The sequence below is a fragment of the Marinococcus luteus genome (assembly GCF_900106595.1).
Taxonomy (GTDB): domain Bacteria; phylum Bacillota; class Bacilli; order Bacillales; family Marinococcaceae; genus Marinococcus; species Marinococcus luteus.
The window spans coordinates 57672-115342 of record NZ_FNNC01000006.1 but is presented as its reverse complement, the minus strand read 5'-3'; the positions used below and the strand labels follow the sequence as shown (position 1 = coordinate 115342).

The following is a 57671-nucleotide window of genomic DNA, read 5'->3' as shown; positions in this document are numbered from 1 at the left end:
TCGTAAAATTGGAAGATTTGGCCCGGAATGAACTCGGAGTTAAGCTGTCCCAGCTTGCCCTCGCCTGGATTCTCCGAAAGCCGGGCGTAAGCTCTACTATCGTCGGAGCAAGCCGGCCCGAGCAGCTTGAAGAAAACTTAAAAGCTGCAGAGCTGGAGCTTCCGGACAACCTGCTCGATGAAATCGACAGCACCCTGCAGGAAATTGATCATATTACCTCCGGGCTTCATTAAATAACTCCCCACCAGCTGCGGCGGGAATATTTTTATAATCAGAACTTCTATATTTCCATTATTTTTAAATGGTGCTATAATGAACTTGTGTAAGCGTTTCCAATTTTTCTCTAAAACGAAGGAGGATTTTGCATGAGATACGATGCACCAAACACCCCTGAAAGCCTGGTACATTTTAAAAACAGATACGATAACTTTATTGGAGGCGAGTACAGGCCGCCGGCCCAGGGCGAATATTTCGACAACGTCAGCCCAGTGACCGGTACCGTTTTCTGCCAGATTGCCCGTTCAACGAAAGAGGATGTTGACGCGGCAGTAGAAGCAGCAAACAAAGCGAAAGAAGCCTGGGGCAAAACATCAACAACAGAACGCTCCAATATTTTAAATAAAATGGCGAACCGGATGGAAGAAAACCTTGAAATGCTTGCCGTGGCCGAAACATGGGAAAACGGCAAAGCTGTGCGGGAAACACTCAATGCTGATATACCACTTGCCATCGACCATCTGCGCTATTTCGCGGGCGTCATCCGTGCCCAGGAAGGAACGATCGGACAGATTGACGATGACACAGTAGCGTACCATTTCCACGAGCCGCTCGGCGTTGTCGGCCAGATTATCCCATGGAACTTCCCGATCCTTATGGGCATCTGGAAGATCGCACCTGCGCTTGCTGCCGGCAACTGCATCGTGCTCAAACCGGCTGAACAGACACCAGCGTCGATTTACAAGGTGCTTGAGCTTGTCGAAGATATTCTGCCGCCAGGCGTTCTGAACGTAGTGAGCGGATTCGGGGTTGAAGCCGGCAAACCGCTTGCCCAGCACGAAGGCATTGATAAAGTGGCATTCACCGGGGAAACCACGACTGGCCGCCTGATTATGCAGTACGCTTCAGAAAATATTATTCCGGTAACGCTCGAGCTTGGTGGCAAATCACCGAATATTTTCTTTGAAGACGTGATGGCCGAAGACGACTCGTATCTTGATAAAGCGATCGAAGGCTTCGTCATGTTTGCCTTGAACCAGGGGGAAGTGTGCACGTGTCCATCCCGTGCTCTCATCCAGGAATCCATTTATGACAAATTTATCGAACGGGCCATCGAACGCGTAAAAGCCATCAACGTCGGTCACCCGCTCGACACCGACACTATGATGGGCGCCCAGGCTTCCAAGGAACAGCTCGATAAAATCCTTTCGTATTTGGATATCGGGAAACAGGAAGGCGCAGAGGTTCTCGTCGGCGGCGAAGCAGCCCAGGTCGACGATGAAGACCGTTCACAGGGGTATTATGTACAGCCAACCGTATTTAAAGGCCACAACAAAATGCGCGTGTTCCAGGAAGAGATCTTCGGACCGGTGCTGAGTGTGACTACCTTTAAAACAAAAGAAGAAGCGATGGAAATCGCCAACGATACGCTGTACGGACTTGGCGCCGGCGTCTGGTCCCGCGATATGAACACCGCGTACCGGTTCGGGCGTGCGATCCAGGCCGGCCGCGTATGGACCAACTGCTTCCATGACTATCCGGCGCATGCAGCGTTCGGAGGCTATAAAAAATCGGGTATTGGCCGGGAGAACCACAAAATGATGCTCGACCATTACCAGCAGACGAAAAACCTTCTGGTCAGCTACAGCGAACAGCCGAAAGGATTCTTTTAAGAACCCAGCGGCCGGAAGCATTTAAAAAGGAGGATTTATCATGGCAGTAGAGCGTGTAACCGCTACTGACGCTGCCCTTGAACTGATTAACCGACTGACAAAACGACATGGCCCCTTAATGTTTCACCAGTCCGGCGGCTGCTGCGACGGCAGCGCCCCTATGTGTTATCCGGAAGGCGACTTTAAAACCGGCAACAGCGACATGTATATGGGTGATATTGGCGGAGCCCCGTTTTATATGTCGAAGGATCAATTTGAATACTGGAAGCATACGCAGTTGATTATTGATGTTGTCGACGGCCGTGGCGGGATGTTTTCCCTCGAAGGACCTGAGGGCAAACGGTTTTTAACCCGCTCACGGGTGTTTTCCGAGGAAGAACGCACAGAGCTCGAACAAAATTCTACTGTTTAAACATCCAGGCATTCTGCATTCGCGCAGAATGCCTTTTTTCTGCCTGGTGTGCCTATTGTCATTTTGGGTATTTCTTATTATTCTATAATTAACAAAGAAATAAGCACCGTTTGAGGGCGCGCTACAGTAAAGGATGAAGGCCTATGCATCATTCATCAACATCACCGTTCAGACCCTTCCCCACCCTGGAGACGTCAAGGCTCCGGCTTCGGGCCCTGCGTTATTCAGATCTTGAAGATATTTACGAATACGCCTCCAACCCGCTTGTCTCCCGCAACGTTTTGTGGGACACCCACAGAAGCCGCGGGGAAACAAAAGATTTTCTGGATATCACGATGAACTCCTATAAATACGGCGACCGGGCACCGTTTGGCATCGAACGCAAGGACTCCGGCAAAGTAATCGGCACCATCGATTTTGTTCATTGGGACCGCGGCCATGCCAATGGGGAAATTGGCTACACGCTCGCCCCGGATCATTGGAATCAGGGATTCGGATCGGAAGCAGCACGGGAAATTATCCGTTTCGGCTTTGAAGATATGGGCCTGCACCGGATTGAAGCCCGGTGTTTTATCGAAAATACAGCCTCAGCTAAGGTGATGGAAAAGGTCGGCATGGTACATGAAGGCACACTGCGCCGTTCGCTGCTGATTCAGGGGATACGGCGGGATGTGATGATTTACGCTATTTTAAAAACAGAATGGAAAAACAATTAAAAAAACAGCCGGCGATGCGGCTGTTTTTTTATGGGCAGAACAATTCAATATGCTGATATAAATTTTCAAACGTCGCCGGCAGATGGCCGCCGTATTCCCCGTCAAGATTCAGCTGCATGTCTTCCTCTGCCTCTATACGGAGATGTTTTGCTTTAAAATATTTGATTTTAGGATTTTCCAGATGCCTCCCGCGTAAGGCCTGGCGCAAAAGCTGGCTGAATTCAAACATCGTCATCTTCTGTACGATCAGCACATCAAAATAGCCGTCATTGTATTCTGCCTGCGGTAGCAACTTTTCAAATCCGCCGACGGAATTGGTGTTGGATACGAGAAACATTGTAATTTCTTCCTCGAGAAATTTTCCATCATATTCAACAGTCGTCATCTGCGGATGCAGGGACCAGAATTTCTCAAACCCTTTAATGAAATAGGCGGCCTGTCCAAGCGCCGTTTTAAGCCCCTTCGGAGTGTCATATGTGAGCTCCGTCAGCTTCCCGCCTGCAGCAATATTAATAAAGTATGAGCCGTTTGCCTTTCCTATATCAATGCCCTGGGTGCGTCCGCGCGCAAATACATCGCAGACTTCTTTAATTTCTTTTCCCTGCAGTCCAAGGGCACGCGCAAAATCATTCGTCGTTCCAGCAGGAATAAGTCCTACTTTGGGGCGCCATTCCTGTTCGGCTATTCCGTTAATGACCTCAAAAATAGTCCCGTCCCCGCCTGCGGCGACCACGGCTTCGAATCTGTCCTCCGAGGCGCGGCGTGCCTCGTCCCGGGCGTCGCCTTCCCCGCGGGTCATAAAGGCCGAGGTTTCGTACCCCGCCTGCTCCATCCGGTCTAATATATAAGGCACCTGCCGCTCCATCTGTTCTCTTCCGGACGTTGGATTGTAGATGACTCTTGCTCGTTTTCGCATATTTTAACCCCTATTACATCGAAGATTTCATTTCATCTGGATAATATATAAAAGAACTATCTTTTTCCGTCATTGTTCCATGCGTTACTAATTAATTGTATACTATTGTTAACTAATTAAACAGTAGCGGTTGTAGAGTCTATATTTTTTGGCTTAAACTTGGAGCGTTGTGCAAAGGTAGCCCTTTGAAATCGCAGGTAATTTTCTTCTATAAAATCATAAAACATCTTTTGCCCTTTATCTTGTAGGATAAACATGGCTTTTTCCATGCACCGTAAAGCATTCGCATATTCGCCCATATAAAATAAAGCTACCCCCTTTTGGTAATAAAGTTCACCTAACAGATACACTGATTCTATTTCATATATATATGTCAATCCTTCATTTGCGATTTCCAGGCTTTTTTCAAACTGCATAGCTTTAGAGTATACAATACACAAATTCATATAAATTTTTGTTTTGGAAGTATCCCATTGTGCCACAGGAAGTTTTGTATAAAGAGCAAGAGCCTTATTAAAATAATAAATGGCATCTTCATATTCGTTCATATCCATATATACTGTACCAATATTTATATATATACCAATATCTTCTTCTGTGATGCTTAAAGAGCCTGTATCCACATCCATGGCTAACTTTAATAATTCCAGAGACTCTTCTTTTTCAAACGTTAATTTAGAGTGGCAGGCAGCTCTTTTCCATAATAAAAATTTAAGATGGACAGGCTTTCGAAATAGTGGATTTTTTAATTCCTGTCTAATGATTTTCATTGCTTCTTCTAATTCATATATACGTACTAATTTATCAATTTTATCCTTAGTTTCCTGTATATAGTTAAATCGGGGAGCTTCATGATCTTCAAAAAAATAGCTGATTTTCACTCCTAGTTTTATCGCCATTTGGTGCAGGATATCTGCGGTCGGCTGCATTTCTCCTCGTTCAATTTTGGAAACAGCTCTTTGAGAGCAAATATTTTCAGCCAGTTCTCTTTGACTAACTTCGTAGTACTGTCTTAAATCTTTTAACTTTTTCCCGACATTTGAATCTTCCATACAACCACCTTTTAAGAACTATAGTTCTAACTAACCTAGATTTTACCACAATTCTAGAGCTTTTACCTAATTATTGGGCAATGAAGGCATTAGACGCCCAAAGATATTTATGCTCGTATATGTCATAATGCATATAGAAAATAATTACAGAGTTTCTTGTAGGAGGGTTGTTTTCAGTGAAAGCTAATTTAATTAAATTGACTGTAGCTATAGGGTTAGTAACAACAGTTGGCGCTGCTGGCGATTTCCAGTTACTAGTTAACTTGCCAGGAATAATGTAATTATTTTTAAATAATCGTAAACCGTCACCCTCGACACACGTTTCACACCATTAACCAAGCTTACCCCTGTTATATTTTTGTATCCCTTGCAGTTTAGCTGGCAGGGGATTTTTTTTATTACTTACTGTCTAAACATTCATCGGCATAGGAGGAGCGGACATGCACCCGGATCAACATATTGCTTACTTTGTGGAACAATTTTTGTACCAGCTGGATCACGCGGATGATCCGGCCGAGCTCTGCCAGCTCCGCGACCACGTGTTTGAACAGAGTGCCCTTATCGGCACGCGCCTCCCTTATATTGAAATGATGGGTACAATCTGGCACAAACACCCTGCCACCCTTCAGGAGGCACTTGAGGCAGAGCCTGTCTGTTATGGCCTTTTGATTGATACGTTTCAGCATATCCCCCCGAATCAGTTTGTGTATATGCGCTGGCGCCTGCACGAATGGGCCAGACTTTCCGCTTAAACATAAAATGGGTTATATCCTGCAGATTATCGGGAAAATACTCTCCACCTATAGTTTACGGAGGGGATAAAAAATGGCTGAGTTTACTGTGGATTCCCAAATATACCTTCGTCCGTTTAAAGATAAAGATGCTGCCGACTACCTGCAGCTGGTGGAGGACAATCGTTCGTATCTGCGGCACTGGCTGCCGTGGGTGGATAAGACACGCGAGCTGCGCGACGTACTCCGCTTTTTTGAGCACCGCGCCAAGCTTGCCCGCCGCGGCACCTCCTACACGTTTGGCATCTGGTTTGAAGGCAGGCTCGCCGGTGCCATCAGCTTCAACCACGTGTACCGCCTGACCCGGCGCACCGTTATTGGCTACTGGCTCGCTGCCCCGTTTCAGGGCAGAGGCATTATGACCCGGGCGGTGCAGAGATTGACTGATTATGCCTTCCGGGACATTCACCTCAGGCGTGTCGATATTTGTGTTGCTCCGAACAACCGGCCCAGTCGTTCTATTCCGGAGCGGCTCGGCTTTGAAAAATACAAATATGTGCGCAATGCCGAATGGCTGTATGACCATTACGTCGATCACGTCGTCTATACCATGCGTTCGCGCTTCTGGCTTCCGGCCATTCTCGGCGCTGGCCCGGAGCATACAAAAACCCCGCAGTTTTAACGCTGCGGGGTTTTTCGTATTAGCGCTGTTCCATGCCTTCAAGAATTAAAGAGTTCACCATCTGCGGGTTGGCTTTCCCTTTCGTTTCCTTCATCACCTGTCCGACTAAGAAGCCGAGCGCTTTGTCTTTTCCGTTTTTGTAGTCTTCGATCGACTGCGGATTGTTATCCAGTATTCCGTCGACCACCTGTTTCAGCTCTCCTTCATCGGAGATCTGCATAAGTCCTTTATCTTTTACGATCTGTTCCGGATCGCCGCCCTGCTCCATAACATCTGCAAATACCTGCTTGGCAATTTTGCTTGAAATGGTGCCTTTTTCAATAAGTTCAATCAGCTTGGCAAGCGACTGCGGGGTGAGCGCGGTCTCTTCGATATCCATATCGTTGTTGTTTAAATAGCCGCTTACCTCGCCCATCAGCCAGTTGGCTGTAAGCTTGCTGTCCGCTCCGGCATCAACAGTTTCCTGGAAAAAGTCCGCGATTGCTTTGGACTGCACCAGTACCGATGCATCGTATTCGGAAAGACCGAAGTCCTCGATGTAACGCTTCTTCCGCGCGTCCGGCAGCTCGGGAATTAACGCCCCGATCCGTGATTTCCAGTTTTCATCGATATAGTACGTCACCAGATCCGGTTCCGGGAAGTAACGGTAATCGTCCGAGCCTTCTTTGATACGCATCAGAATTGTTTCTTTTTTCGCATCATCCCACCTGCGCGTTTCCTGCAGTACTTCCCCGCCGGCAAGCAGTTCTTTTTCCTGGCGCTCTTCTTCAAATGCCAGTCCTTTTTGCACATTCGTAAATGAGTTCAGGTTTTTCAGCTCAGTTTTCGTGCCGAATTCCTCCTGGCCTGCCGGACGAATGGAAATGTTCGCATCACAACGGAGCGATCCCTCTTCCATTTTGCAGTCGGAAACGTCGGTATACTGCAGAATCGCTTTTAGTTTTTCCAGGTAGGCGTAGCCTTCCTCCGGCGTCGTAATATCCGGCTCTGACACAATTTCAATCAGTGGTGTGCCGACACGGTTAAAATCGACGAGAGAGTGGCCTCCATCTTCGTCGTGCGTGAGCTTTCCGGCGTCTTCTTCCATATGAATGCGGGTGATACCGATACGCTTCGGCCCGTTTTCTTCTGTTTCAATGTCAATCCACCCGTTTTCCCCAATCGGCTGGTCAAACTGGGAAATTTGATAAGCTTTCGGGTTGTCGGGATAAAAGTAGTTTTTCCGGTCGAATTTCGTTTCTGCGGCAATGTCGCAGTTCAGTGCAAGCGCTGCTTTCATGGCGTAGTTGACCGCCTGCTCATTCAAAACCGGCAGCACTCCCGGATGGCCCAGGCAGACCGGGCACGTATGCGTATTCGGAGGAGCACCAAATTCGGTTGAGCAGTTGCAGAAAATCTTTGTGTTTGTTTTTAACTCTGCATGGACTTCGAGTCCAATGATTGTTTCAAAGTTCATGGTCCTGGTTCCTCCCCTATAATTCCGGTCTGGCTTTATGGTGTTCAGTTGCCTGTTCAAATGCGTGAGCAACTGTATAGATCGTTTCTTCAGCAAACGGCTTGGCTATAATCTGCAGGCCGACCGGCATACTATCCGAGAAGCCGCACGGCACAGAAATTGCCGGAATACCAGCCAAGTTTACCGGAATGGTTAGAATGTCGTTAGCGTACATGGTGAGCGGATCATCGAGCTGTTCCCCGAGTTTAAACGCGGTCGTCGGCGCTGTCGGCCCGACGATGACATCATAGTCGGCAAACACTTTTTCGAAATCCCGGCGGATCAGCGTCCGCACCTGCTGGGCCTTCTTGTAGTAGGCATCATAATAACCGGCGCTCAAAGCAAATGTTCCAAGCATGATCCGGCGCTTTACTTCTTCACCGAAGCCTTTGCTGCGGGTTTCTTTATACATTTCCACCAGGTCCTTCGCGTTCTCATCGCGGACACCGTAGCGGACACCGTCAAAGCGGGCCAGGTTGGCCGAAGCCTCCGAAGAAGCGATTAAATAGTACGCAGCCACTGCGTATTTTGAATGCGGAAGGGAGACTTCTTCCCATACAGCACCCTGCTCTTCCAGAACTTTCAGCGCTTCAAGCACCCGCTGTTTGACGCCTTCATCCACGCCTTCCCCGATGTATTCGGACGGCACGCCAATTTTCAGGCCTTTAACTTCCTTGCCGAGTGCCTCCAGGTAATTTGGTACTTCCACGTCTGCAGAGGTTGAGTCGTTCTCGGAATGACCGGCAATCTGCTGCAATACGTAAGCATTATCTTCAACCGAACGGGTAAGCGGCCCGATCTGATCCAGGGAAGAAGCAAAAGCAACAAGACCGTACCGTGATACGCGTCCGTAGGTAGGCTTCAAGCCGACAACCCCGCAGTAGGACGCCGGCTGACGGATGGATCCGCCCGTGTCCGACCCTAACGAAAACAGCACTTCGCCGGCTGCCACAGAGGCTGCTGAACCGCCGCTCGAACCGCCTGGTACGTACTCAGTGTTCCACGGGTTTCTCGTTTCCTGCACACCGGAGTTTTCCGTCGAGGAGCCCATGGCAAATTCGTCCATGTTCAGCTTCCCGACCGTCACTGTTTCCGACTCTCCCAGTTTATCCATCACAGTTGCGTTATGGACCGGATCAAAGTTTGCAAGCAGCTGGCTCGCGCAGGTGGTCCGCAGATCCTGGGTGATAATATTGTCTTTAATGCCTGCTGGCATGCCGAACAAAAACGGAACCTCGCCGCCGTTTTGAATCTGTTTGTCGAGCTTTTCAGCCTGCTCAAGTGCCCGGTCTTCATTTAACGTTAAAAACGCTTTTACGTCTGCGTCTACTTCACGAATACGGGCAAATGAAGCCTCCACCAGTTCGGCGACAGTTACTTCCTGGTTTTTTATCTTTGTATGTAACGACGCTACACTTTCTTCCAAAATGGACATACGTTATCTCCCTTCTTTTACTCCAGCACGGATGGTACTTTGACCTGGCCGTCTTTTTGGTCCGGAGCATTTTTTAATGCTTCTTCCCGGTCAAGCGATGGTTGAATGGTATCTTCACGCAGTACGTTGTGAATATCCAGTACGTGGGATGTCGGCTCCACGTCAGTCGTATCGAGTTCATCGAGCTGTTCAGCAAATCCAATGATCGCATCAAGCTCTTCGGTCAGCTTTTCCAAATCCTCATCAGAAACGGAAAGTCGTGCCAGATGGGCCACGTGCTCCACGTCTTCTTTTGAAATATGAGCCATCAGTTTTTCCTCCTTTAAATGCTGCTATCGTTCTTCTGTTGCGACAATACTCTGATCATATCAAAGAAAAAGGAAAGCGGGCAACTGTGCCCACTTCCCGAGTTCACAAATTACTCATTGTATACGTGAACGTACATATCTTCTCCCGGTTCTTTCGTAATTAACGCTTCCTGGCCGGAGGAAGAATTAATATTCACTTCAACTTCAAGACCGTTTGGAAAAATATCTTCTGTTTTATCCGCCACGTGCTGAGTAAAGGCAATAATTTCTGTTTTACTGTAAAATTGAATTGGAATATCAATCGTCAGGCTGTCGAGTTCACCGTTGACGTAATGACCTTCTCCAACCACACCAACTGTATTTTCAAAAAAGCTGTTCACTTCGTTACTAAACTCATCAAACATTTCGGAATCAGAACGGTTATTTTCCTCTGCTTCCGAAGACGGGAACAGATAGTTCGATTCATTTAACTCATTCCAGTTTCCGGGCTCCTGCCCCGGCTCAGCCATACCAGTGGCAATAAACGTTCCCGGCACACTCGAATCTCTCGGCGCCTCCTGGAAGATGGTAAACATGACCGGCACCTCTTCAATCCGGTCCGAGTTTTCACGCTCATTGTTTCGCAGGCGCTTGGTAATTTCTTCTGCAATACGCTGCGCGTCCTCGAGAGCATTTTCTTCACTGATGGACTCCTCGAGCCACGGACCGTATGTACCGTCTTCATATTCTTCGCGGAAGTAATATGTTTCATTCATCGACAGCCCGATGACAATACCGCCAAGTTCAAGGCCTCCGCTTCCCTCTTCCATATAGTTATGTTCAAGCAGATTGGACATTGTTCTCGGTTCACCGCGTTCGCGCTCCTCAAACCCGTCTCCTTTACTGCCGGCAAGCGGTGGATTCAGCCCTCTCGGCCTCGTTGTCGATTCACCGTCGCCTTCTTCGCCTTCCCGGAGCAACCAGTTGTTTAATTCACTGCGTTCGATAACCTGGCCTTCCCGGAAGTAATAATTGTCCTGGCTGAACTCTTCCGAAGCAAGCTCCTGCATGCCAATTTCCATCCGCTCAAGATCAAAGCGGTTATAAACAATGGAATTGCTGAGTCCCCGGGATTCACCCGTGACGTACTGGCCGTCGTCCGTGAGCACCGCCCGGTAGTACTCATCCAGACTTGGAATGCCGGCGCTCAGTGACAAATCTTCTTCTGATTCCGGCTGAGAATCCTCTGATTCTGATTCATCCCCGCCAAACAATCCGCATCCTGATAATGCAAACACGGAAGCAGCTATAACAAGGCCGGCTCTTTTCCGCATGATATCATTTCCTCCATTCCCGGCGTTTCCTTCCAGATATTCTTTCTTTTTTGTGCGTCCAGAGGTTTACATTTTTTTCTTTCCCATCTCTATCTTAGAAGGTATGTCCGAGTGAAACAAGCTACTTTTATCTTTTTTTATTCATTTGTCTGCTCAATCAACTGCTGTTCGTCCCAAACGGTAACGTCCAGCTCTCTCGCTTTTTCCAATTTAGAGCCGGCTTCTTCTCCTGCCACCACGATATCCGTGTTACTGCTGACGCTGCCGGTAACCTTTCCGCCCAACGCCTCAATACGTTCTTTGGCGTCCTTACGGGTTAATTCCTGCAGCTTGCCGGTAAGAACGACCGTTTTACCGCTGAATACTGTATCTGTTGCCTGTGCTGCTTTCCGCGGGCCTTTATATTCCATATTCAACCCGAGCCGGCGCAGTTCCCCGAGCAGTGCCGAAACGTTTTCCTGTTCAAAATAACTGACGATGGAATCCGCCACCTTCTCACCAATGTCATAAATGGCAAGAAGCTGCTCTTTATCTGCCTGTTCAAGCGCCTCCATCGTACCGAATTCTTCCGCGAGGGTCCGGGCCGCTTTAGAGCCGACAAACCGGATTCCAAGACCGAACAATAAGCGCTCCAATGAATTTTCTTTGGACGATTCAATCGCTCTCAACAGATTATCAACGGATTTTTCTCCCATACGCTCAAGCTCAAGCAGTTCATCCCGGTCGAGCTTATAAATGTCTTCAATGCCTGACACTAATTGATGCGAAAACAGCTGCTGAATCACCTTTTCTCCGAGACCGTCAATATTCATCGCTCCCCGGGAGACAAAATGAATCAACGCTTCCTGCAGCTGGGCCGGGCAGTTCGGGTTCATGCAGCGAAGAGCCACTTCCTCCTCGAGACGTACAAGCTCTGTTCCGCAGGAGGGGCACTCGGTCGGCATTTCAAATTCCCGTTCATTTCCTTCGCGGAGCTCTGTGAGCACACGCACGACCTCCGGAATAATATCCCCGGCCTTTTTAACGACAATCTGGTCCCCGAGTCTGATCCCTTTTTCCCGGATCAGGTCTTCATTGTGAAGCGAGGCCCGCTGCACCGTCGTCCCCGCCACCTGGACCGGCGTCAGCTTCGCTGTCGGGGTCACTACGCCGGTCCGTCCAACACTTAAAATAATATCCTCGAGCGTCGTCACTTTTTCTTCTGCCGGGAACTTATAGGCCGTCGCCCAGCGCGGACTTTTTGCTGTAAATCCAAGGTCCTCCCGCTGGCCTAAATCGTCCACCTTGATAACGATGCCATCGATTTCATAGGAGAGTCCGTTGCGGTTTTCCGTCCAGTAGTCCACAAATTCCAGCACTTCTTCGATGGTCCGGCATTTTTTTGTTTCCGGGTTCACTTTGAATCCGAGCTGCTCCATAAACTCAAGCGACTCAGCGTGCGTATTCACGTCGAGCTCATCGTCGTTGCCGGCGCCGTACAGGAAAATATCCAGGTTCCGCTTGGCCGCAATTTTCGGATCAAGCTGTCTGAGAGAACCCGCAGCTGCATTACGCGGGTTGGCAAACGGTTCCTCTCCATTTTTCTCCTTGTCTTCATTCAGGCTGAGAAACGAACGTTCCGGCATAAACACTTCCCCACGCACTTCAATATCCACCGCTTCGTCAAGACGCAGAGGGATCGCCCGGACCGTTTTCAGGTTATGGGTAATGTCCTCTCCGGTGGTGCCGTCGCCCCGGGTGGCCCCGAGGACGAAGAGTCCGTCCTCATAGGAAAGCGATACGGCCAGGCCATCGATTTTCAGCTCGCACACGTATTCCACATTGTCGCCGGTCACCTGGCGCACCCGCCGGTCAAAATCCCGCACATCCTGTTCGTTGAACGCGTTACCGAGGCTCAGCATCGGAATCCGGTGCTGCACCTTGCGAAAGCCCTCCAGTGGCGCTCCTCCGACCCGGACCGTTGGAGAATCGGGAGCCTGCAGATCCGGAAAATCATTTTCAAGCTGGATCAGCTCCTGCAGCCGTTCATCGTATTCCGCATCCGGCACGATTGGATTGTCTTTGACATAGTAATAATAGCCGTATTTATCCAACAGCTCACGGAGTTGTTGCACACGTTCTTCTGCTTGTTTTCTCTCCATCGGCTTCGTCCTTTCTACGCTTTTTCAATCGGGGCAAACGTGGCCATCAGCCGCTTGACGCCTTCGCTCGGAAAGGCAATGTCGAGCTCCATGTCATTGCCTTCACCGCGTACACTGACCACGGTACCGGTTCCCCATTTTTTGTGCTTGGCCTTGTCGCCGATATTCCAGGCAAGATCGCTGCCTCCGCTTGGCGTCGGTGCTTTGCTTTCCCGGGGCGCAGCTGTCGCGGCCTGGCGTTTGCGTTCAAACGGGGACGCCGTCTTCCCGCCGGCAGGAGCCTGCTGCTTTTCTTCACGCCCGGAAATCAGCTCCTGCGGGAGCTCCTGAATGAACCGCGACATCGGATTTGCCTGCGTTCGTCCGTACTGCATCCGCATGGAAGCGTGGGTCAGGTGAAGCTCCTGCTCGGCCCGGGTCATTCCAACGTAGGCGAGTCTGCGCTCTTCTTCCATCTCTTCGGGCTCAAACAGTGAACGGTTATGCGGGAAGATGCCTTCTTCCATCCCGATAAGAAACACGGTCGGAAACTCCAGTCCCTTGGCGGAGTGCAGGGTCATCATCGCTACCTTGTCCCGCACGTCTGTGTCGTCATTTTCGTTCAAATCAGCCACGAGCGCCAGATCCGTTAAAAAGGAAATTAATGATTTATCCTCACTCCGTTTTTCAAACTCCTGGGCTACCGTCATAAATTCTTCGAGGTTTTCGAGGCGGCTCTGGGACTCCAGCGAGCGTTCATTTTTCAGCGCTTCCCGGTAGCCGGTCTTCTCCAGCAGCTCTTCAACCAGTTCGGTGACTGAAAGGTAGTCCTGCATCTCCATCCAGTGCTTCATCTGCTCGGCAAAGGACTGCAGCTTTTTGACCGGTCCGGCGCCGAGACCAATCTGATCGGCCTCCTGCAGCGCATGGATGAGGGAAATATCCTGACTCGCAGCATATTTTGTCACCTTTTCCATCGTGGAGGCTCCGATGCCCCGTTTCGGCACGTTTACAATCCGGCCCAGACTGATGTCGTCGTCCGGATTCGCGACTGTCCGCAAATAGCCGAGCAGGTCCTTGATTTCTTTCCGGTCGTAGAACTTGGTGCCGCCGATCATATTGTATTCAACGCCTGATTTGACGAACATTTCCTCAATCACACGGGACTGCGCGTTCGTCCGGTACAAAACGGCAATATCGCCGTGGCGTATATCCTTCTTTCTCGTAATTTCTTTAATTTTATCCACTACGTAATACGCTTCGTCGCGTTCATTGGAGGCCTGAAAATAATAGATGTTTTCCCCATCCGGATTCGACGTCCAGAGCGTTTTTTCTTTACGTCCGGCATTGTTTTTAATCACTTCATTTGCCGCACGCAGAATCGTTTTCGTCGACCGGTAGTTCTGTTCGAGGAAAATAGTGACCGCTTCCGAGTAGTCGCGCTCAAAGGAAAGGATATTTTGTATATCCGCCCCGCGCCACTTGTAGATGGACTGGTCCGAATCCCCTACAACACAGAGATTGTGCCGCTTTGCTGCGAGCATGTTCACGAGCATGTACTGCGCCCGGTTGGTATCCTGGTATTCGTCCACATGAATGTACTGGAATTTCCGCTGGTAAAACTGCAGCACCTCCGGCACGTCTTCAAACAGCTGGATCGTTTTCATGATTAGATCGTCAAAGTCAAGGGCATGGTTGTTCCGGAGCCGGCGCTGGTACTCTTTATAAACATCCGCTGCAATTTCTTCGAACGGCCCTTCTGCTCTTTCTGCAAACTGATTCGGTGTTTCAAGCACGTTTTTATTGGACGAAATCATGCCAAGGATCGCCCGTGGTTCAAATTTTTTCGAGTCGATATTCTGGTCTTTTAAGATCTGCTTGATGACAGACAGCTGGTCGCTTGAATCCAGTATCGAAAAGTTCCGGTTATAGCCGATCCGGTCGATGTCCCGGCGGAGAATACGGACGCACATCGAGTGAAAGGTCGACATCCAAATGTCCTCCGCAACCGGGCCGACGAGTTTACCGACACGCTCTTTCATTTCTTTGGCTGCTTTATTTGTAAAAGTAATCGCAAGAATCGCGTAAGGCGGAATCATTTTTTCTCTGATTAAGTAAGCAATCCGGTGGGTTAACACCCGGGTTTTTCCGCTTCCCGCCCCGGCCATAACCAGAAGTGGGCCTTCTGTATGCTGCACCGCCCGTTTCTGCGGCTCGTTCATTCCGGATAACATGCGCTCAATGATTTGTCGCTGCATGATGCCACCGCCTTTCATAAGTATCAAGGAACATACGTTCCTGCTCAGTATACCGAATATTTGTGATTCACGCTATGGTCTGACCGCCTTGACGGTCTGAATTGCTTTTTTGATGTCTTCATACACAATGTCTCCGACTACGATGGTATCTGCGTAAGCAGCCATTTCCGCTGCCTGTTCCTTCGAACGGATGCCGCCGCCGTAAAAGAGCCTTGCTTCCTGCAATGCTTTGCGTGCTTCCTGAACCATGCGCACATCTCCGTAGGTGCCGCTGTATTCTATATAAAAAATCGGAAGATGAAACAACCGGTCCGCCATCGCGGCATATGCTTCAATATCCTCGTCCGTCTGTTCCGTCTTCGCCTCTGTTAACGCTGCTGCCTTGGCATCCGGATTTAAAATGCAGTATCCTTCCGCCAGCACTTTCTCCTGCTCGAGGGCCGGGCCCATTTCCTTCAGTGCCTCCTGATGCAGCCCAGTAATCCAGCGCGCATCCCCGGCGTTTAACACCGTCGGCACGAGGTAGCAGTCAAAGCCGGGCGTCACGGCCTCTATATTTGAGATTTCAAGCGCGCATGCGACTGGAAACCGTCGCACCCGGGCCAGAAGATTCAATGTATTATCAAGGGTAACCCCGTCGCTTCCTCCTACAACGACCGCATCTGTTCCCGACTCACATATGTGTTCTAAATCTTCGTCGCTGATCGCTTTCGCCGGGTCCAGCTTGAAGACATGTTTCCATTCTGAATATGATAGCATTCTGACGTACTCCCTTTATGCAAATAGATAAGCTCAGACACGTTCTCCTTTGAAGCTTCTGATACCTGAAACGGCCAAACATCCCGGGCCTTTCCGCTTTTCTTTCTTCAGTCTTTCATTATACCAAATCCACCGCCGTTACTAAATAAACTTATACCGTTTACCCCGCAAAAAAACTCCCATCCGGCAGTCCGGCGGGAGTTTTATACGCGTCTGTCTGTTACGCTCTATTGTGAGTCCTGTTCCTGTTTTTCATTATGCACACGGTCGAGAGTCATTTGGTAACTGTCGTTTCCATAATTCAGGCACCGTTTCACACGTGATATGGTTGCGGTGCTTGCACCGGTTTCCAATTCAATTTTGTGATACGTATATCCGTGCTGAAGCATTCTCGCTACTTCAAGCCGTTGGGCAAGTGATTGAATTTCATTAATCGTGCATAGATCGTCAAAAAATTCATAGCACTCATCAATATTTTTTAACGAAAGGATCGCCTGAAAGAGCTGATCGAGCTCTTTCCCCCTTAATTTGTCAATCTGCAACACACTACACTCCTTTTTGGCTACGTGACAGACGAAGGTATTTATTCATAAAGCGACGCGTAAAACAGTTTCATCCAAGCTGAAACTAGCTGATATCAGTACCTACTTTTACAGTTTAACGCATAATGGCAGGAAAGAGTACCATTTTTTTATGAACGTCATATATACCTTTTTGCGTAACCCTGATGTACGGGAGATGAGTCGCTGCAAAAAATAAGAGAGAATAAATCGGATCCTCATGCGGATAGCCCCGGTTCTTAAGCGCGGCTACCATTTTTTCATGCTCTTCAATAACTTCTTCCATCGGCTTCGAGGACATCAGGCCGAAAATATCCAGGGAAATACGCTCCACCACTTCCCCGTCCTCAACCAGAAAAATTCCGCCTTTATTTTTAATCAGTTCTTCGGCTGCTTTTTCCATATCTTCTTTATGCTTGCCGATCATCATAATATCGCCGTTGTTATTAAAGGATGAGGCGAATCCGTCCACCTTGGTCGCAAATCCTTTTAAGATCGTATTAACCCGCCAGTTGCCGTAGCGGTCAACGACCATGAAAAAGGACTCGTCGTGGGTTTTCCACAGCTCATCATTATTTGCTTCAATGCCGATATGGTAAGGCTTTAAAATAACGGAATTCATCAGTTCAATTCCCATCGGCATCGAAAAGTGAAAGTCACTGTCTTTTAATTTCCAATCAATGTCAAGCGGAGTGACGCCGTATTTTTCCCATTCGAACGGCTTCTTCGGATACAGGTTCGTTTCATCCTTATACACCCACTGCCCTTTGGCAAGCACGGCTTCAGGCTTAGGCTCGCGCTTATCCGATAAAATATTCAGGTGCGCAAGCCGTCCTGGCGCAATCATGCCGATTAAATTGTCGAGGCCGAGGTGAACCGCCGCGTTATACGAGCCCATTTCATACGCATCGATTTCGGGAACGCCCTTATCCAGACAGATTTGAATGGTCCGGTCAATAACACCTTCTTTATAAAAGGCCGGCGTGGATCCGTCAGTGTTCAGTGTAAAACGGCGAAAGTCCGTGATTCCGGCCTCCAGCAGCCCTTCGACCATATCCGGCAGGTCCGGCCGGATCGAGGAGTAGCGAAGCGAGGTCACAAGGCCTGCGTCCAGTCGGCGCAGTGCTTCTTCAGCGGTCATCGCTTCATGCTCCCCGTCCACGCCGAGCAGTGCCATCTGCGTAATTGTCGATACCGAGGAGCCCGGCAGGTGCCCTTCAATCGGCTTGTTCAACTCTTTTGTGTACTGCATCCAGTGCAGGATCGTATCATTGCCGGTCATTACTTTAGGCCACGAAGTCAGTTCTCCCCCCTGGACGACGAGCGGATGCTCCAGCCAGTCCTTCATATTCGACGGCGAAAACCACCGGTCTTCTTCCTCGAGCTCTGTCTGCGAGTCATACCGGGCCCACCAGAACATGGACGTAGGCAGCTCCCCAAGGTCTTCAATAGCGGAAAGCGCCTGGTATTTCTCCATATTTAAAAACAGAAACAAATTGTCGTTCACAAGTGTGGTCGTCCCGCGCACAGACGCATATTCCGCCAGTGTCTGCGGGCTGTACAACTGGAACGGGTGGGCGTGCGGTTCAATATAGCCTGGCACCACCCACTTTTCGCTGCAGTCGACGATTTCTGAACCGTCTGTTTTTTCCGGCCATTCAGGTCCGGCGTACATAATACGGTCGTCATATATCCATATATGCCCGCGGCTCCAGCTTTTGCGGGCACTATTTAAGTACGTTGCATCTTTTAAAATAATGGAGGGAGCTGTTTCGCCCCTCATCACGGAAAGATGGTCTCTTAATGTTGATTTGCTCCAATGATACAGCTTATTTGCCATCCAAACATCTCTCCTCCTGCACACAGTTCGTTGCTCGATTTCATTTCCCCTATCATATCACAAATGTAAACGCTTTTTTATATTTTCAGGTGACAATTTTGAAACGTTTTCCTTTTTTATAACTGTTTTTATAGTTTCACAAAAATAGTGAAACAGTTTCAGTCAATTGTCAGAATTCACTTAAAATATTAGGAAATTTCATTAAAAAACCGATAAAACTGTACTAATATTTTTATCCTGCTTATTGTAACAGAATCCCGTGCCCAGGAGAAAGAAAATGGCAAGAAATATAACATAAAATTCATATTCGCTTTGCAAAGTTCATAAAAAAACTGTTTCTGCCGTCAGCAGAAACAGTCTTCCTTTTCACTGTTGCAGCGCCCGAAAACCAATATCGGTGCGGTAAAACAAATTACCCGTATCGAGTTCCTTCATTTTCTCGTACACCTGTGCCTTCGCTTCCCCCAGGGTCGCCGCCTTTTCCGACAGCAGCAGCACCCGGCCGCCGCTGTTTACATATCCGCCGTTTTTCTTTTCCACTCCCGCGAAAAAAAGAAGGGGACTTTCCGGCACATGGTGGATGGGACGGTTCTTTTCATAGCTGCCGGGATAGCCTTTAGAGGCGGCTACTACCCCGACTACAGCATCTTCCGACCAGACCGGCTCCGGGGTTCCTCCATCGAGGAGGGTTACCAGAAGCTCTGCCAGGTCCGATTCGAGTCGCGGAAGCACGACCTGCGCTTCCGGATCGCCGAACCTCGCATTAAACTCAATCACCTTCGGTCCCCCAGACGTCATCATCAACCCGGCATAAAGCACACCAGTGAACGGCGCACCTTCCTGCACCAGGCCGGAGGCGGCCGGTTGGATCACTTTTTCCACCGCTTCATCGATGTCTTTTTGAGTAAACTGAGGCACGGGGCTGTAGGCGCCCATTCCTCCGGTATTGGGCCCTTCATCGTTGTCGTATGCACGTTTATGATCCTGCGCAGCCACCATCGGCACGACCGTTTCGCCGTGTACAAAAGCCATTAAAGACAGCTCTTCTCCCTCTAAAAACTCTTCAATAACTACTTCGGCACCCGCTTCGCCGAACTTGTGATCCTTCAGCACTTCTTCAAGCGCCTGCACCGCCTCTGCTTCGGTCATCGCCACGGTGACCCCTTTACCGGCTGCCAGGCCGTCTGCTTTTATGACAATCGGTGCTCCCTGGCTGCGTACATAAGCTACTGCTTCTTCGTATTTTGAAAAGGAAGCATAGGCCCCGGTCGGGATATTATAGCGTTCCATAACTTCTTTCGCGTACGACTTACTTCCTTCAATCATAGCTGCTTTCTCACTCGGACCGAACACACGCAGGCCTTCCCGTTCGAAACGGTCGGAAAGCCCGTCTAACAACGGGGCTTCCGGTCCAATCACGGTCAGCTCCACCTTCTTTTCTTTTGCAAAGGCAACCAGGCTTTCCTGATCGGTTTCCGCTATGTTCACGCATTCCGCGTAATTCTCCATCCCGTCATTACCCGGCGCTGCATACACGCGGGTCACACTCGCACTTTTTGCAAAGGCATAAGCAAGTGCATGCTCCCGGCCGCCTGCTCCTACTACTAAGACATTCATCGCCATCCTCCTGTTCAAAAACCGTTATATCCATGCCTGTTTCAAAGAAAAGCCCGGGATACGGGACCCCGGGCTTTTCGGCTCTTAATGCCTGAAATGGCGCATGCCGGTAAACACCATAGTAATACCCAATTCATTGGCCCGGTCGATGGACTCCTGGTCCCGGATCGATCCACCCGGCTGAATGATCGCTGAAATTCCCGCTTCTCCAGCTGTTTCCACTGTGTCCTGCATTGGGAAAAAAGCATCGGAGCCAAGTGCGCTGTGCAGCGCTTCCTCCCCGGCCTGATCAATAGCAATCCCGGCCGATCCGACCCGGTTCATCTGACCAGCGCCAATACCTATCGTCTGGACATTTTTCGTCAATACGATCGCATTGGATTTAACATGCTTTACTACCTTCCAGGCGAGCTTCAGGTCTTCCCACTCGGCCTCTGTCGGTTCCCGCTCTGTTACCACCCGCACGTCTGCGTCCAGAAATCCTTTGGTATCTTCATCCTGCACAAGCAGACCACCGTGGATGGAAGTCAGCTGAGAACGGGTCTCCACCACTCCTTCGAGTGTTACTGTCAGCAGACGGATATTTTTCTTCTGCGTCAACAGATCAAGGGCTTCCTGTGAAAAGCTCGGAGCGATTACAATTTCAAGGAAGATTTCCTTCAGCTTCTCTGCGACCGCCTCAGTCACTTCGCCGTTAAACGCAACGATGCCGCCGAATATCGAGACCGGGTCTGCGGCATATGTTTTGTCGTAAGCTTCTTCGAGCGTTTCCCCAATTGCGACCCCGCACGGATTCATGTGCTTAACGGCCACCGAGGCCGGATGCGTAAACTCACGGATCATGCTGAGCGCTGCTTCGGCATCGTTAATATTATTATAGGACAGCTCCTTGCCGTGCAGCTGGAAGGCATTTGCAATCGAGCTGAGCGGCCCGATTGGCTCCCGGTAAAAGGCTGCCTCCTGATGCGGGTTTTCGCCGTAGCGCAGATCCTGCTTTTTCTCATACGTAACGGTGTACATTTCGGGATGCTTTTCCCCGGCTTCCCGGGTTAAATAATCCGCAATTAACGCGTCATAAGAAGCAGTGTGCCGGAACACCTTGGCCGCAAGCTTTTTGTTCGTCTCTGCTGATACCGCGCCGCCGTCATTTAATTCTGTAAGCACAAGCTCATAATCATCCGGATCTACGACGACTGTAACGTCTTCGAAGTTTTTCGCCGCCGCCCTGAGCATTGTCGGGCCGCCGATATCAATATTTTCAATGGCGTCCTCAAACGACTTGTCCGGGTTTTCGATCGTTTTTTTGAACGGGTACAGATTTACCACTACCAGGTCAATCGGTTCGATGCTGTGCTCCTTCAGCTGGGCTGTATGAGCATCGTCGCTGCGGCGGGCAAGCAGTCCGCTATGTATGTTTGGATGCAGCGTTTTCACCCGGCCATCAAGTATTTCTGGAAAGCCGGTGACGTCTGAAATTCCCGTGATCTGCACACCGCTTTCCTCGAGCACGCGGCTCGTTCCACCCGTGGAGATAATTTCAATTCCCTGCTTTTCAAGGCTTTTGGCCAGGGGGACAATACCCTCTTTATCTGACACACTAATTAATGCTCGTTTCATGAATGGTTGGCTCCCTCCGTATTGGTTTGTACTGTTTTAAGGGGACGGGCAATCCACTGCTGGACAATTTCCGGATAGAGCCGGTGTTCGACAGCCTGAATACCGGCTGTGAGTGTTTCGAACGAATCCGTCTCTTTTACATACAGCGGCTCCTGCGCAATAATGCTTCCAGTATCCATGCCTTCATCGACGTAATGAACCGTGACCCCCGTCACTTTTACTCCGGCGTCCCAAGCCTGCCTGATGGCATCTTTTCCGGGGAAAGCCGGAAGCAGCGACGGATGAACATTAATCATACGCCCGCCGTATTCTGTAAGCAGCGTATCGCCGATTAACCGCATGTAGCCTGCAAGCACGATCCGCTCCACCCCTTTAGCATATAATTCCTTCACGATCTCAGTTTCAAACGCTGCCTTGTTTTCATATTCCTTCGGCGAAAAAGCGAACACCGGAATGCCCTCTTCTTCGGCAAAAGCAAGGACCGGGGCGCGGGGCCTATCACATACAATCAGCACAAATTCCGCTTCGAGCCTCTGCTCTCGGGCAGCACGGACCAATGAACGGGCATTCGAACCAGTACCAGAGGCAAATAAGGCGAGCTTCATCAGCAAGTCGCCCCCTTCACCTGCACACCGCCGCCATCAGTCACTTCCCCGATGGCCCATGCCTCTTCCCCGGCCTGCTTCAGGGCCTGAAGCATGTTTTCTTTTTCCGCGGCTGGTACAGCCGTCATTAAGCCAATGCCCATATTAAAGGTGCCAAACATGTCTTCCGGGGATAAATGTCCCTCGTTTTGAATAAAAGGAAAAATCTCCGGCTGCTGCCAGCTGTGAATATCAAACATCGCCCCGCAGCCATCTGGAAGCATTCTCGGAACATTTTCAATAAAACCGCCGCCGGTAATATGAGCCATCCCTCTGGCTGTGCCCGCCTGCTTAATTGCTTTCGCTGCATTCACGTAAATCTTTGTCGGCTCGAGAAGCTCTTCCCCGAGCGGACGCTGAAAAGGCGGAACCGTGTCATTCATCGTAAACAACCCCTCTTCGAACAAAACCTTGCGCACAAGGGAAAACCCGTTGCTGTGCACGCCTGAGGAAGCTACCCCGATAATTACATCCCCGGGTCCGGCTTTTGGTTCAGCCAAAATATCCGCCTTTTCCGCCGCGCCAACGGCAAACCCGGCCAGATCGTATTCTTCTTCGCTGTACATTCCCGGCATTTCGGCGGTTTCTCCGCCAATGACAGCACAGCCTGCCTGTTCACAGCCGTCTGCTACGCCTTTTACGATTTGCTCAATTTTTTCCGGGTCTGCTTTTCCCAGCGCGAGATAATCCAGAAAATAGAGGGGATCGGCCCCCTGGACGGCGATATCATTTACACACATCGCCACCACATCCTGGCCGATCGTATCGTGCTTATTCATTTGAAAAGCGAGCATTAATTTCGTGCCGACACCGTCAGTGCCCGATATGAGCACAGGCTCTTTATAAGGAAGTCCGGAAATATCAAACATACCGCCAAAACCACCGAGAGCTCCCATCACTTCCGGGCGCCCGGTGCGGGCAATGTGTTTTTTCATCCGCTCTACCGCCTGGTATCCTGCTTCAACGTCTACACCGGCCCGCTTGTAAGCTTCAGACATCCGTAGACCCTCCTTTATTAACCATTCATAATTTTATCGTGCGGATGAAGCGTATCATCATAAATTTCTGTAGGGTATTTGCCGGTAAAGCACGCGAGGCACTGACCGCAGTTCGGCTCGCTCTTATCCCGGCCGATGCCGTTCTGCAGGCCCTCAATACTGATAAACGACAGTGAATCCGCCCCCATCAGATCGCGCATTTCATCGACGGTATAATTCGAAGCTATTAATTCTGCCTTCGTGGATGTATCTATCCCGTAAAAGCACGGGTGCGTAATCGGTGGTGACGTAATGCGTACGTGCACTTCGGTTGCTCCCGCTTCCTTCAGCATGCGGACAATCCGTTTGCTTGTCGTGCCGCGGACGATTGAATCATCCACCATGACCACCCGTTTACCTTCCACGACTCCGCGGACAGCAGACAGCTTCATCTTCACACCCTGCTCGCGCAGCGCCTGCGACGGCTGAATGAACGTCCGTCCGACATACCGGTTTTTTATCAGCCCGAGTTCATACGGCGTGCCGGTAGCTTCGGCAAAACCGATAGCAGCGGAAATCGAAGAGTCCGGCACCCCGGTCACTACGTCTGCTTCCACCGGCGCTTCTTTAGCCATTTCCTTGCCCAGGTTTTTTCTCGCCGTATGCACATTAATATTGTCCACATTGGAATCCGGCCGGGCAAAATAGACGTATTCCAGACTGCAGATCGCCCGGGACGTAGAGGTTGAAAACAACTCCGACCGCATGCCCGAGTCATCAATGCTGACAATTTCTCCCGGCTGCATATCCCGGACGTACTCAGCTCCGATCACGTCGAACGCACACGTCTCCGAAGCGACCACGTACGTGTCTCCAATTTTCCCGATCGTAAGCGGACGAAGGCCGTTCGGGTCCATGGCACAAAGCAGTTTGTCCTCAGTCATCACCGCAAAAGCATATGCACCTTCAATATAGGACAGGGCATCCTTCAGCTGATCCTCAAAGCGGGTTTCATCGCTTCTCTTGATTAAATGAGCAAGCACTTCAGTGTCCGAGGTGGATTGAAAAATGCTTCCTTTTCTCTCGAGCTCCTCTTTCACGTGGTTCGCATTCACAAGGTTTCCGTTATGCGCAATCGCAAGTCCTGTCGTCTGTGACTGAAAAAGCAGCGGCTGGCAGTTTACAAGACCGCCGCCGCCTGCCGTAGCGTAGCGTACGTGCCCGACGGCTGAGCTTCCCTGCAGCTGTTCGAGGTCCCCTTCTTTAAAGGCTTCCGTAATAAGACCGAGTCCCTTATGGCTAGACAATTTACCGCCGTCGCTGACGACGATGCCTGCCCCTTCCTGCCCGCGGTGCTGCAGACTGTGCAGCCCGTAATAGGTCAGCTGTGCCGCCTCCTCATGGTTCCAGACAGCAAACACACCACATTCTTCGTTTAAGCCTTTGATTTCACCAAGCATGGAATAGCTCCTTTCCAGGCGTTCTCCAACTCCTTGGCAGAAGCTTGAAGAATCGTCTCTCCCGATTCTTTGAGTAAGTGCAATGTTGCTTCTTCTGTCACTCTGCCGGCATACCTTGCGTCTGGTACCGTCTGTTCAAAAGCTTTCCGGTTTTCCGGTGTTACGGAAATCACATAGCGTGACTGCGTTTCAGCAAACAATTCATCGATAACATCCCCGGCGATCACTGCTTCCGCTCCGAGTCCGGTGCCAAACGTGCTTTCCGCAATTGCGACGGCAAGACCGCCTTCGGATACGTCATGCGCTGACTGAACCATTCCTTCCTGAATAGCCTTTAACACGTCGCGCTGTCTCCGGTACTCGGTGTCAAGATCAAGGTTCGGGGCCCGTCCGTCAATCGAGCCGGTCTGCATTTCCTGAATCTCGCTGCCGCCAAAGTCTTCTCCTGCTTCGCCGATAATGTATACGGCGTCTCCCGGCTGCTTAAACTCCTGGGTCGTAATATGGGCAAGCTCTTTAATCAGTCCGACCATGCCGACGACCGGCGTCGGGTAGATCGCGCCGTTCTGCGTTTCATTGTAGAGGGATACATTGCCGCCGATAACCGGTGTTTCAAGGGTTTTGCACGCTTCTGTCATCCCGTCAATTGATTTCTCAAACTGCCAGTAAATTTCCGGTTTTTCCGGATTACCGTAGTTCAGGCAGTCGGTCAGCCCGAGCGGCAGACCGCCCGAGCAGATAATGTTCCGGGATGCTTCTGCGATAACGATTTTCCCGCCCTGCTCCGGGTCAAGGCCGAGATAACGCGCATTGCAGTCGGTCGTCATTGCGAGTGCCTTGTCTTTGCCGCGCACCCGGAGCACCGCTGCATCAGAGCCCGGTAGTACGGCTGTGTTGGTGCGGACCATGTAATCGTACTGGTCGTACACCCATTCTTTGCTGGCGATCGTCGGCTGCTTTAAAAGATCCGTGAGCGTTTCTTTCGCGTCACTTACGTCCGGCCTCCATGCCTTCTGCTGCTGGCGTTTGCGGAACGCCTCCGGCTCCCGCGATTCTGGATAGTACACCGGTGCATCTTCAGCCAGGGCGTCCACGGGCACATCCGCAACCTTCCCACCATCGTGCCAGAGCACAAGGCGCTGTTCATCGATGACACGGCCGATTTCTGCCGAATGAAGCCCCCAGTGGCTGCAGATATCGTGAATCTCTTTTTCTTCGCCCTGTTTTACAACTAGAAGCATCCGCTCCTGGGATTCGGAGAGCATCATTTCATACGGGCTCATATTGAGCTCCCGCTGCGGTACCGTGTCAAGGTTCATTTCGATGCCTGAACCCGCCTTGCTGGCCATTTCTGCTGAAGAAGAAGTCAGCCCTGCAGCTCCCATGTCCTGAATCCCGACGAGCGATTCGCACTTCACGAGTTCGAGGCATGCTTCGAGCAGCAGCTTTTCCATAAATGGATCACCCACCTGCACGGAAGGACGCTTACTTTCCGATTCGTCGCTGATTTCTTCCGAAGCAAAAGTAGCTCCGTGGATACCGTCTTTACCAGTGCTTGCTCCGACGTAAATTACCGTGTTTCCGGCGCCGCTTGCAATTCCCTTCTGAATATCCTTATGGTCAATAAGCCCGACACACATCGCGTTGACGAGCGGATTGCCCTCATAGCTCGGGTCAAACTGCACTTCGCCTCCAACCGTCGGCACGCCGATGCAGTTTCCGTATCCGGCAATCCCGGCGACAACCTCTTCAAATAAATATTTCACCCGCGGTTTGACGAGCTCCCCGAAACGGAGCGAATTCATAATGGCGACCGGGCGGGCCCCCATTGAGAACACATCCCGGAGAATGCCGCCGACTCCGGTAGCCGCTCCCTGATAGGGTTCGATCGCTGACGGATGGTTGTGGCTTTCCATTTTAAATACAACCGCCTGTTCGTCACCGATGTCGATGATGCCGGCACCTTCCCCAGGTCCCTGCAGCACGCGCTCTCCCTCTGTTGGAAACTTTTTCAGCTGTGCTTTGGAATGCTTATAGCTGCAGTGCTCGGACCACATGACTGAAAACAGGCCGATTTCTGTATAATTTGGCAGGCGTCCGAGAATTTTTTTAATCATTTCGAATTCTTCGTCTTTAACGCCCATTTCCTGGTAGATTTTTTCCTGTTCAATCTGCTCTGCGGAAGGCTCAAGTAGTAAGGACATGGGATTTCCTCCATTGCTTCAATATTGACTGAAAGATTTTCAAGCCGTCGTCGCTGCCAAGAATCTGGTCGGTTGCGCGTTCCGGGTGCGGCATCATGCCCATCACATTGCCCTGCTTGTTTACAATGCCGGCAATCGCTTCTTTGGAGCCGTTAAAATTGTCTTCGTATGTGAACACAATCTGGTTGTTGGCCTGCAGATCCCTTAAGGTCTCGTCATCGCAGTAGTAGTTTCCTTCGCCATGGGCTACCGGGATCGTAATTCGTTCGCCCCCGGCGTATTCCGAGGTAAAACCAGTCTCATGATTCGCCACCACCAGGCGTGCCGGCCGGCAGATAAACTTCAGCGACCGGTTCCGCTGCATAGCTCCCGGAAGCAGTCCGGCTTCAAGCAGCACCTGAAATCCGTTGCATACGCCGAGAACCGGCTTGCCTTTTTCCGCCTGCTCCACGACGCTCGCCATGACCGGGGCAAAACGGGCAATTGCACCAGAACGAAGGTAGTCTCCGTAGGAAAATCCGCCGGGCAGAAGGATACCGTCATAATCCGCGACGCTTTCTTCGGTGTACCAGACTTTATCCACCGGCTCTCCGAGACCTTCCTGGATTGCGTAATACATGTCGTCATCACAGTTGGACCCTGGAAACACGATAACCGCGAACTTCATCAGGACACGCCCTTTCCGATCGTGTACGTATAATCTTCAATTACCGGATTGGACAGGAGCTTTTCACACATTTCTTCAATCCGGCCTTCAAGGTTGTTTCCTTCCTCTACTTCGAGCTCAATATATTTGCCGGTCTGGACAGATGCCACTTCATGGTACCCCATCGTCTGCAGGGCATTTCCAATCGTGCTTCCCTGCGGGTCAAGCACTCCCTCTTTTAATGTCACATACACTTGAACGTTAACCATGTGCAGCTCCCCCTAATCGCTGTAATATTTCAGTATAGCCTTCCTGAAGAGAACCAGTCCCGTAACGGAACAGATCTTTATCAAACTTCTGGCGGGTTTCTTTATCCCACAGCCGGCACGTATCCGGAGAAATTTCGTCGGACAGCAGCAGCTTCCCGTCCTCTGTCATGCCAAATTCAATTTTAAAGTCCACAAGCAGCAGGCCGTGATCGGAAAAATGCTTCTTTAGCGTTTCATTCACGTGTTCGGCTATCTGCTTCATATCCTTCACCTGTGACGGGGAAGCAGCCTGCAGCAGCCGGATATGATCATCGTTAATCAAAGGATCCCCAAGTTCGTCATCCTTGTAGTAGAATTCCACCACCGGCTGGGCGGTTTCAGTACCTTCTCCGATACCGGTGCGGCGGTGGAGGCTGCCGGCGACAATATTGCGTACTACAACCTCAAGGGGGATAATCGTCGTCTTCCTGACCGCCTGTTCGGTTTCAGAGAGCCGGTCCACGAAGTGGTTGTTTATGCCTTCTTCATGCAGCTTTTGAAACAGCAGGGAAGAAATTTCGTTATTCAGCCTGCCTTTCCCGGCGAGCACTTCTTTTTTCTCCCCGTTAAACGCAGTGGCATCGTCTTTGTACTCTACCCAGAGCGTATTTTCCACGTCTGTTTCATACAGTTTTTTGGCTTTTCCTTCATACAATAGAGCGCGTTTTTCCATCGCAGGCTCCTCCTTTGGACTATCCCTTATTATTCGATGCCGGCACGGGCGAAGATCGTATCGACTTCCTTCATGTGATGACGGTGGTCAAAGCAATCCTCGATTTCTTCACTGCTTAAAACATTTGTAATCGCCGGTTCATTTTCCACAAGCTCCCGGAACGGAATGCCTTTTTCCCAGGCCTCCATCGCTTTTGGCTGAACCGTGTCATACGCTTCCTCGCGCACCATGCCTTTGTTGATCAGCGTAAGCAGCACGCGCTGTGAAAAGACAAGGCCGAGCGTTTTGTCCATATTTGCTTTCATGTTGTCTTCAAATACTGTCAGGTTTTTCACGATATTGCCGAAGCGGTTCAGCATGTAATTGAGCGCCGTCGTCGCGTCTGGAATAATAATTCGTTCGGCTGATGAATGGGAAATATCTCGTTCATGCCAAAGCGGCACATTCTCATAGGCGGTCAGCATATGGCCGCGGATCACTCTCGCGAGGCCGGTCATGTTTTCCGAGCCGATCGGATTGCGTTTATGCGGCATCGCTGATGAACCCTTCTGCCCTTTAGCGAAAAACTCTTCGACTTCCCGCGTTTCGCTTTTTTGCAGGCTGCGGATTTCGACGGCCATTTTTTCAATCGAAGTGGCAATTAACGCGAGGGTGCTCATGTAATCTGCATGACGGTCCCGCTGCAGGGTCTGCGTCGATACCGGCGCTGCCTGAAGGCCAAGCTTCCGGCAGACCGATTCCTCGATAGCCGGCGGGATGTTGGCGAACGTTCCCACTGCTCCCGACAGCTTTCCAACGCGGATGCCTTCAGCCGCTGCGTCAAAGCGTTCGATATTGCGCTTCATTTCCTGATACCAGAGTGCAAGCTTAATGCCGAAGGTGGTGGGCTCTGCATGTACGCCGTGGGTGCGCCCCATCATGATCGTATGCTTATGCTCTTTTGCTTTGTTTTTTAAAATTTCGAGAAAGCGCTCCAGATCTGCCCGCAAAATATCATTGGCCTGCTTAATCAGGTAGGAAAGCGCCGTATCCACAACGTCAGTGGAGGTCAGGCCGTAATGAACCCATTTGCGCTCATCGCCGAGCGTCTCCGACACCGCCCGTGTAAATGCCACAACGTCATGGCGTGTTTCCTCTTCAATCTCCTGGATCCGTTCGATGTTAAAGGAAGCATTGTCTCTTATTTTTTTCACATCTTCCTTCGGAATGTCCCCAAGCTCCGACCAGGCTTCGCAGGCGCAGATTTCGACCTCCAGCCAGGCGTTGAAGCGGTTCTCTTCGGTCCAGATGGCACCCATTTCCGGGCGTGTATAACGATCGATCATAATCAGGTTCCTCCACTCTTCTCTTTAATAATTATTTCTCTATGTACTGCTTCCATACGTCCGAGGACCGGTCAATCGCGTCCTGAAGATCTTCCCGGAGTACCGTCCAGTGCCCCATTTTCCGGCCGGGCTTGGCTTCATCCTTGCCGTACAGATGCACATGGTCTTTGCTCCACTCTTCCATATGCGCGGTTACCGCTTCGACGTGTTCGCCGAGAATGTTGGTCATAACCACCGGCTGCTTCAGCCCGGCAGGTCCGAGCGGCAGACCGCAGACAGCGCGGATGTGCTGTTCAAACTGGGAGGTTTCACATGCCTCAATCGTATAGTGACCTGAATTGTGCGGCCGCGGTGCCACTTCGTTCACATACACCGTATCATCTTCTGTGACAAACATTTCCACTGCAAGAGTGCCGACAAGATCAACATGCTCGGCAAGCCGGTGGGCGATACGGATCGCTTCTTCATTCACAAAACGCGAAATTCTTGCCGGTACAATTGTCTGGTGCAGAACGTTATTAACATGGATATTTTCTCCGACCGGAAATACGCCGGTCTCACCGTGCACGCTCCGGGTGACAATGCAGGAAACTTCTTTTTGGAACGGAATCCACGCTTCGAGTACGAGCTCTTTGCCGTCGCTTCCCCCAAGGGTTTCAAACGCTGCTTCTGCGTCCTCTGCTGCCTTTAACACTACCTGCCCCTTGCCGTCGTAACCGCCGCGGCATGTTTTCAGCACGCTCGGTACGCCGATCTGCTTTACCGCTGCCGAAAGCTCTTCGCGGGAGGTCACCTGGTGGTACGGAGCTACTTTAATATTCGCTGCTTCAATTGCCTGTTTTTCACGAAGGCGGTGCTGTGCCGTATGAAGCAGCTGGCTGCCCTGCGGAAGATAGAGGGTATTTTCCAGATGCCTGGCTGTCTCTGCGTCAATATTTTCAAATTCATAGGTTAATACGTCACACGCTTCTGCCATTTTGTCAGCACCGGCACGGTCGTCATAAGCTGCTTCAATTTCAACATCTGCCACCTGCCCGGCAGGCGAGTCAGTTTTTGGTTCAAGCACGGCCACCCGGTAGCCCATTGGCTTGGCCGCAAACGCCATCATCCGTCCGAGCTGTCCGCCTCCAAGTATTCCAATTGTCTGTCCCGGCTTCATTACTCGCCCCATAGTTCATCTCCTGACTGCATGACCTGCTCACGCATTTGTTCTCTACGCTTATGCAGCTTATCTGCCAGCTTTTCATCAAAGGCTGAAATCATCTGAGCGGCCAGAAGGCCGGCATTTGTCGCTCCGGACGTTCCGATTGCGACAGTTGCTACCGGCACGCCGCCGGGCATCTGGGCGATGGATAAAAGCGAGTCCCATCCGCTTAAAGCCTTGGACTGCACCGGCACCCCAATGACCGGCAGGGTCGTTTTCGCCGCCACCATACCCGGCAGATGGGCCGCTCCCCCGGCACCGGCAATAATCACTTTTATTCCGCGCCCTCTTGCCTCAGCCGCATACTCAAACATATAATCCGGCGTCCGATGGGCGGATACGATATTCTTTTCAAACGGTACCCCGAGCTCATCGAGCACTTCGCATGCCTTCTGCATCGTTTCCCAGTCGGACGTGCTGCCCATTACTACTCCTACCTGCGGTTCCACTTGCGCCACTCCTTTGCTTTTCCTCACGTGCTTTTTGACATAAAGAAGCCCCGGTGCCAGATCCATCCCTAAAAAAGGATAGTCTTCCGCACTCCGGGGAAGGTCTCGTGAACGTATACGCTCTACTATAGAAGAAAAATTCAAGCCGAAGCTTCCACTATTTCAGACAAAGGCTTCGTTTGATCATTCTCCTCATAGTCCAGCAATTTACGGTTGCCGGGTAGAGACGCTCGAGCCTTATTCCCGAAAGTATATGAGGATTGTCATCGTTCTGTTTTTCTTGCTTACGTGTTTCAGCTTAACAAGTTGTTATATTATCTGTCAATCAAAATTCGAACAATTAGAATGACCAAAGCTCAAACGTTCGTTTATTTCTTTTTTGCTTCAAAACTGATTTCCTGACTCACCGGCACGTACTGTGTTTCCCCGTTAATGGTCTGCTCTTCAAATACAGGCTTTTCCATTCTGCGTACCGGCATAAAACCTTCTGCAGCAATGCGGGCGAGGCACTCTTCTACTGTTTCTTCTTCCTGTACGTAAAACATCTGTTTATTTTTCTTTTTTGCCATTCGTGTCGCTGCTCCTTATTTCTTTACTTCTATGCTTCTATTATAACAGGTTCTTTCTAAAAAAAACGAACGAAGCAGAATTTCATTTTCCGCTTCATTCGCTTATTTATCGTTCTTTTTCTGTGCCTATCGTTCGTATGGTCTCTTTTAAGACAGCAACGCCATTTACACAGTCCTTTAATTCAGTAAATTCCTCCGGCGTGTGGCTTTTGCCTTCGAAGCTCGGAACAAACAGGAGCCCGAACGGCACGTAGGCCCCGAACATCATGGCGTCATGGCTCGCCCCCGATACGAGGGATTCTGCAGCTAAGCCAATGCTCTGGGAGGCGTCCTCAATCGAACGCCGGATCCATTCAGGGACCGGCACCGGTTTTACTCTGAAGGCCACTTCATGAGAAACAGTAAGCCCACGGCGGCCGGCTATTTTTTCTGCTTCGCTTCGTGCCAGGCTGATCATCCGGTCCCGGACTTCCTCATCAAGGTCCCGGATATCCGCTGTCAGCCGGGCCTCTCCGGCAATTACGTTTGAACCGTTCGGCTCGATAGAAAGCCTTCCTACGGTAGCTACTGCACTATCACTGTGCATAGCTGGAAGCTGCTCCAAATACAGAATGAATTCTGCTGCTGCAGCGGCTGCGTCTTTCCTTATGTTCATCGGTGTATTGCCGGCGTGGTCCGTTTCCCCAAAAAAATCAACGTCAAGCCAGGAAGGGCCGGCGATTCCTTCTACCACTCCGATACTCGCCTCCTGCTGTTCGAGCTGTTTTCCCTGCTCCACATGCAGCTCTAAATATGCCCGCAGCCGTTCACGCGGGTAAATATTTTTCTCGGGCTTGTTCGGCGAATAGTCCATCAGCTTCATTGCCTCCGCCGCCGTCACTCCTTCGTCATCACGCATTTGAAAAAAATCATCCTTCGATATATCGCCGACGGCCGCACGGCTTCCGAGCATGCCGCTCCCAAAGCGCGCCCCCTCTTCATCGACGAAAACGGCAATTTCTATAGAACATTCCAGTTCGGCACCTTCTGCCTTCAATGCTTCTACGGCCATCAGGCTCGATACGCAGCCGAGAGCCCCGTCAAAAGCACCACCGTTTTTCACAGTGTCCAGATGAGAGCCGGTAAGGATAATCGGGGCTCCGGCTTGGCCAGACTCCCACAGGCCGTAAATGTTTCCTACACCATCTTCCCTCACACTCAGGCCCGCTTCCTCCATCCAGGAGCGAAAAAGATTTTTTGCCTGCTGCTCGTCTTCTGTATAGACATAACGTGTAATGCCACCCTCTTCCGTGCGGCCGACAGCCGCCAGTTCTTCGAGGCGTCTAGCCAAAACCTCGGGATCAATCGACGGAAAGCCCCTGCTTTCCTCAATCGTCTGGAGCAGGCGCTCCCTGCTGAACCCCTCGTTACCCAAAGCATCATCACTCCTTCTCTTCTTTCACATTAACACACCGGCAAAAACGTTACACTTCATTAAACGAAGGAACATACACTTCCCCCTGATTATCTGCCTGCTCAATAATACGTCGTACCTGCTGGGATAAACTGTTGGGAGGATATGGCTTGGTCAGATAATGCCGGATATCCATACGGGCCATTCGCTCTTTATCCTCGTGCAGAGCCGAGGAAATAATAATCGGCACATCTTCGGTATGGCGGAAGGATTTCAGCTGTTCAATAAAATCCCATCCGTCCATTTCTTCGCCAAGCATCAGATCCACTACAAAAACGTCCGGCCGCAGCCCCCGCTTTAAGGCATTCAGCGCTTTGTAAGGATTAAAGTAGTGCACTACTTCGTATTTGGCGTGACGAAGTTCTTCTGAAAGAAGCATCCCGAGACTCCGGTCGTCTTCGAGTATCAGCACCGAGTGAAGATCACTTTCTTCCGGCAGTTCTTCAATATCGAAATCGACTCCTGAGATCGGGAAGAATAAGCAGAAGCAGCTGCCTTCCCCTTCTATCGAATCAACCTCTATTCTGCCTTTATGGTCTTCAACAATTTGCTTTGTTACCGCAAGTCCCAGGCCGGTGCCGCGGATTTTCCTCCGGTCTTCATCATTAATACGGTGAAATTTTCCGAAAAGAAGGGGAAGCTCTTTTTCCGGAATTCCAAGACCTTCGTCTTTTATTTTTACTCTCACCATATTCTGCTCATTGGCAAGCTCAATTTTTACCTCGCCGCCCTCTGGAGAGAATTTTACCGCATTGCCAATAATATTGGTGACACCCTGCACGATTTTACCTTTATCGGCATAGATTCGTCCATACTGCAGCCGGTCCTTTACAACAAACGTGTGCTCAGGCTGATTAGGTTCAAAGGTATCCACTACTTCTAGCATCAGGCTGCTGATATCGACTTCTTCCATGCCGTATTCCTGACGGCCGGATTCCATCCGCTGCAGGTCAAGAAAATCGTTAATCAGCGACGTCAGCCTTTCGCCTTCCCGGTGAATCGTTTCTATATACTTTTTCTGGCGGGCCGGCTTTAAATCTTTGACGAGCAGCAGCTCCGCAAAGCCTAAAATACTCGAAAGCGGTGTCCTGAGTTCGTGACTTACGGTGCTGACAAGGTCTGATTTCATCTGATCAAGCTCAAATTCCTTTGTCCGGTTGCGGTGAACAAAGATAGTACCCTTTTCTTCAGATTCCATCTGCACAGTACGTCCATACAGCTCATAAACGGTTACAGCGCTCTCTGTCGTAATTTTATATTCGATGCTGTAATCCGGCACTTCTCTGCCGCCGACAAACGCCTTGAAATAGTTTTCCACTTTTTCCCGGCAGTCTTCATCGATTTGTTTGATCCACTCCGACGTCCATTCCGCCAACGGAAGTGTCTGCTTCTCATTACGCACTCCTGCACCGATCATACTCCATGTCCAATGATTCGCATGCTCAAGGGTGCCGTTTTCATTTATATACTGAATGCCTTCATCGACGCTGTCGATAATGCGCTGGTACAAAAAGCGTTCCTCTTCCGTTTCCTCAAACAGAAGAATACGGCTGAAGGAGATGGAGGCCTGACGAAGAATTCCCCGCATTGTTTCGCGCTCCTGCTCCGAAAAGTTCTGACCGGTCCGTGCAAATACCGCGGCTCCGATCATTTCCTTTTTGCTGCTGAACACCGGCAGATATATTTCATACACCGCTGCTTCTTTTATCCCCAGCCCTTTTTCCCCGTCGCGTGCTTCCCGCTCGATCACATGAGACTTTTTCGTGTCGGCGATTAAAGAGAGCGGGCTCCCAGGGGAATGATCTTCGAAATACTGTTTTTCTTTTTCACTCACTCCGTACCAGGCAGCCTGCCAGCTGGGCTCTAAAGCTGCAACCATTCCTTTTTCAAAATGAAAGAGGGCGTACATCTTTGAAAGCAGCTGTTCCATTAATGCCTGTTTCCCCATCGAACCGCTGAACGTTTCGTTCAGCTCATTTAATGTCCGCAGATATTCCTGCTGCTCCTGAAGCTCGTTTTGCTGGGTGACAAGCTCTTCGTTCCGGTCCATAATCGCATTTTGATTGTGCTGGATACTTGCTGCCATTACGTTAAAGGAGCGACTCAGTTCTCCTATTTCATCGCTTCGGTGGTTGTCACAAATCGATATTTCTTCGCCGTTTCCTACCTTGGCTGCCGCATCTCTCATTTCCCGCAGCGGGCCGGTAACCTTCCGCAGCAGCAGCCAAACGATGGCACCGAGCGCCATCAGTATCGCAATCAAATAAAGCAGGTAGGCAAAATGCGAGCTTTCGTTTACTTCAAAATACTGCTCATTCACGCTCATTCGTTCGGCCTCGGCCTGATCATACCCGTTCGACAAGCTGTTGACGAGGGCTCCAACCTGAGAACTGACCTGCTCGCGGTTTTCAATAGTAGAGCTGCCGGATTCTACCGCTTCGTTCAGCTGGGGCAGCCAGTCGTTTTCATAGTCATTAAGAAACTGTTCTGTCTGGGCGGCCAGATCGGTGTCCGCTTTATTCAGGCTCCGGTACTCCTCGAGCTGTGTTCTCGCGGCGCTTAGGTTTCTTTCAATGTCCTCCCGTTCACTTTCGTCTCCAAAGGCAAGATACCCGCGGCCGGCAATGATAATCTGCTGGGTATAAAATTCCAGATCCGCAAGCACGTTCTGCGTCTCCCGCCACTGTCTTGACTCGTTTTCAAGATCCTGCTGGTTCGAGCTCATATAGACGTGCTGGCCGATACCCCCGGCCGCGGCAAGTACTAATACGAGCAGAAAGATTATGCCGAACCTCCGATGGAGGCGGCTTTTTATGTATTTAAGCATCCAGCAGCTCCTCCACAATCGTAATAAGCAGCGCCGGGCTGAACGGCTTGGATAAAAATTCCGTCACACCGGCTTTTCTCGCTTCCTCTTCGTCTTTATCCCGGGATTTCGCTGTGATCATCAGCGTTTTCATATTTTCGAGTCTGCCATCTTTTCGAAGCATGGAAACAACCTCCACCCCGTTATACTCAGGCATCATGTTGTCGATAATTAAAAGGTCATAGGAAGCAGCGCCCGCTTTTTCGTATGCTTCCTTCCCGTCTGCCGCTTCGTCAATGATATATTCCTCTTCGTCCTCCAATGTGTCCACCACAAGCATTCGCAGGACTTCCGCATCGTCGGCTACCAGTATTTTGTACATTTTCTACCACCCTTCCCTGCTTAAAGCACCCGCTGAATCAATCGTTTCGCACGTGCGACCAGCTCTTCTTTTCGAAATGGCTTCATCAAATAATCATCGGCTCCGAGTTCAAGCGCATGCACAATATCCTCTTCGTTCCGGTTCCCTGTAAGCATTAATACGATCATGTTGCTCGACGGATATTTCCCCCGGAGCTTTTCAAGCACTGCAAATCCATCCATTCCGGGCATGGTAACGTCCAGCACGACAAAATAGCGCTGCCCGCGTTCGTAGTTTTCTTCTTCAAAAAATGCTTCGCCAGATGAAAAATATGTTGTCCGTATCCGGTACCTTGCAATATTTAACTGGTGAAACTGATCAGCAACAAAGGAAGCCATCGCTTCATCATCATCGATGATAAATACATTTATGTAGGGGAGATCGATAGTCGTTTCGCCCGAATAGGAAACGACCGTGTTCCGGCCGGCATCCTTTGCTTTAAGCATGGCTGCATCTGCTTCATTGATCAGCACCTGCAGGGAAGCGTGATTGGCAGTTGCTGTTGACGTCCCTGCCGTAAACCCGAGCCGGTAAGGTAGACGCCGCTCTGATACAAAATCGGCAAAGGAGTGCTGCAGACGCTTCATAATCTTTTCCGTTTCTTCAGAAAAGGTCTGCTGAAAAATAAATAAAAATTCGTCCCCGCCCAGGCGGATCAAATGATCACTCGGACGCTTCCGGGAAAACATGTGGCTGACAAACCATTTAAGCACCTGATCTCCTTCCTCGTGGCCATAGCTGTCATTAATCTGCTTGAAGTGATCAAGGTCCGTCAGCGCTATAGAAAAAGGCTTACCGCTCCGTTTAAATTCCGCCCATAGACGGGATTCCTCCATTTCGAGCATTTTTCGGTTATAGGCTCCCGTAAGCTCGTCCACCGTCAGCGCTTCTTTCATTGGGGCCTGCCACTCCAGGTGCCGGTGAATGACCTGCACCATTTCCACCGTGGAATACGGCGGTTTGATCACAAAGGATGCCCCGTCTTCATAAAGTTTATCCGCCCTCTCCCTGTCTATTCCGCCGCTGCAAAATACAGCGACAGGCAGCAGAGCATCTCTCGCTGCGTCTTTGACACGCTTAATGATTGTCCTGCTTCCCCGCACGGCCAAATCTTCTGATATAAGCACCATCTCCGGATGGAATTCCTCTATTTTTTCCATGAGCTTTCTCCGGTCAGAAGCAAGCAGCACGTGATGGCCAAGCGTTTCAAGCTGCTCCTTCACCTCATACAAAACGTGCAGCGACACATGCCCGAGAAGCACAAATGAAGATTCTTCTTCAGAGGCATCATAGGTAATGGAAAGCTTCTCCGCCTCGTTTTCCTTCCCAAGCATGTTCATGATTTTCTCTGCGTACACTCTTTGTTCTTTTCCAGGTTTCTCTGTCCCCACCAGGGACTGCATCGCTTCCTCCGCCATTTCAGCCGCCTGCTCAAGGCCGATCGTGGCACCGGTGCCTTTGATCGTGTGAAGCCACCTGTACATTTCATCAAAATCTGCAAACTGTCTTTGTTCTAAGTATGTATACTGCTTTTTAATATTTGCAATAAAGGTTTGCTGATACTGTTTTACCATAAAAATATCCCTTCTAACCGTTATTATCTATTTCCATTATATACTATTTAACCGTGTCAAAAGTAGCTAAATACAAGAAAAATACCACTGTTTTAAAGAAGAAAATTTTTAAGCTTTCTACAGAGGCATGGAAAAAGTATAAATTGGCATTTTAACGAAAAAAACCGCCCTGGTGATTGCCCGGGCGGCTTCTGCATACTGATCTATGAAACGTAATTTGTCGTAATGATGGAGCGCTCCATTTGATAAAGCTGCTCCTGGGAGTACAGAGGCTCATTCTGGGAAAACTGCTCGTGAAAGAACGCGCGCAGTGCTGCTTCTGTCGTAAAACGATGAGTATAAGCATCCACCGACACGTCCTGGACAAACCGGTCATCCTGAGTGTTCGAATGGCCGAAGAAAATAATTGGCGTAACTTCACCCGGATTGTGCTTTTCCCTGCGAAGAAAATCTTCTGTGATCGAAGCCGTTGCTTTGGCATGCTCAATCGGACTGTCGTGTACTTCAAACGTTCCTGAACGAACGTGTCCCCGGCTTGTGTTCTGAAAAACCATCGTCGTTTCCACGTCTTCCTCGACATCCGGGTACAGCGTATCAAGCACAAAATCAAGCGTCCCGGCATTGTGTTTACTGACTCCGTGAATAATATGGCCTTTCCATTTCTGCGTTTCAAGCACATACAGCCCCCGGCTCGTCAAAACGACGTGATCCACCTGGCGGGTCGAGAGCTCTGTCCGTTCATCCAGCGGCACGTATACGTGTCCGGAAATCAACATTTCATCCACAGCAATCTGATTTGCTTCTACAAGATCATTTTTAATGCTTCGAAGCAGTTCATGGGTTTTCATTTCTTCCGGTTCCCGCGAGATTTTCTCCAGATGATAAATGTAATCCGTCAGTTTCCCTTTTTCTTCCTCATATTTGCCGCGTATTGCCTGGATATCCTCACGGTACTGCGAGCTTTTTCCTTCAATCTCTTCTTCCATTTTTCTATCGTACTGCCGGACTTTTTTTAAATACTGATCCCGCTGAATTAAAATGACTGCTCCAATGATGATTAAAGCTATAATGACTGTGACCGCTATACCCATATAAGCACCTCTTCCATCTCCTGCCTTAATATTTTTACTTTAACCTGGGATTTGGTACACTAAAAAACGCTTCTCATTCGCTATGTAAAACTATATACATTATATTTCTATCATAATCAATATATTCCTTTTCGTATACACCAAAAGAAAGGATTCTTTCCTATGACCCTTTATTCTGTTGTTCCAAAGGACTTTTATGAAAAACCGACACTCGAACTATCGCGGGCACTGATCGGCTGTGTACTCGTTCATGAAACACCGGAGGGCCCTGCAGCCGGCAGGATCGTTGAAACGGAAGCCTATATAGGGCCCGTGGACCGTGCTGCCCACAGCTACAATTACCGCAGAACAAAGCGGACCGATGTAATGTTCTTTCCCCCGGGACACGTATATATGTACACGATGCACACCCATGCGCTTCTAAATATCGTCAGCGGGGTGGAGGAATCTCCGGAAGCTGTCCTCATCCGCGCTGTCGAGCCTGTAGCAGGCCTTGAACTCATTCAAAAACGCCGGCACCGTGTCCGCGGCATTCAGCAGACAAACGGCCCCGGCAAGTTGACGAAAGCGCTTGGCATTGATATGAGCTACTACGGGCATGAACTTGATCACCCGCCGCTGTATCTGTCACCGAAAGATTGTGAACCTTCGGTTGAAAACGGCCCACGCGTCGGTATTTCCGGAAGCGGCGAAGCACGCCATTACCCGTGGCGATTCTTTGAAACCGGAAATCCTTACGTTTCCAAATGGAGGGCCTGAGCTCTATTATTTCAAAGCGACGATTCGGCGGCCCTGAATACGGCTTTCCAAAATAGCGTCAAGATCCTCTGCCAAATCGTCCAGGGTGGTCTCGCTCGCAATCGTATCAAGCAGTGATTGAATTTTCAGATCGTCTGCGAGCCGGTTCCACACATACTGTCTTTTTTCTGCCGGACAATAAACAGAATCAATTCCAGCCAGATTGACACCGCGTAAAATAAACGGATGGACCGTCGTAGGCACGTCTGTCCCTCCGGTAAGTCCGCTGACGGCTGCGGTGCCGTGATATTTCATTGTACTCAGCAGGTAGGCAAGCGTCTCTCCCCCAACTGGATCCACGGCACCAGCCCACATCGCCTTGCCGAGCGGCTTTCGTTTATCCGGATTCACGTCTTCGCGGGACAGGATACGGCCCGCTCCGATATTCCGAAGGTAATCATGGGCTTCAGTGTTCCCGGTAACGGCTGCAACGTCATATCCGAGGGAGTGAAGCATCGCTATAGCCATGCTTCCAACGCCGCCAGTAGCGCCGGTTACAACGACCTCGCCCTGGTCCGGTCTGACCCCTTCCTCTTCCAGGCGCACGACCGATAATCCTGCTGTAAAACCGGCTGTGCCAAAAATCATGGCTTCTCTCGGGGTCATCCCCTCCGGCAGTTTTACTATCCAGTCGGCAGGCACTCTTGCTTTTTCCGCATAGCCGCCGTGATGGGCAACGCCCAGCTCATAGCCTGTGACGAGCACCTCGTCGCCCTCCTGATACCTCGAATCACTGGATGAGGCGACAACCCCGGCGAGATCGATGCCTGGAACCAGTGGATAACCCTGTGCAATCTGGCTTCCAGGCGCCGCTGCCATGCCGTCTTTATAATTGATGCTCGAGTAGTGTACATCGATGGTGACGTCGCCTTCAGGCAGATCCTTTTCCTCAAGTGTGCGTACTTCTTTTGTAACTTCTCCCTGATCGTTTTTATCCACGACCAGCGCCTTAAATGTGCTCATATTTTCCACCTCCATAAAATGATCCTCTACCCTATTCCCACAAAAGCTTTATTCCATGCAGATAAAACAAAAAGCACGTGCCTCCCTCAGGAAGCACATGCCGGTTTGCTACGGTGTTAAAAACAGAAAAAAGATGATAAATACAAAAAACAAAGCGTACATAATCGGGTTCAGCTGCTTCCCTCTTCCAGTCAGCACCATCGTGATCGGATAGAAGATAAAGCCCATGGCAATCCCGGTCGCGATACTGTAGGTGAGCGGCATCGAAACGACGGTTAAAAAAGCCGGCACAGCAATTTCGAGACGCTGCCACTCAATTAAGCGAAGCGACGATACCATCAATGCCCCTACAATAATAAGAGCCGGAGCCGTTACGGCACTTGTTACCACGCCGAGAAGCGGCGAGAAAAACAAAGCGGCAAGAAACAACAGCGCCGTAATTATCGAAGCGAAGCCGGTACGCCCTCCGACAGCTACGCCGGCTGAGGACTCAATGTATGCTGTCGTTGTAGATGTTCCCAGAATCGAGCCGATTACGGTAGCAGATGAATCCGCCACCAGTGCCCGCCCGGCACGCGGCAGTTTGTTGTCTTTTACGAAGCCGGCCTGGTTGGCTACTGCGAACAAAGTTCCGGCTGTATCAAAAAAGTCTACAAATAAAAACGTAAGAACAACAACGATAAATCCAATAATAAAGCTTGAATCCCACGAAAAATCGGTAAGAGAGGTGAAAGCAGCCCCGAATGTCGGCGCGATACTAGGCACCCCGGAGACAATCTGGCCCGGAGGCTGAATCTGCCCGACCAAAATGCCCGCCAGAGCTGTAATCACCATCCCGTAAAAAATACCTCCGCGAACGCCCAGGGTCATCAGTATAACGGTAACAAGCAGCCCGAACGCCGCAAGAGCAGCCGGTCCGGAGGTAAGTGTGCCAAGCGTGACGAGAGTAGACTCGTCAGCCACCACTATTTGCGCTCCCTGCAGTCCGACAAAAGCAATAAACAGTCCAATACCGGCAGAAACAGCGTATTTCAGCTCTTCCGGAATCGCGTTAATAATTTTCTCTCTAATGCCAAATGTCGTTAAACCGATAAAGATTATCCCGGAGCAGAATACCCCAAACAAAGCAAGCTCCCAGGGAATCCCCATTGTCAGCACAACGGAATATGTAAAAAAGGCATTGAGCCCCATCCCCGGTGCCAGAGCTATCGGATACCTGGCAAGCAGTCCCATAATCAGTGTCCCAATGGCCGCTGCCAGTGCTGTCGCTACAAACACAGCGGACTCATTCATTCCGGCTTCGGCTAAAATACTGGGGTTGACGAATAAAATATACGCCATCGCAAGGAAAGTCGTTAAACCGGCTAACGATTCTTTCTTGTAGTTCGTCTCATTCTTTGTAAATTCAAAAAAACGATCCATCCTCTTATCTCTTCCTCTCTTTCCTCTCCCCAGGCAAAACTCTCTCTGATTCTATTATATACTAACTAAGCGCTCACGGCGCAAGCCCCTACTCCCATTCAATGGTCGAAGGCGGCTTGGACGTAACATCGTATACTACACGGTTGACGTGCTGCACCTCATTGACAATTCTGGTGGAAATTTTTTCGAGAACGTCATATGGAATACGGGCCCAGTCCGAAGTCATACCGTCAATAGAAGTTACCGCACGGATGCCGACAGTGTAATCATATGTCCGGCTGTCTCCCATTACGCCCACGCTTCTCATATCCGGAAGCGCCGTAAAGTACTGCCAGATCTCACGGTCAAGACCGGCATTCTTGATTTCTTCCCGTAAAATATAATCCGATTCCCGGACAATTTCGAGCTTCTGCTCTGTAATTTCCCCGAGTACACGAATACCGAGTCCCGGCCCCGGGAACGGCTGACGCCACACGATTTCATCCGGCACTCCCAGCTCCGTTCCGAGCTTGCGGACTTCATCTTTAAACAGCGTATTTAAAGGCTCGATCAGATCAAATTTCATATCTTCCGGCAGTCCGCCGACATTATGGTGGGACTTGATCGTCTGTGCTGTATCCGTACCACTTTCAATGACGTCTGTATACAGCGTGCCCTGGACAAGAAAATCCACGTTTTCAAGCTTTCCTGCCTCTTCTTCAAACACGTATATAAATTCATTTCCGATAATCTTCCGTTTTTGCTCTGGATCACTCACTCCCTCGAGTTGATCGAGGAAACGTTTGGCTGCGTCAATTTTCACAATGTTCATTTGGAATCCACGTCCGAGAGACTCCATGACACCTGTCGCTTCCTCTTTACGAAGCAGGCCGTGATCAATAAACATGCATGTGAGCTGATCTCCGATCGCTCTGTGGACAAGAGCAGCAGCTACCGAACTGTCCACACCGCCACTCAACGCACACAGCACATTACGGCTGCCCACCTGTTCCCGGATAATTGCCACCTGCTCATCGATAAAGTTGGCCATCGTCCATTCATTCGAGCATCCGCAGACCCGGTAGGCAAAGTTTTTCAGCATGTCATCACCAAACTGGGTGTGGCGTACTTCGGGATGGAACTGAACGCCGTACATTTTCTTCTCCGGAGCACTCATCGAAGCTACCGGGCATGATGGGTTGGTCGCGTCCACCGTAAAACCTTCCGGCGGCTCGACAATTAAGTCACCATGACTCATCCACACGCTCTGGGTTTTCGGCAGCCCTTCAAATAATACTGGATTCGCCTGCACATGGATATCAGCCTTACCATACTCCCGGTGCTGGGCTTTTTCCACTTTTCCGCCGTAATGCAGTGTCATCAGCTGCATCCCGTAGCAGATACCCAGAATAGGAATATCCAGGTCAAAAATAGCTGGATCGCAGGTGAGCGCACCTTCGACATACGCGCTGTTCGGCCCGCCGGAAAAAATAATCCCCGCCGGATTCAATTCTTTAATTTTTTCTGCACTGATCGTGTTCGGATGGAGTTCACTAAAAACACCGAGATCTCTGATCCTGCGTGTAATCAATTGATTATACTGGCCGCCAAAGTCCAGAACAATAATCGTTTCACTGATATTTCCTACACTCATCGCTTCTACCCCTAACTGTTTTCAAATATGTACGTGCAAGGTTCACTTTAAAGGAATGCCCGCTTCCGGGCAACTATCTGTTTTCGATTACCGGGCGTACGTCAAATACTTCAATGAAAGTATTTTTTACAGACCAAAAAAGCTGCTCTCGCATTATACGAAAGCAGCTTTATGACTGGAGACAAATGGCGGGGCTTCTGTCGCCGTCTGTCCTTCACTGCCCTCGTAGTCCAGCCATTTTCCGGCGGCCGGGTAGAGACATTTGGGCCTGATCCCAAACTATACGAGGTATTCACCTGTAAACATGAAATAAATTTTAACAGCCCGTCACGGACCGGTCAAGAACGGATTTTCTTTACCAGTCGTTTCCATGCAGCGACTGTTTCAGGCTCGGCTCCGTCCCCGTTCTTACGCCCGTAATACAGACGTTCATATTTTTCTGTCAGACGTTCCATATCACTGCTGCCGTAGACGTCATTCACCCGCAGGGCAAATTCCCGCAAAGTCTCCCCGTTGGCTCGTTTCACACGAGCTGTATGCAGCAGCCGGATCAGTGCCTGGTAGGCACTTTGAAACTCTGGATCGGAATGCATGTGCCGGTATTTGAAAAGAAGATAGCTGGCCCGCAGCTTCTTCCGGAAAAGCCATCCGGCTCCAAGGAGAATGACAATCACTGCAAAAAAGGGCCACAGCGGAAGCCTCCAGTCAATTCCGCCCCCACCGGACGTGTCCGCCTGCTCTTCTTCGCCTTCTTCCCCTGTTTCAGGAGCCGCTTCCTCTTCTTCGGGGGCAGCTTCCTCTTCCTCCGCTTCCTCTTCTTCAATTTCAGGTGCTTCTTCCGACGCTTCATTGTTTTCATATGTGTAATTAAACTCTGAAGAAAAACCTTTCGTCGGTTCAAACGGCACCCATCCGACCTCCGGAAAATACACTTCCACCCAGGAATGCGCATTTTCATTTGTAACTTCCACCTGGTTTTCATTTCCCGGAGCCTGGTCGCCTTCTGTGAACCCTTTAACCCAGCGTGTCGGTATATCCAGCGTCCGGAGCAGCACCGCCATCGAAGTCGAGTAATTATCGCAGTACCCGGTCCGCGATTCAAACAAAAACTGGCTGACATAATCCCCGTCTTCCGATGGAGCCGGAATGTTTGTCGTTTGATAGGAGAAATCAGGCCCGCGCAAATACCTTTCTACCGCCCTTGCCTTCGCATAGCGGTTGTCCTCTTCTTCAGTAAGGTCTTCGGCAAGCTCCTGAATTTCTCCCGGAAGATCGTCCGGAAGCTGTGTAAAATATTCCGTGACTTCCTCCGGGTCTTCTGAATTATCAGTGACAGCGCTCATCTGCTCTACGGGGAAATCTGCCGTTGCATATGCAACCGTATAATTGGTTAACGAGGCCGGGTCCCCGCCAGTCTCAAACTCCGCCTGGGTTGTCCAGGTGTCCACCGATGTTTCTATATCTTCTTCGATAGAAAGAAACGAACCCGGATAAAAGGCAAAGTCAAACTCCTGGGTTTCTGCCATTTCAATGTTTACTTCCTTTTCTTCTGTCTCGATACTTTCATGGTACAAGCCTGCCTCAGAAGAGGTTTCATCAGGGGACTCTATTTCCCATCCAAGGCCGGTGTACACATTTTTCGCTTCGCCCCGCCAGTAGCCGTTAATATCTCCAGAGGCAGTAAATACAGGCATATCATTCATTTGAAACCCGCCGCCGAGACGCTCATCGGTACTGTCATAGCCAATCTTCTGCACGCCCTGACTGCTCCCGGTGCTGCTCTCTCCCCACGTTAAAAACGGAACGGGGTCAGGCCACCGTGGTTCACTTTTGGGAGCAAGCACTCCAACGCCTCCGGCGATAATTAAAAAAACAGCCATAATCAGCGTCCATCGGATAAAGACCTTCCTCTGTGCCTGCCTGTCTGCCGCCCGTGAGACAATACGTTCCCACTGAAGCAGTCCTAAAAGCAAAAACCCTATAACAAACGTACGGATTATCGCAAACATTCCATCGTACTCGAAAAAAGTATCCATGACGCCAATATAAATAATCGTAAACGTCAGAAAAAACAAAATCCGGCGGGACTGTACCACCCAGAAATAAATCAAATAACTCATAATAGCGAGCAGGAGCATAAACAGAACACTGCGGAACATATCTGTCAGAGCGTACCACTGGCCGCTGATAATATAGCCGGCATTAGTCTGCATTTCTGCAGCCAGGGAAAGCAGCCAGCTCAGCTGCAGCAGCGATTCCTCATAAAAAACGGTGTTTATTCCCGTTAATATAACCAGCAGTACGCTGCCGATAATCGCCCACCAGGGCGGACGCAGGTAAATTACGATAAAAAAGGCGGCAGAAACAACCATAAATATGGTCACTGACCCTGTCCCGGCGGCTTCCGGCAGAGGCAGCAACCATTCTGCCAACAGAAAATAACCAAGAATATAAACAATCAACTTTTTCCAGGTATGCTCCGGTTTAACCAAATAATTATGCCTCCTCTATAACACTTCAAAGCCAGCCTCGCCCGGCTGCACATAATAAATATGAATATTGGTGTGCCGCAGCGCTTCTGCACCTTCCCGGCGGGAGAACCCACTCTCATCAGGGAGCAGAGCTACAATAACAGATCGTTTTTGCCCGGCCCACTGTTTTAATTCTTTAATTCTAACCTTAGAAAGTACCGGGGTAACATAAATCAGCGCTCCGAGCCCCGGGGCCTGGCGTAAAAACGGCGAGGCCTCTGGTTCTGTGTGCAATTCCACATACGCCAGACTCTGATAAATACGCTGGAAATGCTCTTTCGAGGTCCCGGGAGGCTGCAGAAGCTGCCCGGAAGCAGTGACCCCGTAGCCAATCGGCATTTTCATCTGATAGGCATACTCCGTCAGAGAAGCAGCAAATTCCACCGCAGTTTCAAATGGTTCGGATGTTATGTCAGTTGCGTTTTCAAGCAGCAGAAAATAGCCCTGTCCCTTTTCAGCTTCAAATTCTTTCGTGACAAGCTTTCCGGCCCGGGCTGTTACTTTCCAGTCAATATTTGCCATCCGGTCCCCGGGTGTATAATCCCTGACCCCTGCGACGTTAACAGATTCATTTTGCAGCCGCTGCGACAGCGAGACTGCTTCCGAGGAATTATCTGCCGTTGTATTCCAGTTCGCTAATTTTCTCATTCTTGGAAGCACTGTCACTGTGGAAGAAACCAAAATATCGTAATCTTTTTCTACAAAGCCAAACAGATCGCCGGAACGGACGCGGAGATAGTCGATGGTATGCTTTCCCCTCCTTCTGCCCATGAGGCTGTAGGAATAGGACGCCTCCCTCTGAAAAAAAGGAAAAATCAGGGCTTCAGCCGATGTTTCCCAATCCCGGAGCCCATAAGGCTGATGATCCCGGATTTTCACATATATCAGCGGAAGCGGAATTCTTTTTTTCAATGTGACTACAGCTTCAGTATGACCGTCAAAGGAAAGCATATCAGCATCAAGCCTGCGTTCAGCCTTTAAAGAACGAAGCGGATAAATTAATAATAATAATTGTATGACTGCGAGGGTCGTTACACTGTAAAACAAAAACCAGCTGACAAACCCCCCTTGAAACATGGCGTAAATAAATAATACAGCTAATGCAGCCAGAACAGCTGCCAGCTGCATTACTTTTCTTCCAATTTTTAAAAACCGATTCATGGGCGTACCGCCGAATCACTGTCCGATGCCGGAACGCGGACACTCGATAAGATGTCCCGCACCACGGTCTCTCCGTCTTTATCCGCCATCTGCTGGTCTGTCTGCAGGGTGAGACGGTGCCCCATAACAAATGGCGCAAGATACTTCACATCATCCGGAGTCACGTAGTCTCTTCCTCTCACAAAAGCATATGCCTGCGATACCTTCATCAGCGCAATCGATCCCCTTGGACTTACGCCAAGATAAATATCACGGTGATTTCTGCTCTCCCGTACAATGGAAACAATATACTGTTTCACTGAATGGTCCACATGCACGTTTTTCACCAGCTCCTGAGCCTTCAGGACGTCTTCAAGACTCATGACAGATGAAAGCTCGTCAATCGGATGCGTGAATTCCACGCGTTCGAGCACTTCTATCTCCTGCTCTTCTGTCGGATAGCCGAGCCGGAGCTTAAACAGAAAACGATCGAGCTGTGCTTCCGGCAGAGGGTATGTCCCTCCGTACTCTACCGGATTTTGTGTGGCCATTACAAAAAATAAACGTTCGAGGCTTCTCGTTTCACCGTCCACCGTCACACTTTTTTCCTCCAGCGCTTCGAGAAGGGCTGACTGCGTTTTCGGGGAAGTACGGTTGATCTCGTCTGCCAGCAGAACGTTTCCCATCAATGGGCCGGGCCGGAACTCAAACTCCATCGTCCGCTGATTATATATAGACACACCTGTAACATCTGATGGGAGAAGATCCGGGGTGAATTGTATTCGTTTAAAACTCGCGCCAATGGATTTGGCAATTGCCCGCACCATCATCGTCTTCCCTACGCCGGGCACATCTTCAAGCAGGATATGTCCGCGGGCCAGGAGCGCTGTCAGGCTTAATTCAATTTCAGCTTTTTTTCCGACCACGACCTGCTGCACGTTTTCGATGACACGCTGCAACGCTTCACGTTCGTTCACCAATATCTTTCTCCCCCCTGCTGTATATGCTCTCGCTCTCTAAATCACATTAATCTTATCACAATTACCCACCCCTAGAAAGAAAACCGACTATCCCTGCTCCCGGTTTTCCGGGAGTATTTTTCTTCGCTCCACCGGTGACTTCAGCACAATCGACGTATTAATGTTTCCGTACGAGATCAGGGTATCAACCAACTCTCTCAGGCTGTCCATTCCTTGCACCGCTGCTTTAATAAAATAGCTTACTTCCCCGGTGACCCGGTGACACTCAAGCACCCGCGTATCCTCTGCAATCATTTTTTCAAAACGGGAGATCGTATCCTTTAGTTCGCTCACCTGGATCATCAGAAGCGTATCCCGGCCAACGGCTTCCGGAGAAATCACTGCACTGAAGTGATCAATAATCCCTCTCTCCTGCAGCCTCGTCATTCGTTCAGAAACGCTTGGACGGCTTAAATTTAATTTTTTGGATAAATCGCTTACCGATATTCTCCCGTCCTCCTGAAGTATCTCGAGCATTTCGATATCAATATGATCCATTTAAACGCACTTCACCTTTCTTTTTGAATATAAAAAATCAATTATGTATTCATTTTTATTGTTTTTAAACCAATTATCCTTCATATAATTATTCATCCATGGATTATTTTTCCTTATAATAGAAGTAACCTATTGTTGAAGGGGAGACGACCGTTGATAAACATAACCAATATACTACAAGTCCTGGCTGGATGTTTGTTAGCTGCCTTCGGCATTACACTGCTCCAGCACGCTGATTTAGTCACCGGAGGCACGGCAGGCCTCGCGCTCGGCTTAACATATGTCCTGCCTCTGTCTTTTTCGGCTGTGTTTTTTATAATTAACCTGCCTTTTTACGTGTTTTCCGTTGTGCATATGGGATGGAACTTCACCCTGAATACGATCGCCGCAGTATCTTTGCTTTCCGCTCTGACAAGTCTGGATTACTTTCTTCCTGCTTTCAGCATCCATCCGGCTGCCGGAGCCATTTTCGGTGGTGTCAGTATAGGAGCCGGCATATCGATTTTATTTATGAACAACACCTCGCTCGGCGGGGCTAACATTCTGGCGTTATTTCTTCAGCGGCGGTTCCAGTGGAACCCCGGCAAAGTAAATTTATCCTTTGATATACTGGCGGTGGCTGTCGGGCTCGCTTCTGTAGGTTTAATCGCAGGCGCTTATTCCACACTCTCCATTATCGCTACCGCTTTTGTGCTCAGCATAGCTAAAGGAAAAATCGCCGCTTCAAGGCCCGTTCCTAAAGCGAAGCCGCGTGCCACGCGCCAGGGCGCCCTGATCGAAAAACAATAAACCAAAAGCAGCTTCCCTCAGGAGGCTGCTTTTTCAGCTTTCAGTCAATCCCTCCGCCAGTGCTGCGGCTGCTTTCTTTTCATCATCAGCCACAGAGGCTTCAAACAGCCTTGCCTGCTGGTGAGGGGTATACTTCATGTCGAAGCCGTGGTGCCAGGCAATTTGACGAACGAACTCCCGCTGCGTTCTACCGTTTCCTTCCCGGAACGGATGAATATGATTAAGGTCATTATAGACCGGGGCAAAGGCTTCGGCGAAAGCTTCCCTGTCTCTGTACGTCAATTTATTTTTTGCCTGGACAGAGTCTCTTAGATGACGCAGCCCTCTGTCGATAAACGCTGCAGGCAGAAAGGATGTGTGTCCTTTAGCAAGGTCCACCGTCCGAAATTCTCCCGCCCAGGCGTATACATCAGAAAACAGCCGCCGGTGAATACGTCGTATATGCTCTTCATCAAAGGATCCAAGCACCTTTTTTGCTGTCATCATCTGCTGCAGTCGGTACGTGGTAATAATCTGTTCGATTTTCTCTGCTTTGGCTGCTTCCCGAAAATTCATTTTGTTTATAAGCACTCCGCTGTCTCCGTAAGTGTAATAGGATTCACTCATATTATAAACGTCCTTCCGCTACAGAAGCTGTCACTTCTTTAATCGTCATTTGCCCGTCGCGGAGCTTCCGCACAGCTTCGATATCTTTTTCTGAAAAAACAAATCCTTCTATTTCTGCAGAAACAATCGCGTTCTTAAGCTCCTGTTCTTCGGGCGTATCCGGGAAATCATATTTGTCTATTGCGGACGATCCGTGTTTTTCATGCATTGTTTGCCCTCCCCTGCCTGTAATGAAACTGTTTTTGCTTTCTTCTCGTTTCCTTCTGCTCTCTCCTGCCCAGGGTAAAAGAAAACCCTTTTTTGTACGCTTTTTTCTGGCGCCTCCTCTGGCAGTATCATTTGGGATACTATACCACTTCAAAGTGGGTACTTCCATGCCTGAGTCTTTTCCTAGTATGATGAACTCTACATACACCTGCATACTATAATAAATAACAAAGGAGCGTTCACCCATGACTAATGTGATTGATCCCGCTGTTTCTGTCGGACCTGTACAGCTTAGGGTGCAGGATATCCGCCGGGCCGCTGCTTATTACGAAAACGTAATCGGTCTCCGGATACTCGGACATTCCTCTTCTACCGCTGTTCTCGGCGTGCCCTCAGACGAACTCCCTCTCGTCATGCTTCGGGAAGTGGAAGGTTCGGTCACTCCCCCGCGCACGTATGCCGGTCTTTACCACTTTGCTGTTCTTCTTCCGGACCGCGCGTCCCTCGGAGCTTTAATGCGTCATCTTCACAGCATCGGCGAGCGGTTCGGAGCCTCTGACCACAGCGTCAGTGAAGCGCTCTATCTGACTGATCCGGACGGAAACGGTATCGAGGTTTACCGTGACCGCCCCCGAACTGAATGGAAATACGACAGTAACGGATTCGTCCACATGACTGTCGACCCCCTCCATGAACAACAGCTGCTTCAGGAGGGGGAAAATACCCAATGGCACGGCTTGCCGGCTCGAACTGTGATGGGCCACGTGCATCTTCATGTGCAAGATATGGAGAAAGCTTACCGTTTTTATGTAGAAGTGCTGGGATTTGAACTGACCGCCGATCCGCAGAAATTTCCTGCTTTTTTTGCTGCTGCCGGCGGCTACCATCACCACATCGGGCTTAATTCATGGGCCGGAGCCCAGGCCCCTAAAGCATCCATACGAAACACCGGAATCGACATGTACACGCTTTTGCTTCCTTCTGACCAGTCGCTCGAGCCTGTCGCTGAAAGGCTGGAGGCTGCCGGCTATCCGTTTCACCGTAAAGAACATGCTTTATACGTCACAGATCCTTCGGGCATTGTCGTATGCCTCACCGTAAATCCTCCGGATACCGTCCTGTCCTCTGCCCAGATGGTCCAGCTGACCGAATAACCTTTCACAGTGCGCCACGATAAAAAGCAGCCGTAGTTTTTAGGTACGGCTGCTTTTATTATTCATTTTTTAATAACAGCTGCATGTCGGGCGCTGCAGTCGATATACTTTTTGAAAGCTTCCATTTCCGGATTTCAACCAGTTCTATTGTCCTGTCGCTGAAAAAGCGGACCCCGGTAGAAGCTTCTGCGGGGTAGACGCGGGCACTCATCACCTTTTCCCCGCCCTGCATAAATACCTCTACCGTGGAATGGTCAATAAAAATATGCAGATGCAAAAGGCCGTTTTCCAGAACAACGTCCGTGGTTCTTGTACCCCCTGGCCCCGTGCCCGATTTTTCACGATCAAGCGTTATTTTTTGCTCGCGTGCATTATATACAAGCTTCGTTTTTTCCCCTGTACTTTCATTTGCGAGAAGATCCACACCGCATTGTTCTGCCTGTTGCGGATCTATAACAACCTGGAGCTCCAGACAGTTTCCTTCGACACCTTCTATCTGCCTTTCATCTTCAATGATGACGCCGCTTCGTTTCACTTCCTCTCTGCGCAGGTCTGCCATTTCCGGCAGAGGCCGGCTTTTCCACCGGCCCGCTTCACAGGACAAAACGCGCGGCAGGCTCATCGCACCGGCCCACAATTCTTCTTTTTCAGGCATGTCACTTTCCCACATGGCAAACCATCCGATAACGATTCTGCGCCCAAAGCGGTCCAGCGTTGTCTGCGGGGCATAAAAATCAAAACCATGATCGAGCGGATGAAACACATCAAATTCAAACGTTCCTTTTTCGAGGTCCAGATCGCCTACGGCGTACACAGCCTGGTGCAGATTATGATACCTCTCCCCCTCCGGAAGCACGCCCTGCGGGGACATCACAAGCACGTCAAAACCATCGAGACGGAAAAGGTCCGGACATTCCCACATGTAGCCCATATTCCCGCGGCCAGCTGCCAGTATGTTCATGAATTCCCACTCCAGGAGGTTTTCTGACCGGTAGAGAAGCGCCTGCCCGACATTGTCTACTGTCCGGGAGCCAAGTACTGCATAATAATAATCATTTTCTCTCCACACTTTTGGATCCCGGAAATGATTCGGATGTGTTCTTCCTGCAGGAGCTTCTGAGACTACAGGATTTTGGACATGCTTTTCAAACCGGAGGCCATCTGTACTTGTAGCCAGACACTGAACCTGCTTCAAGTCTTCATCCGGATCCGGGCCCGTCCATACATTACCTGTATACATTAAGACTAACTCCCCGTCCGCTTCCACAGCACTTCCGGAAAAGCAGCCATCCGTATCATAAGGCTCGCTTGGCGCCAGCGCCGGCGGCAGATGCTCCCAGTGGACAAGGTCCGGGCTTTTAACATGTCCCCAGTGCATGTTATCCCATTCCGGTGAGTAAGGATGATACTGATAAAATAAATGATATTCGTCCTTAAACATGCTGAAGCCGTTGGGATCGTTCATCCATGATACAGGTGCTGTAATGTGAAAGGCGGGACGCCAGTATTCCTTTTTATTTTTCTTTTGTATGGAAGCAATACCTTTCACCGCTTTGTTTATTTGCTGCTGATGATTCATACACCGCCACCTCCTAAAGCATAAACGACAGCTTCAAACGGTCGAAGGGTAATTTCCTTTGCCCCCTCCGACTGGGCGTTCCCGTAATTATTTAATATCAGGTCCGGGGCCTCGGCTGCAAATTCTTCGGGCAGCTCACAGCTTGTTTCAGCATTGTACAGATTCACCATGATAAGCATTTTGGTACCCTTAAGGGTTCTTATATACGCCATAACCTGCGGGTGGTCCACAAGCGCAAGGTCAAATGAACCGTATACAAGCGTTTTCCATTCCTGACGCAGCTGTATTAATGTTTGATAGTAAGCAAATACAGACGGGGATCTCTTTTTTTCCTGTTCGACATTAATCGAAGAATAATTTGGATTAATCTTCAGCCAGGGCGTACCTGTCGTAAAGCCAGCACCCGGACCGCTGTCCCACTGCATCGGCGTGCGGGAGTTGTCCCGGCCTGTCTTCCAGATTGTTTTCATAATATCTTCGTGCGGCGTTCCTGCCTGGCGTTCCTTATAGTACAGGTTCCGAATGGCGATATCATTGTAATCTTCAATGGAAGGAAATTCGACGTTGGTCATACCGATCTCCTGGCCCTGATAAATGAACGGCGTTCCCTGCATGAAAAAGTACATCGTCGCCAGTCCCGTAGCCGTTTCGTACCAGTAGTTATCCGCATCTCCCCATGTGGATACTGAACGCGGAAGGTCATGATTTTCTAAAAACAAAGCGTTCCAGCCGACACCGTCCAGCCCTTTCTGCCACTTAGCAAAAATTTCTTTCAGGGCAAAAATGTCCGGCCGGCTGTCACCGCCTTTTCCCCACAAATCAACATGGTCAAATTGAAAGATCATGTTAAATTTGCCGTTTTGCTCTCCAACCCATGCGTCCGCTTCTTCAATGGTTACTCCGTTGGCTTCTCCGACGGTCATAATATCATAATGGTCGAATGTTTCTTTCTTCAGCTCCTCAAGGTATGTCTGAATGCCGGGCTGGTTTAAATGGCCGTCGAATGAAGGCGGATAATCTTCATTGTTCGGATTCGGCACGTCGGGAAGGCCGGGCTTCTTTTTAATATGGGAAATAGCATCTATGCGAAATCCATCAATTCCTTTATCGAGCCACCAGTTGACCATGTCGTACAGATCACGGCGGACATCCGGGTTTTCCCAGTTCAAGTCCGGCTGCTTACGGGAGAAAACGTGCAGAAAATACTCTTTGGTATGCTCGTCCCATTCCCAGGCTGACCCTTCAAAAATGGATCCCCAGTTGTTTGGCTCCCGGCCATTTTCCGGCTGCCTCCAAATGTAATAGTCCCGGTATTTGCTTTCTTTGGACGAACGCGATTCCACAAACCACGGATGCTCATCGGACGTATGATTGATGACCAGATCCATGATCAGGCGCATCCCCCGCTGATGAACTTCCCCGAGCAGCCTGTCAAAGTCCTGCATCGTCCCAAATTCCGGCATAATCGCCTGGTAATCACTGATGTCGTATCCGTTATCGTCGTTTGGCGAAGCATATACCGGGCATACCCAGATTACCCCGATGCCCAGTTCCTGCAGATAATCGAGCTTTGATATAATCCCGGGGATATCGCCGATTCCGTCCCCATCTGCGTCCATGAAGCTTCTCGGGTAAATCTGATAAACGACTGTTTCCTTCCACCATGCCTGTTCCATTGTTCAGATGCCTCCTGTGTTTGTAAAATTCCGGCAGGAAGGCGCAGCAGCTTATTTTACCGCTCCTTCCGAGACCCCTTCGATAATTTGTTTTTGAGCGATAAAATAGAAAATAATAACCGGAAGCACCGCAAGCACAAGGCCGGCAAGCGCTAGATGCCACTGCGTCGTGTACTGCCCGAAGAAATAGAACATTTTCAGCGGGATCGTTGCATTAGCCTCCCCGAGCACTAATGACGGCAGCAGATAGTCGTTCCAGATAAAGATGACATTCAAAATGGCAACAGTCACTGTAATCGGCTTTAGCAATGGAAAGATAACAAACCAAAACATTTGAAAGCGATTCGCTCCGTCAATAATTGCTGCTTCATCCATCGATTTTGGAATGCTTTTGAGCGCCCCGTGGTATAAAAATATCGCCAGACTCGAGCTGAAGCCAAGATACATGAAGATCAGGCCGGCCCCGTTCATCATGTTTAACTGGCCAAAGATCGACGTGAGCGGAATCATCACGGACTGAAACGGAATAAGCATAGCAGCAACGAATACAAACAGCAGTGTCGTACTCAGCCTGCTCGGATTCCGGGCGAGAGCGTAGGCGGCCATCGAAGAAAATATGATGATAACAGCGATACTCACACCCGTAATCATAACAGAATTAAATAAGGATTTGAGAAAGTCGAGCTCCTGAAAGGCGGTAACGAAATTCTGCCATACAAAGGTGCCGGGCAGAGCCATCACGCTTTCAAAAATTCCGTCCGGCGTTTTAAAAGCGTTGGTAAGCATCAGATAAAAAGGGATCAACCAAAGTATTCCGAGGACTATCCCTGCAATTTCGAGCGGTACCAGTCTGCGTTTTTCGGCTTTGGACATACTCATTACATTTCAACCTCCCGGCGTTTGTTGTAGTAAACCTGGGCGAGTGCAATCGCCGTCACAATGATAAAGAAAATAACTGCTTTCCCCTGAGCGTAAGCCATATCGTTTTCCACGAAAGCCGTCCGCACAATATCCATGGCAAGCATCTGGGTCGAATCGAACGGACCGCCATTTGTCAGTGACAAATTTTGATCGTAAAGCTTAAAGCCGGTCGAAAGCGTTAAAAACATGCTGACCGTAAAGGCTGGGGCGAGCAGAGGGAACAAAATACTTTTAAAACGCTCAAAAGCCCCTGCACCGTCAATTTTTGAAGCTTCAATCAAATCACCGGGGATGCTCTGCAGATAAGCAATATAGATAACCATGATATAGCCGGACATCTGCCAGGCGGTCAGAATCACAAGCCCCCAAAAGCCGGTTGCAGTTGTGGACAGCCATCCCTGCATCGCTTCAATGTTTAAGGCTGTGCCTACTTCACTGAACACGTTCACAAAAATAAACTGCCAGATAAAGCCAAGAATCAATCCGCCGATCAGATTTGGCATAAAGAAAACGGTTCTAAGCAGATTGCTGCTTTTTAAACTTCTGGTCACCAGCAAAGCAAGGCCGAGACCAAAAACATTCAGTAGTATCACTGTCGCGACAGCAAATAAAAGTGTGAACCAAAAGGCGTTGCGAAATTCACCGTCCTGGAACAGGCTGATGTAGTTTTCCAGTCCGACAAAGCTGCTGATGGACACCCCGTTCCAGTTGGTAAAGGACAAGCCGAATCCGTATAAGAACGGAACAATTACCACTGCTCCCAGAGCAATCAGTACCGGGGCTAAAAATAACCAATATGCTAAACTGCGATCATTCATCGTACTCCTCCTGACATTGCTTGAAATGTGCCTGAGCTGTATTCTTTATTGAAGATCCGGCTTTCTGCCGTCTACTCCGTGGCACGTTCTTCCTTCCATTCTTCCTTCGAGGCTTCTATTGCTTCGTCCCACGTATAATCACCGCTCAAATAGCGCTGCATTTGAGAGCCGAGGAAACCATCCCATGCATTTGGGAAGCTTAGCTTAATCCAGTTCAGCGTTTCATCGTTTTCGATGCTTTCATTAACCTGCTGGGACAATGGATCAGAAATTTGCGATGTATCGTAATCTTCATAGGCCGGCACAAAGTTAAAGTCATTCATCACAGCGTCCTTGCCGGTCTCAGAATTGTTCATCCAGTCCAGAAATGCCTCTGCTTCCTGAATGCTTTCA

General features: G+C 49.8%; 52 protein-coding genes and 2 riboswitches (2 of these 54 cut by a window edge). Of the genes, 9 read left to right on the top strand and 43 right to left on the bottom strand.

The genetic code is table 11. The features are described 5' to 3' along the window. The 4 genes from BLV22_RS12445 to BLV22_RS12430 form a co-directional block, all read left to right on the top strand. Window positions 1-233: the final stretch of an aldo/keto reductase family protein gene (locus tag BLV22_RS12445; protein WP_091615898.1), read on the top strand. 748 nt of this gene lie to the left of the window's left edge; 233 of the gene's 981 nt are visible here — the last part of the coding sequence; the start codon falls outside the window, past its left edge; its stop codon occupies window positions 231-233. A 132-nt stretch (window positions 234-365) separates the two neighbouring features. Then, window positions 366-1889 (top strand): acetaldehyde dehydrogenase ExaC, encoded by a 1524-nt coding sequence (exaC, locus tag BLV22_RS12440; RefSeq protein WP_091615895.1) that lies wholly within the window; start codon window positions 366-368, stop codon window positions 1887-1889. A gap of 40 nt (window positions 1890-1929) precedes the next feature. Beyond that, the gene (locus BLV22_RS12435) at window positions 1930-2301 is read left to right on the top strand and encodes a DUF779 domain-containing protein (RefSeq protein ID WP_022793690.1); all 372 of its coding nucleotides are present in this window, start codon (window positions 1930-1932) and stop codon (window positions 2299-2301) included. Window positions 2302-2444: 143 nt separating this feature from the next. After that, the gene (locus BLV22_RS12430; RefSeq protein WP_091615892.1) at window positions 2445-3017 is read left to right on the top strand and encodes a GNAT family N-acetyltransferase; all 573 of its coding nucleotides are present in this window, start codon (window positions 2445-2447) and stop codon (window positions 3015-3017) included. A gap of 28 nt (window positions 3018-3045) precedes the next feature. Here BLV22_RS12430 and BLV22_RS12425 read toward each other — a convergent pair whose 3' ends face one another. Both BLV22_RS12425 and BLV22_RS12420 read right to left on the bottom strand, forming a co-directional pair. Then, window positions 3046-3933, bottom strand: coding sequence for a diacylglycerol kinase (locus BLV22_RS12425; RefSeq protein ID WP_091615889.1), 888 nt, complete (start codon window positions 3931-3933; stop codon window positions 3046-3048). A 116-nt stretch (window positions 3934-4049) separates the two neighbouring features. Continuing rightward, on the bottom strand, window positions 4050-4985 hold the full coding sequence (locus tag BLV22_RS12420; protein ID WP_091615888.1) for a helix-turn-helix domain-containing protein: 936 nt from the start codon (window positions 4983-4985) through the stop codon (window positions 4050-4052). Between the two features lie 440 nt (window positions 4986-5425). Between BLV22_RS12420 and BLV22_RS12415 the strand changes: the two genes are divergently transcribed. Both BLV22_RS12415 and BLV22_RS12410 read left to right on the top strand, forming a co-directional pair. Next, entirely contained in the window at window positions 5426-5737 is a 312-nt protein-coding gene (locus BLV22_RS12415) for a hypothetical protein (RefSeq protein WP_091615886.1), read from the top strand. A gap of 73 nt (window positions 5738-5810) precedes the next feature. After that, window positions 5811-6398: a GNAT family N-acetyltransferase gene (locus BLV22_RS12410; RefSeq protein WP_091615884.1), complete on the top strand. Its 588-nt coding sequence runs from the start codon at window positions 5811-5813 to the stop codon at window positions 6396-6398. A 19-nt stretch (window positions 6399-6417) separates the two neighbouring features. On the opposite strand, the gene gatB is transcribed toward BLV22_RS12410, so the two are convergent. The 27 genes from gatB to BLV22_RS12275 form a co-directional block, all read right to left on the bottom strand. Beyond that, window positions 6418-7854 (bottom strand): Asp-tRNA(Asn)/Glu-tRNA(Gln) amidotransferase subunit GatB, encoded by a 1437-nt coding sequence (gatB, locus tag BLV22_RS12405; protein WP_091615881.1) that lies wholly within the window; start codon window positions 7852-7854, stop codon window positions 6418-6420. A gap of 16 nt (window positions 7855-7870) precedes the next feature. Then, complete coding sequence (gatA, locus tag BLV22_RS12400) at window positions 7871-9328, bottom strand: Asp-tRNA(Asn)/Glu-tRNA(Gln) amidotransferase subunit GatA (RefSeq protein WP_091615879.1); 1458 nt, start codon at window positions 9326-9328, stop codon at window positions 7871-7873. 17 nt (window positions 9329-9345) lie between these two features. Next, window positions 9346-9636 (bottom strand): Asp-tRNA(Asn)/Glu-tRNA(Gln) amidotransferase subunit GatC, encoded by a 291-nt coding sequence (gatC, locus tag BLV22_RS12395; protein ID WP_091615876.1) that lies wholly within the window; start codon window positions 9634-9636, stop codon window positions 9346-9348. Window positions 9637-9746: 110 nt separating this feature from the next. Then, the gene (locus BLV22_RS12390; protein ID WP_091615874.1) at window positions 9747-10949 is read right to left on the bottom strand and encodes a CamS family sex pheromone protein; all 1203 of its coding nucleotides are present in this window, start codon (window positions 10947-10949) and stop codon (window positions 9747-9749) included. Window positions 10950-11086: 137 nt separating this feature from the next. Next, the gene (gene ligA, locus BLV22_RS12385) at window positions 11087-13090 is read right to left on the bottom strand and encodes an NAD-dependent DNA ligase LigA (protein ID WP_091615871.1); all 2004 of its coding nucleotides are present in this window, start codon (window positions 13088-13090) and stop codon (window positions 11087-11089) included. A gap of 14 nt (window positions 13091-13104) precedes the next feature. Further along, complete coding sequence (gene pcrA, locus BLV22_RS12380) at window positions 13105-15327, bottom strand: DNA helicase PcrA (RefSeq protein WP_091615868.1); 2223 nt, start codon at window positions 15325-15327, stop codon at window positions 13105-13107. A 72-nt stretch (window positions 15328-15399) separates the two neighbouring features. Beyond that, window positions 15400-16086, bottom strand: a complete 687-nt coding sequence (pcrB, locus tag BLV22_RS12375; RefSeq protein ID WP_091615865.1) for a heptaprenylglyceryl phosphate synthase — start codon at window positions 16084-16086, stop codon at window positions 15400-15402. A gap of 227 nt (window positions 16087-16313) precedes the next feature. Next, on the bottom strand, window positions 16314-16628 hold the full coding sequence (locus tag BLV22_RS12370; protein WP_091615863.1) for a YerC/YecD family TrpR-related protein: 315 nt from the start codon (window positions 16626-16628) through the stop codon (window positions 16314-16316). 115 nt (window positions 16629-16743) lie between these two features. After that, a complete protein-coding gene (locus BLV22_RS12365) occupies window positions 16744-18486 on the bottom strand; it encodes an adenine deaminase C-terminal domain-containing protein (RefSeq protein WP_091615860.1) in 1743 nt (580 codons plus the stop codon). A 366-nt stretch (window positions 18487-18852) separates the two neighbouring features. Next, on the bottom strand, window positions 18853-20103 hold the full coding sequence (gene purD, locus BLV22_RS12360) for a phosphoribosylamine--glycine ligase (RefSeq protein WP_091615857.1): 1251 nt from the start codon (window positions 20101-20103) through the stop codon (window positions 18853-18855). Between the two features lie 84 nt (window positions 20104-20187). Next, window positions 20188-21720 carry a bifunctional phosphoribosylaminoimidazolecarboxamide formyltransferase/IMP cyclohydrolase gene (gene purH, locus BLV22_RS12355; RefSeq protein ID WP_091615854.1) on the bottom strand — a complete coding sequence of 511 codons (1533 nt, stop codon included), beginning with the start codon at window positions 21718-21720 and terminating at the stop codon, window positions 20188-20190. Beyond that, the gene (purN, locus tag BLV22_RS12350) at window positions 21717-22328 is read right to left on the bottom strand and encodes a phosphoribosylglycinamide formyltransferase (protein WP_091616219.1); all 612 of its coding nucleotides are present in this window, start codon (window positions 22326-22328) and stop codon (window positions 21717-21719) included. Before purN ends, purH begins: the two co-directional genes overlap by 4 nt. Continuing rightward, window positions 22325-23362, bottom strand: a complete 1038-nt coding sequence (purM, locus tag BLV22_RS12345) for a phosphoribosylformylglycinamidine cyclo-ligase (protein WP_091615852.1) — start codon at window positions 23360-23362, stop codon at window positions 22325-22327. The genes purN and purM overlap by 4 nt, the downstream gene beginning before the upstream one ends. Before the next feature lie 17 nt (window positions 23363-23379). Continuing rightward, a complete protein-coding gene (purF, locus tag BLV22_RS12340) occupies window positions 23380-24801 on the bottom strand; it encodes an amidophosphoribosyltransferase (RefSeq protein WP_091615849.1) in 1422 nt (473 codons plus the stop codon). Beyond that, complete coding sequence (gene purL, locus BLV22_RS12335) at window positions 24777-27005, bottom strand: phosphoribosylformylglycinamidine synthase subunit PurL (RefSeq protein WP_091615846.1); 2229 nt, start codon at window positions 27003-27005, stop codon at window positions 24777-24779. The genes purF and purL overlap by 25 nt, the downstream gene beginning before the upstream one ends. Then, complete coding sequence (gene purQ, locus BLV22_RS12330; RefSeq protein ID WP_091615844.1) at window positions 26989-27672, bottom strand: phosphoribosylformylglycinamidine synthase subunit PurQ; 684 nt, start codon at window positions 27670-27672, stop codon at window positions 26989-26991. The genes purL and purQ overlap by 17 nt, the downstream gene beginning before the upstream one ends. Then, the gene (gene purS, locus BLV22_RS12325) at window positions 27672-27920 is read right to left on the bottom strand and encodes a phosphoribosylformylglycinamidine synthase subunit PurS (RefSeq protein ID WP_091615841.1); all 249 of its coding nucleotides are present in this window, start codon (window positions 27918-27920) and stop codon (window positions 27672-27674) included. The genes purQ and purS overlap by 1 nt, the downstream gene beginning before the upstream one ends. Beyond that, entirely contained in the window at window positions 27913-28632 is a 720-nt protein-coding gene (gene purC, locus BLV22_RS12320; RefSeq protein WP_091615839.1) for a phosphoribosylaminoimidazolesuccinocarboxamide synthase, read from the bottom strand. The genes purS and purC overlap by 8 nt, the downstream gene beginning before the upstream one ends. A gap of 29 nt (window positions 28633-28661) precedes the next feature. Further along, window positions 28662-29957: an adenylosuccinate lyase gene (gene purB, locus BLV22_RS12315; RefSeq protein ID WP_091615836.1), complete on the bottom strand. Its 1296-nt coding sequence runs from the start codon at window positions 29955-29957 to the stop codon at window positions 28662-28664. Between the two features lie 31 nt (window positions 29958-29988). Further along, window positions 29989-31128 (bottom strand): 5-(carboxyamino)imidazole ribonucleotide synthase, encoded by a 1140-nt coding sequence (gene purK / locus BLV22_RS12310; protein WP_091615833.1) that lies wholly within the window; start codon window positions 31126-31128, stop codon window positions 29989-29991. Further along, on the bottom strand, window positions 31116-31610 hold the full coding sequence (purE, locus tag BLV22_RS12305) for a 5-(carboxyamino)imidazole ribonucleotide mutase (RefSeq protein WP_091616216.1): 495 nt from the start codon (window positions 31608-31610) through the stop codon (window positions 31116-31118). The genes purK and purE overlap by 13 nt, the downstream gene beginning before the upstream one ends. Window positions 31611-31785: 175 nt before the next feature. Then, window positions 31786-31887, bottom strand: a riboswitch (purine riboswitch). Window positions 31888-31978: 91 nt separating this feature from the next. Beyond that, window positions 31979-32179 (bottom strand): NETI motif-containing protein, encoded by a 201-nt coding sequence (locus BLV22_RS12300; protein ID WP_091615829.1) that lies wholly within the window; start codon window positions 32177-32179, stop codon window positions 31979-31981. A 106-nt stretch (window positions 32180-32285) separates the two neighbouring features. Beyond that, complete coding sequence (locus tag BLV22_RS12295) at window positions 32286-33593, bottom strand: Zn-dependent hydrolase (protein ID WP_091615826.1); 1308 nt, start codon at window positions 33591-33593, stop codon at window positions 32286-32288. A gap of 49 nt (window positions 33594-33642) precedes the next feature. Then, window positions 33643-36459 carry an ATP-binding protein gene (locus BLV22_RS12290; RefSeq protein WP_091615823.1) on the bottom strand — a complete coding sequence of 939 codons (2817 nt, stop codon included), beginning with the start codon at window positions 36457-36459 and terminating at the stop codon, window positions 33643-33645. Continuing rightward, on the bottom strand, window positions 36452-36820 hold the full coding sequence (locus BLV22_RS12285; protein ID WP_091615820.1) for a response regulator: 369 nt from the start codon (window positions 36818-36820) through the stop codon (window positions 36452-36454). The genes BLV22_RS12290 and BLV22_RS12285 overlap by 8 nt, the downstream gene beginning before the upstream one ends. 20 nt (window positions 36821-36840) lie before the next feature. After that, complete coding sequence (locus BLV22_RS12280; protein ID WP_091615818.1) at window positions 36841-38433, bottom strand: diguanylate cyclase; 1593 nt, start codon at window positions 38431-38433, stop codon at window positions 36841-36843. 203 nt (window positions 38434-38636) lie between these two features. Further along, window positions 38637-39524, bottom strand: coding sequence for a nuclease-related domain-containing protein (locus BLV22_RS12275; RefSeq protein ID WP_091615815.1), 888 nt, complete (start codon window positions 39522-39524; stop codon window positions 38637-38639). A 162-nt stretch (window positions 39525-39686) separates the two neighbouring features. Here BLV22_RS12275 and BLV22_RS12270 point away from each other — a divergent pair, with 162 nt between their 5' ends. Then, window positions 39687-40283 (top strand): DNA-3-methyladenine glycosylase, encoded by a 597-nt coding sequence (locus BLV22_RS12270; protein ID WP_091615813.1) that lies wholly within the window; start codon window positions 39687-39689, stop codon window positions 40281-40283. Between the two features lie 6 nt (window positions 40284-40289). Here BLV22_RS12270 and BLV22_RS12265 read toward each other — a convergent pair whose 3' ends face one another. From BLV22_RS12265 to BLV22_RS12235, 7 genes are all read right to left on the bottom strand, one after another. Next, on the bottom strand, window positions 40290-41285 hold the full coding sequence (locus BLV22_RS12265; RefSeq protein WP_091616212.1) for an acrylyl-CoA reductase family protein: 996 nt from the start codon (window positions 41283-41285) through the stop codon (window positions 40290-40292). Window positions 41286-41393: 108 nt separating this feature from the next. After that, window positions 41394-42707: an NCS2 family permease gene (locus BLV22_RS12260; protein ID WP_091615810.1), complete on the bottom strand. Its 1314-nt coding sequence runs from the start codon at window positions 42705-42707 to the stop codon at window positions 41394-41396. A gap of 88 nt (window positions 42708-42795) precedes the next feature. Next, entirely contained in the window at window positions 42796-44340 is a 1545-nt protein-coding gene (gene guaA / locus BLV22_RS12255; RefSeq protein ID WP_091615807.1) for a glutamine-hydrolyzing GMP synthase, read from the bottom strand. A 206-nt stretch (window positions 44341-44546) separates the two neighbouring features. After that, a riboswitch (purine riboswitch) is annotated at window positions 44547-44647 on the bottom strand. A 31-nt stretch (window positions 44648-44678) separates the two neighbouring features. Then, window positions 44679-46832, bottom strand: coding sequence for a transglutaminase TgpA family protein (locus BLV22_RS12250; RefSeq protein ID WP_091615804.1), 2154 nt, complete (start codon window positions 46830-46832; stop codon window positions 44679-44681). Window positions 46833-46847: 15 nt separating this feature from the next. Next, window positions 46848-48032, bottom strand: coding sequence for a DUF58 domain-containing protein (locus BLV22_RS12245; RefSeq protein ID WP_091615801.1), 1185 nt, complete (start codon window positions 48030-48032; stop codon window positions 46848-46850). Continuing rightward, the gene (locus BLV22_RS12240; protein ID WP_091616209.1) at window positions 48029-48988 is read right to left on the bottom strand and encodes an AAA family ATPase; all 960 of its coding nucleotides are present in this window, start codon (window positions 48986-48988) and stop codon (window positions 48029-48031) included. The genes BLV22_RS12245 and BLV22_RS12240 overlap by 4 nt, the downstream gene beginning before the upstream one ends. A gap of 90 nt (window positions 48989-49078) precedes the next feature. Then, window positions 49079-49528 carry an Lrp/AsnC family transcriptional regulator gene (locus tag BLV22_RS12235; RefSeq protein WP_091615798.1) on the bottom strand — a complete coding sequence of 150 codons (450 nt, stop codon included), beginning with the start codon at window positions 49526-49528 and terminating at the stop codon, window positions 49079-49081. A gap of 153 nt (window positions 49529-49681) precedes the next feature. Here BLV22_RS12235 and BLV22_RS12230 point away from each other — a divergent pair, with 153 nt between their 5' ends. After that, window positions 49682-50317 carry a YitT family protein gene (locus tag BLV22_RS12230; protein WP_245724092.1) on the top strand — a complete coding sequence of 212 codons (636 nt, stop codon included), beginning with the start codon at window positions 49682-49684 and terminating at the stop codon, window positions 50315-50317. 33 nt (window positions 50318-50350) lie between these two features. Here BLV22_RS12230 and BLV22_RS12225 read toward each other — a convergent pair whose 3' ends face one another. Next, window positions 50351-50923 carry a Fic/DOC family protein gene (locus tag BLV22_RS12225; RefSeq protein ID WP_091615795.1) on the bottom strand — a complete coding sequence of 191 codons (573 nt, stop codon included), beginning with the start codon at window positions 50921-50923 and terminating at the stop codon, window positions 50351-50353. Between the two features lies 1 nt (window position 50924). Then, window positions 50925-51131, bottom strand: a complete 207-nt coding sequence (locus BLV22_RS12220) for a hypothetical protein (RefSeq protein WP_091615792.1) — start codon at window positions 51129-51131, stop codon at window positions 50925-50927. 244 nt (window positions 51132-51375) lie between these two features. Between BLV22_RS12220 and BLV22_RS12215 the strand changes: the two genes are divergently transcribed. Beyond that, window positions 51376-52284, top strand: a complete 909-nt coding sequence (locus BLV22_RS12215; RefSeq protein WP_091615789.1) for a VOC family protein — start codon at window positions 51376-51378, stop codon at window positions 52282-52284. Between the two features lie 58 nt (window positions 52285-52342). Here the strand turns inward: BLV22_RS12215 and BLV22_RS12210 are convergent, their stop codons facing one another. From BLV22_RS12210 to BLV22_RS12190, 5 genes are all read right to left on the bottom strand, one after another. Continuing rightward, window positions 52343-53863 carry a glycoside hydrolase family 32 protein gene (locus BLV22_RS12210; protein ID WP_091615787.1) on the bottom strand — a complete coding sequence of 507 codons (1521 nt, stop codon included), beginning with the start codon at window positions 53861-53863 and terminating at the stop codon, window positions 52343-52345. After that, window positions 53860-55539, bottom strand: coding sequence for a glycoside hydrolase family 13 protein (locus BLV22_RS12205; protein WP_091615784.1), 1680 nt, complete (start codon window positions 55537-55539; stop codon window positions 53860-53862). Before BLV22_RS12205 ends, BLV22_RS12210 begins: the two co-directional genes overlap by 4 nt. Window positions 55540-55590: 51 nt before the next feature. Beyond that, window positions 55591-56412 (bottom strand): carbohydrate ABC transporter permease, encoded by an 822-nt coding sequence (locus tag BLV22_RS12200; RefSeq protein WP_091616203.1) that lies wholly within the window; start codon window positions 56410-56412, stop codon window positions 55591-55593. 5 nt (window positions 56413-56417) lie between these two features. Beyond that, entirely contained in the window at window positions 56418-57278 is an 861-nt protein-coding gene (locus tag BLV22_RS12195) for a carbohydrate ABC transporter permease (RefSeq protein ID WP_091615781.1), read from the bottom strand. Between the two features lie 71 nt (window positions 57279-57349). Then, window positions 57350-57671: the end of an ABC transporter substrate-binding protein gene (locus tag BLV22_RS12190; protein ID WP_245724091.1), read on the bottom strand. 953 nt of this gene lie beyond the right edge of the window; the window shows 322 of its 1275 coding nt (coding positions 954-1275); its start codon lies off the right edge, out of view; the stop codon is at window positions 57350-57352.

Excerpts from the sequence above, each read along its gene's own strand:
- BLV22_RS12430 (WP_091615892.1), top strand. The coding sequence starts at position 2,445 with ATGCATCATTCATCAACATCACCGTTCAGACCCTTCCCCACCCTGGAG.
- purF (WP_091615849.1), bottom strand. The coding sequence starts at position 24,801 with ATGCTTGGTGAAATCAAAGGCTTAAACGAAGAATGTGGTGTGTTTGCT.
- BLV22_RS12285 (WP_091615820.1), bottom strand. The coding sequence starts at position 36,820 with ATGTACAAAATACTGGTAGCCGACGATGCGGAAGTCCTGCGAATGCTT.
- ligA (WP_091615871.1), bottom strand. The coding sequence starts at position 13,090 with ATGGAGAGAAAACAAGCAGAAGAACGTGTGCAACAACTCCGTGAGCTG.
- BLV22_RS12265 (WP_091616212.1), bottom strand. The coding sequence starts at position 41,285 with ATGAGCACATTTAAGGCGCTGGTCGTGGATAAAAACGATCAGGGAGAA.
- purK (WP_091615833.1), bottom strand. The coding sequence starts at position 31,128 with ATGGGGCGAGTAATGAAGCCGGGACAGACAATTGGAATACTTGGAGGC.
- BLV22_RS12365 (WP_091615860.1), bottom strand. The coding sequence starts at position 18,486 with ATGGCAAATAAGCTGTATCATTGGAGCAAATCAACATTAAGAGACCAT.
- BLV22_RS12200 (WP_091616203.1), bottom strand. The coding sequence starts at position 56,412 with ATGTCCAAAGCCGAAAAACGCAGACTGGTACCGCTCGAAATTGCAGGG.
- gatB (WP_091615881.1), bottom strand. The coding sequence starts at position 7,854 with ATGAACTTTGAAACAATCATTGGACTCGAAGTCCATGCAGAGTTAAAA.
- purS (WP_091615841.1), bottom strand. The coding sequence starts at position 27,920 with ATGGTTAACGTTCAAGTGTATGTGACATTAAAAGAGGGAGTGCTTGAC.
- BLV22_RS12290 (WP_091615823.1), bottom strand. The coding sequence starts at position 36,459 with ATGCTTAAATACATAAAAAGCCGCCTCCATCGGAGGTTCGGCATAATC.
- purL (WP_091615846.1), bottom strand. The coding sequence starts at position 27,005 with ATGTCCTTACTACTTGAGCCTTCCGCAGAGCAGATTGAACAGGAAAAA.
- BLV22_RS12410 (WP_091615884.1), top strand. The coding sequence starts at position 5,811 with ATGGCTGAGTTTACTGTGGATTCCCAAATATACCTTCGTCCGTTTAAA.
- BLV22_RS12390 (WP_091615874.1), bottom strand. The coding sequence starts at position 10,949 with ATGCGGAAAAGAGCCGGCCTTGTTATAGCTGCTTCCGTGTTTGCATTA.
- BLV22_RS12415 (WP_091615886.1), top strand. The coding sequence starts at position 5,426 with ATGCACCCGGATCAACATATTGCTTACTTTGTGGAACAATTTTTGTAC.
- BLV22_RS12420 (WP_091615888.1), bottom strand. The coding sequence starts at position 4,985 with ATGGAAGATTCAAATGTCGGGAAAAAGTTAAAAGATTTAAGACAGTAC.
- guaA (WP_091615807.1), bottom strand. The coding sequence starts at position 44,340 with ATGAGTGTAGGAAATATCAGTGAAACGATTATTGTTCTGGACTTTGGC.
- purD (WP_091615857.1), bottom strand. The coding sequence starts at position 20,103 with ATGAATGTCTTAGTAGTAGGAGCAGGCGGCCGGGAGCATGCACTTGCT.
- BLV22_RS12280 (WP_091615818.1), bottom strand. The coding sequence starts at position 38,433 with ATGGTAAAACAGTATCAGCAAACCTTTATTGCAAATATTAAAAAGCAG.
- BLV22_RS12270 (WP_091615813.1), top strand. The coding sequence starts at position 39,687 with ATGACCCTTTATTCTGTTGTTCCAAAGGACTTTTATGAAAAACCGACA.
- BLV22_RS12195 (WP_091615781.1), bottom strand. The coding sequence starts at position 57,278 with ATGAATGATCGCAGTTTAGCATATTGGTTATTTTTAGCCCCGGTACTG.
- gatA (WP_091615879.1), bottom strand. The coding sequence starts at position 9,328 with ATGTCCATTTTGGAAGAAAGTGTAGCGTCGTTACATACAAAGATAAAA.
- BLV22_RS12225 (WP_091615795.1), bottom strand. The coding sequence starts at position 50,923 with ATGAGTGAATCCTATTACACTTACGGAGACAGCGGAGTGCTTATAAAC.
- purC (WP_091615839.1), bottom strand. The coding sequence starts at position 28,632 with ATGGAAAAACGCGCTCTATTGTATGAAGGAAAAGCCAAAAAACTGTAT.
- purQ (WP_091615844.1), bottom strand. The coding sequence starts at position 27,672 with ATGAAGTTCGCGGTTATCGTGTTTCCAGGGTCCAACTGTGATGACGAC.
- BLV22_RS12235 (WP_091615798.1), bottom strand. The coding sequence starts at position 49,528 with ATGGATCATATTGATATCGAAATGCTCGAGATACTTCAGGAGGACGGG.
- BLV22_RS12425 (WP_091615889.1), bottom strand. The coding sequence starts at position 3,933 with ATGCGAAAACGAGCAAGAGTCATCTACAATCCAACGTCCGGAAGAGAA.
- purH (WP_091615854.1), bottom strand. The coding sequence starts at position 21,720 with ATGAAACGAGCATTAATTAGTGTGTCAGATAAAGAGGGTATTGTCCCC.
- BLV22_RS12245 (WP_091615801.1), bottom strand. The coding sequence starts at position 48,032 with ATGAATCGGTTTTTAAAAATTGGAAGAAAAGTAATGCAGCTGGCAGCT.
- BLV22_RS12205 (WP_091615784.1), bottom strand. The coding sequence starts at position 55,539 with ATGGAACAGGCATGGTGGAAGGAAACAGTCGTTTATCAGATTTACCCG.
- BLV22_RS12275 (WP_091615815.1), bottom strand. The coding sequence starts at position 39,524 with ATGGGTATAGCGGTCACAGTCATTATAGCTTTAATCATCATTGGAGCA.
- BLV22_RS12220 (WP_091615792.1), bottom strand. The coding sequence starts at position 51,131 with ATGCATGAAAAACACGGATCGTCCGCAATAGACAAATATGATTTCCCG.
- BLV22_RS12215 (WP_091615789.1), top strand. The coding sequence starts at position 51,376 with ATGACTAATGTGATTGATCCCGCTGTTTCTGTCGGACCTGTACAGCTT.
- BLV22_RS12300 (WP_091615829.1), bottom strand. The coding sequence starts at position 32,179 with ATGGCAAAAAAGAAAAATAAACAGATGTTTTACGTACAGGAAGAAGAA.
- purB (WP_091615836.1), bottom strand. The coding sequence starts at position 29,957 with ATGATCGATCGTTATACACGCCCGGAAATGGGTGCCATCTGGACCGAA.
- purM (WP_091615852.1), bottom strand. The coding sequence starts at position 23,362 with ATGTCTGAAGCTTACAAGCGGGCCGGTGTAGACGTTGAAGCAGGATAC.
- BLV22_RS12260 (WP_091615810.1), bottom strand. The coding sequence starts at position 42,707 with ATGGATCGTTTTTTTGAATTTACAAAGAATGAGACGAACTACAAGAAA.
- gatC (WP_091615876.1), bottom strand. The coding sequence starts at position 9,636 with ATGGCTCATATTTCAAAAGAAGACGTGGAGCACGTGGCCCATCTGGCA.
- pcrB (WP_091615865.1), bottom strand. The coding sequence starts at position 16,086 with ATGCTATCATATTCAGAATGGAAACATGTCTTCAAGCTGGACCCGGCG.
- exaC (WP_091615895.1), top strand. The coding sequence starts at position 366 with ATGAGATACGATGCACCAAACACCCCTGAAAGCCTGGTACATTTTAAA.
- pcrA (WP_091615868.1), bottom strand. The coding sequence starts at position 15,327 with ATGCAGCGACAAATCATTGAGCGCATGTTATCCGGAATGAACGAGCCG.
- BLV22_RS12435 (WP_022793690.1), top strand. The coding sequence starts at position 1,930 with ATGGCAGTAGAGCGTGTAACCGCTACTGACGCTGCCCTTGAACTGATT.
- BLV22_RS12210 (WP_091615787.1), bottom strand. The coding sequence starts at position 53,863 with ATGAATCATCAGCAGCAAATAAACAAAGCGGTGAAAGGTATTGCTTCC.